Annotated in this window: 48 protein-coding genes and 2 pseudogenes (2 of these 50 cut by a window edge); 20 read left to right on the top strand and 30 right to left on the bottom strand. The window is 48.9% G+C overall.

Annotated features, from left to right (window positions below; all coding sequences use genetic code 11):
- The 7 genes and pseudogenes from ACFQ2T_RS12730 to ACFQ2T_RS12705 form a co-directional block, all read right to left on the bottom strand.
- On the bottom strand, nt 1–602 hold the 5' end (the start) of the coding sequence (locus ACFQ2T_RS12730; protein ID WP_379034990.1) for a catalase. It extends 1,810 nt beyond the left edge of the window; 602 of the gene's 2,412 nt are visible here — the first part of the coding sequence; the start codon lies at nt 600–602; the stop codon falls past the left edge of the window.
- A 181-nt stretch (nt 603–783) separates the two neighbouring features.
- Entirely contained in the window at nt 784–1,071 is a 288-nt protein-coding gene (locus ACFQ2T_RS12725) for a hypothetical protein (RefSeq protein WP_379034988.1), read from the bottom strand.
- Nucleotides 1,072–1,275: 204 nt separating this feature from the next.
- Nucleotides 1,276–1,344 (bottom strand): annotated as a pseudogene (locus ACFQ2T_RS12720) (hypothetical protein); the annotation flags it as partial.
- Between the two features lie 20 nt (nt 1,345–1,364).
- Nucleotides 1,365–1,430: pseudogene (locus ACFQ2T_RS14635) on the bottom strand (DUF4113 domain-containing protein); the annotation flags it as partial.
- Nucleotides 1,431–1,856: 426 nt separating this feature from the next.
- Nucleotides 1,857–4,319, bottom strand: a complete 2,463-nt coding sequence (locus tag ACFQ2T_RS12715; RefSeq protein ID WP_379034986.1) for a PAS domain S-box protein — start codon at nt 4,317–4,319, stop codon at nt 1,857–1,859.
- A complete protein-coding gene (locus tag ACFQ2T_RS12710) occupies nt 4,306–5,874 on the bottom strand; it encodes an ATPase domain-containing protein (RefSeq protein WP_379034984.1) in 1,569 nt (522 codons plus the stop codon). Before ACFQ2T_RS12710 ends, ACFQ2T_RS12715 begins: the two co-directional genes overlap by 14 nt.
- A gap of 134 nt (nt 5,875–6,008) precedes the next feature.
- Nucleotides 6,009–6,473: a PA2169 family four-helix-bundle protein gene (locus tag ACFQ2T_RS12705; RefSeq protein WP_379034982.1), complete on the bottom strand. Its 465-nt coding sequence runs from the start codon at nt 6,471–6,473 to the stop codon at nt 6,009–6,011.
- A gap of 1,064 nt (nt 6,474–7,537) precedes the next feature.
- On the opposite strand from ACFQ2T_RS12705, the gene ACFQ2T_RS12700 reads away from it, so the two are divergent.
- The 5 genes from ACFQ2T_RS12700 (at nt 7,538) to ACFQ2T_RS12680 (ending at nt 13,067) form a co-directional block, all read left to right on the top strand.
- Nucleotides 7,538–9,406 (top strand): TonB-dependent receptor plug domain-containing protein, encoded by a 1,869-nt coding sequence (locus tag ACFQ2T_RS12700; protein ID WP_379034980.1) that lies wholly within the window; start codon nt 7,538–7,540, stop codon nt 9,404–9,406.
- Nucleotides 9,403–9,915, top strand: coding sequence for a YfiR family protein (locus ACFQ2T_RS12695; RefSeq protein ID WP_379034978.1), 513 nt, complete (start codon nt 9,403–9,405; stop codon nt 9,913–9,915). The genes ACFQ2T_RS12700 and ACFQ2T_RS12695 overlap by 4 nt, the downstream gene beginning before the upstream one ends.
- Nucleotides 9,915–12,002: an EAL domain-containing protein gene (locus tag ACFQ2T_RS12690; RefSeq protein WP_379034976.1), complete on the top strand. Its 2,088-nt coding sequence runs from the start codon at nt 9,915–9,917 to the stop codon at nt 12,000–12,002. Before ACFQ2T_RS12695 ends, ACFQ2T_RS12690 begins: the two co-directional genes overlap by 1 nt.
- A gap of 75 nt (nt 12,003–12,077) precedes the next feature.
- Nucleotides 12,078–12,473 (top strand): YccF domain-containing protein, encoded by a 396-nt coding sequence (locus ACFQ2T_RS12685; RefSeq protein WP_379034974.1) that lies wholly within the window; start codon nt 12,078–12,080, stop codon nt 12,471–12,473.
- 27 nt (nt 12,474–12,500) lie between these two features.
- Complete coding sequence (locus ACFQ2T_RS12680; RefSeq protein ID WP_379034972.1) at nt 12,501–13,067, top strand: MOSC domain-containing protein; 567 nt, start codon at nt 12,501–12,503, stop codon at nt 13,065–13,067.
- A gap of 120 nt (nt 13,068–13,187) precedes the next feature.
- Here ACFQ2T_RS12680 and ACFQ2T_RS12675 read toward each other — a convergent pair whose 3' ends face one another.
- The gene (locus tag ACFQ2T_RS12675) at nt 13,188–14,084 is read right to left on the bottom strand and encodes a LysR family transcriptional regulator (protein ID WP_379034970.1); all 897 of its coding nucleotides are present in this window, start codon (nt 14,082–14,084) and stop codon (nt 13,188–13,190) included.
- 99 nt (nt 14,085–14,183) lie between these two features.
- Here ACFQ2T_RS12675 and ACFQ2T_RS12670 point away from each other — a divergent pair, with 99 nt between their 5' ends.
- Genes ACFQ2T_RS12670 through ACFQ2T_RS12660 form a run of 3 tightly spaced genes read left to right on the top strand, consistent with a single transcriptional unit; the run spans nt 14,184 to nt 16,831 of the window.
- A complete protein-coding gene (locus tag ACFQ2T_RS12670) occupies nt 14,184–14,987 on the top strand; it encodes an oxidoreductase (RefSeq protein WP_379034968.1) in 804 nt (267 codons plus the stop codon).
- Between the two features lie 57 nt (nt 14,988–15,044).
- Nucleotides 15,045–15,683, top strand: a complete 639-nt coding sequence (locus ACFQ2T_RS12665) for an NAD(P)H-dependent oxidoreductase (RefSeq protein ID WP_379034966.1) — start codon at nt 15,045–15,047, stop codon at nt 15,681–15,683.
- Nucleotides 15,683–16,831, top strand: coding sequence for an aldo/keto reductase (locus ACFQ2T_RS12660; protein ID WP_379034964.1), 1,149 nt, complete (start codon nt 15,683–15,685; stop codon nt 16,829–16,831). Before ACFQ2T_RS12665 ends, ACFQ2T_RS12660 begins: the two co-directional genes overlap by 1 nt.
- 189 nt (nt 16,832–17,020) lie before the next feature.
- On the opposite strand, the gene ACFQ2T_RS12655 is transcribed toward ACFQ2T_RS12660, so the two are convergent.
- Genes ACFQ2T_RS12655 through ACFQ2T_RS12640 form a run of 4 tightly spaced genes read right to left on the bottom strand, consistent with a single transcriptional unit; the run spans nt 17,021 to nt 22,039 of the window.
- On the bottom strand, nt 17,021–19,393 hold the full coding sequence (locus ACFQ2T_RS12655; RefSeq protein ID WP_379034962.1) for a hypothetical protein: 2,373 nt from the start codon (nt 19,391–19,393) through the stop codon (nt 17,021–17,023).
- 12 nt (nt 19,394–19,405) lie between these two features.
- Nucleotides 19,406–20,158: an ABC transporter permease gene (locus tag ACFQ2T_RS12650; protein WP_379034960.1), complete on the bottom strand. Its 753-nt coding sequence runs from the start codon at nt 20,156–20,158 to the stop codon at nt 19,406–19,408.
- 2 nt (nt 20,159–20,160) lie between these two features.
- Nucleotides 20,161–21,174, bottom strand: a complete 1,014-nt coding sequence (locus ACFQ2T_RS12645; protein WP_379034958.1) for an ABC transporter substrate-binding protein — start codon at nt 21,172–21,174, stop codon at nt 20,161–20,163.
- Nucleotides 21,167–22,039 (bottom strand): ABC transporter ATP-binding protein, encoded by an 873-nt coding sequence (locus ACFQ2T_RS12640; protein ID WP_379034956.1) that lies wholly within the window; start codon nt 22,037–22,039, stop codon nt 21,167–21,169. The genes ACFQ2T_RS12645 and ACFQ2T_RS12640 overlap by 8 nt, the downstream gene beginning before the upstream one ends.
- Nucleotides 22,040–22,173: 134 nt before the next feature.
- On the opposite strand from ACFQ2T_RS12640, the gene ACFQ2T_RS12635 reads away from it, so the two are divergent.
- Both ACFQ2T_RS12635 and ACFQ2T_RS12630 read left to right on the top strand, forming a co-directional pair.
- The gene (locus ACFQ2T_RS12635) at nt 22,174–22,920 is read left to right on the top strand and encodes a GntR family transcriptional regulator (protein WP_379034954.1); all 747 of its coding nucleotides are present in this window, start codon (nt 22,174–22,176) and stop codon (nt 22,918–22,920) included.
- Between the two features lie 40 nt (nt 22,921–22,960).
- The gene (locus tag ACFQ2T_RS12630) at nt 22,961–23,710 is read left to right on the top strand and encodes an AAA family ATPase (RefSeq protein ID WP_379034952.1); all 750 of its coding nucleotides are present in this window, start codon (nt 22,961–22,963) and stop codon (nt 23,708–23,710) included.
- A gap of 60 nt (nt 23,711–23,770) precedes the next feature.
- Here ACFQ2T_RS12630 and ACFQ2T_RS12625 read toward each other — a convergent pair whose 3' ends face one another.
- The 6 genes from ACFQ2T_RS12625 to ACFQ2T_RS12600 form a co-directional block, all read right to left on the bottom strand.
- Nucleotides 23,771–24,391: an alternative oxidase gene (locus ACFQ2T_RS12625; RefSeq protein ID WP_379034950.1), complete on the bottom strand. Its 621-nt coding sequence runs from the start codon at nt 24,389–24,391 to the stop codon at nt 23,771–23,773.
- A 27-nt stretch (nt 24,392–24,418) separates the two neighbouring features.
- The gene (locus tag ACFQ2T_RS12620) at nt 24,419–26,707 is read right to left on the bottom strand and encodes an FdhF/YdeP family oxidoreductase (RefSeq protein ID WP_379034948.1); all 2,289 of its coding nucleotides are present in this window, start codon (nt 26,705–26,707) and stop codon (nt 24,419–24,421) included.
- Nucleotides 26,704–27,801, bottom strand: coding sequence for a catalase family protein (locus ACFQ2T_RS12615; protein WP_379034946.1), 1,098 nt, complete (start codon nt 27,799–27,801; stop codon nt 26,704–26,706). Before ACFQ2T_RS12615 ends, ACFQ2T_RS12620 begins: the two co-directional genes overlap by 4 nt.
- A gap of 261 nt (nt 27,802–28,062) precedes the next feature.
- On the bottom strand, nt 28,063–28,719 hold the full coding sequence (locus tag ACFQ2T_RS12610; protein WP_379034944.1) for a phosphatase PAP2 family protein: 657 nt from the start codon (nt 28,717–28,719) through the stop codon (nt 28,063–28,065).
- Nucleotides 28,720–28,833: 114 nt separating this feature from the next.
- Nucleotides 28,834–29,631, bottom strand: coding sequence for a metallophosphoesterase family protein (locus ACFQ2T_RS12605; protein WP_379035181.1), 798 nt, complete (start codon nt 29,629–29,631; stop codon nt 28,834–28,836).
- Nucleotides 29,632–29,633: 2 nt separating this feature from the next.
- A complete protein-coding gene (locus ACFQ2T_RS12600) occupies nt 29,634–30,647 on the bottom strand; it encodes a diacylglycerol/lipid kinase family protein (protein ID WP_379034943.1) in 1,014 nt (337 codons plus the stop codon).
- Nucleotides 30,648–30,835: 188 nt separating this feature from the next.
- Between ACFQ2T_RS12600 and ACFQ2T_RS12595 the strand changes: the two genes are divergently transcribed.
- The 5 genes from ACFQ2T_RS12595 (at nt 30,836) to pdeM (ending at nt 38,046) form a co-directional block, all read left to right on the top strand.
- Nucleotides 30,836–31,270: a GlcG/HbpS family heme-binding protein gene (locus ACFQ2T_RS12595; protein ID WP_379034941.1), complete on the top strand. Its 435-nt coding sequence runs from the start codon at nt 30,836–30,838 to the stop codon at nt 31,268–31,270.
- 238 nt (nt 31,271–31,508) lie between these two features.
- Nucleotides 31,509–32,615, top strand: a complete 1,107-nt coding sequence (locus tag ACFQ2T_RS12590) for a ligase-associated DNA damage response exonuclease (protein ID WP_379034939.1) — start codon at nt 31,509–31,511, stop codon at nt 32,613–32,615.
- Nucleotides 32,612–34,375 (top strand): ATP-dependent DNA ligase, encoded by a 1,764-nt coding sequence (locus ACFQ2T_RS12585; protein WP_379034938.1) that lies wholly within the window; start codon nt 32,612–32,614, stop codon nt 34,373–34,375. Before ACFQ2T_RS12590 ends, ACFQ2T_RS12585 begins: the two co-directional genes overlap by 4 nt.
- Nucleotides 34,372–37,131 (top strand): ligase-associated DNA damage response DEXH box helicase, encoded by a 2,760-nt coding sequence (locus ACFQ2T_RS12580; RefSeq protein WP_379034936.1) that lies wholly within the window; start codon nt 34,372–34,374, stop codon nt 37,129–37,131. Before ACFQ2T_RS12585 ends, ACFQ2T_RS12580 begins: the two co-directional genes overlap by 4 nt.
- A 243-nt stretch (nt 37,132–37,374) precedes the next feature.
- Entirely contained in the window at nt 37,375–38,046 is a 672-nt protein-coding gene (pdeM, locus tag ACFQ2T_RS12575) for a ligase-associated DNA damage response endonuclease PdeM (RefSeq protein ID WP_379034934.1), read from the top strand.
- A gap of 97 nt (nt 38,047–38,143) precedes the next feature.
- Here pdeM and ACFQ2T_RS12570 read toward each other — a convergent pair whose 3' ends face one another.
- Nucleotides 38,144–38,692: a GAF domain-containing protein gene (locus ACFQ2T_RS12570; protein WP_379034932.1), complete on the bottom strand. Its 549-nt coding sequence runs from the start codon at nt 38,690–38,692 to the stop codon at nt 38,144–38,146.
- A gap of 284 nt (nt 38,693–38,976) precedes the next feature.
- Here ACFQ2T_RS12570 and ACFQ2T_RS12565 point away from each other — a divergent pair, with 284 nt between their 5' ends.
- Nucleotides 38,977–39,618 carry a pyridoxamine 5'-phosphate oxidase family protein gene (locus tag ACFQ2T_RS12565; RefSeq protein ID WP_379034930.1) on the top strand — a complete coding sequence of 214 codons (642 nt, stop codon included), beginning with the start codon at nt 38,977–38,979 and terminating at the stop codon, nt 39,616–39,618.
- A gap of 117 nt (nt 39,619–39,735) precedes the next feature.
- On the opposite strand, the gene ACFQ2T_RS12560 is transcribed toward ACFQ2T_RS12565, so the two are convergent.
- From ACFQ2T_RS12560 to ACFQ2T_RS12540, 5 genes are all read right to left on the bottom strand, one after another.
- The gene (locus tag ACFQ2T_RS12560) at nt 39,736–42,300 is read right to left on the bottom strand and encodes a bifunctional diguanylate cyclase/phosphodiesterase (RefSeq protein ID WP_379034928.1); all 2,565 of its coding nucleotides are present in this window, start codon (nt 42,298–42,300) and stop codon (nt 39,736–39,738) included.
- 291 nt (nt 42,301–42,591) lie between these two features.
- Complete coding sequence (locus ACFQ2T_RS12555; protein WP_379034926.1) at nt 42,592–44,613, bottom strand: PAS domain-containing hybrid sensor histidine kinase/response regulator; 2,022 nt, start codon at nt 44,611–44,613, stop codon at nt 42,592–42,594.
- Nucleotides 44,614–44,852: 239 nt separating this feature from the next.
- Nucleotides 44,853–45,281, bottom strand: coding sequence for an RDD family protein (locus tag ACFQ2T_RS12550; RefSeq protein WP_379034924.1), 429 nt, complete (start codon nt 45,279–45,281; stop codon nt 44,853–44,855).
- Between the two features lie 270 nt (nt 45,282–45,551).
- Complete coding sequence (locus ACFQ2T_RS12545) at nt 45,552–45,920, bottom strand: DUF6232 family protein (protein WP_379034922.1); 369 nt, start codon at nt 45,918–45,920, stop codon at nt 45,552–45,554.
- Between the two features lie 164 nt (nt 45,921–46,084).
- Nucleotides 46,085–46,456 carry a DUF6232 family protein gene (locus ACFQ2T_RS12540; RefSeq protein ID WP_379034920.1) on the bottom strand — a complete coding sequence of 124 codons (372 nt, stop codon included), beginning with the start codon at nt 46,454–46,456 and terminating at the stop codon, nt 46,085–46,087.
- 257 nt (nt 46,457–46,713) lie between these two features.
- Here ACFQ2T_RS12540 and ACFQ2T_RS12535 point away from each other — a divergent pair, with 257 nt between their 5' ends.
- The 3 genes from ACFQ2T_RS12535 (at nt 46,714) to ACFQ2T_RS12525 (ending at nt 48,360) form a co-directional block, all read left to right on the top strand.
- A complete protein-coding gene (locus ACFQ2T_RS12535) occupies nt 46,714–47,103 on the top strand; it encodes a hypothetical protein (protein WP_379034918.1) in 390 nt (129 codons plus the stop codon).
- Between the two features lie 607 nt (nt 47,104–47,710).
- Nucleotides 47,711–47,884: a DUF1328 domain-containing protein gene (locus ACFQ2T_RS12530; protein WP_379034916.1), complete on the top strand. Its 174-nt coding sequence runs from the start codon at nt 47,711–47,713 to the stop codon at nt 47,882–47,884.
- A gap of 104 nt (nt 47,885–47,988) precedes the next feature.
- A complete protein-coding gene (locus ACFQ2T_RS12525; protein ID WP_379034914.1) occupies nt 47,989–48,360 on the top strand; it encodes a YidH family protein in 372 nt (123 codons plus the stop codon).
- Nucleotides 48,361–48,426: 66 nt separating this feature from the next.
- Here ACFQ2T_RS12525 and ACFQ2T_RS12520 read toward each other — a convergent pair whose 3' ends face one another.
- The 6 genes from ACFQ2T_RS12520 to ACFQ2T_RS12495 form a co-directional block, all read right to left on the bottom strand.
- The gene (locus ACFQ2T_RS12520) at nt 48,427–49,623 is read right to left on the bottom strand and encodes an efflux RND transporter periplasmic adaptor subunit (RefSeq protein WP_379034912.1); all 1,197 of its coding nucleotides are present in this window, start codon (nt 49,621–49,623) and stop codon (nt 48,427–48,429) included.
- On the bottom strand, nt 49,613–52,789 hold the full coding sequence (locus ACFQ2T_RS12515; RefSeq protein WP_379034910.1) for an efflux RND transporter permease subunit: 3,177 nt from the start codon (nt 52,787–52,789) through the stop codon (nt 49,613–49,615). Before ACFQ2T_RS12515 ends, ACFQ2T_RS12520 begins: the two co-directional genes overlap by 11 nt.
- A complete protein-coding gene (locus ACFQ2T_RS12510) occupies nt 52,782–53,765 on the bottom strand; it encodes a VTT domain-containing protein (protein WP_379034908.1) in 984 nt (327 codons plus the stop codon). Before ACFQ2T_RS12510 ends, ACFQ2T_RS12515 begins: the two co-directional genes overlap by 8 nt.
- Before the next feature lie 110 nt (nt 53,766–53,875).
- On the bottom strand, nt 53,876–54,970 hold the full coding sequence (locus tag ACFQ2T_RS12505; RefSeq protein ID WP_379034906.1) for a calcium:proton antiporter: 1,095 nt from the start codon (nt 54,968–54,970) through the stop codon (nt 53,876–53,878).
- A 216-nt stretch (nt 54,971–55,186) separates the two neighbouring features.
- Nucleotides 55,187–56,254, bottom strand: coding sequence for an NAD(P)-dependent alcohol dehydrogenase (locus tag ACFQ2T_RS12500; RefSeq protein WP_379034904.1), 1,068 nt, complete (start codon nt 56,252–56,254; stop codon nt 55,187–55,189).
- Between the two features lie 202 nt (nt 56,255–56,456).
- Nucleotides 56,457–57,410, bottom strand: a complete 954-nt coding sequence (locus ACFQ2T_RS12495) for an AraC family transcriptional regulator (protein ID WP_379034902.1) — start codon at nt 57,408–57,410, stop codon at nt 56,457–56,459.
- Nucleotides 57,411–57,593: 183 nt separating this feature from the next.
- Between ACFQ2T_RS12495 and ACFQ2T_RS12490 the strand changes: the two genes are divergently transcribed.
- On the top strand, nt 57,594–57,671 hold the 5' portion of the coding sequence (locus tag ACFQ2T_RS12490; RefSeq protein ID WP_379034900.1) for a PQQ-dependent sugar dehydrogenase. The gene runs 1,872 nt beyond the window's last position; 78 of the gene's 1,950 nt are visible here — the first part of the coding sequence; the start codon lies at nt 57,594–57,596; its stop codon lies off the right edge, out of view.

Here is a 57,671-nt window from a genome sequence, read left to right as displayed (position 1 = left end):
GCTTCATTAAATGGCGTCGCTTTGGTGTATTCGGATAAAGGCGCGTAATTTTCAAAATAGCCATGTGCCGCAGAACCACGGGCATGCACTACACGCTCAGGAATTCTCTCATGGTCGAAATGCGTAAGTTTTTCACGCAGAATAAAATCTTCCATGGCAGTCGGGCCACGCAAACCAATTTTAAGTGAACTCTGGTTATCGCCTACCGCGACGCCCTGATTTGTTGTGAGCACTTGTCCGTCTGAATCCGCCCGCACACGATCCAAATCACCTTTTTGCAGATTTTCGCCATCAGGTGGCGGTCCTTCCCCAGTCTTTTCACTGGTATTGGATTCACTTACTGTACTGGCACGGACAATTGGGTCTGATGCGTCAGCAGTAGCACCTGCGAAAGGACATCGAGCTGCTTGGCCGTACTCCGATGCTTTTGTTTCGTTATAGGGAAAAGCGCTGGATATTTCGTCTGATCCAACAAACTTCTCTAATAATTCCGTATGGATTGCGTCATCTGAAGCAATATCCGGCTGTTCATGGGTGGATGGTCCTGAAACAGTGGATAGGACAGAACCTAATCCAACTTGAGTTTTCGATACTGTGGCCATGATATTTTCCAAAATGAAATGAGAAGGTGCGTGGAGTATGTATATCTAAACTCAAGGCAGTTATAAGTGCTTCCTTATTCGAGTGTAGGAGAATCGATCAAAGTTAAACGAATCGAATATTTACGAAAATACAGACCACCGAATATGAAATGTGAATTATTCCTGTCATGGAATATGTTGGTCACAAACATCCCAACGACATAGCATTTTTTAATTTTCGGTTTAATTCGGCTGGATGTTCATCAAAGACTGATGTTAAGTTTCGTTTCTTTGATTGGAACAAACAATTAACCTTCATTGAGGCTATTTCCGGGGTATGAATTATCATCACCTTGGCACCGCTTTTACACGCTGCTTCTGCAATTTCATGTAATTCTTCAGCTGAGATGGTTACGGAATCTAGGGTGAAGCCCAAGCCTGCCTTTACGATCCGTATTAACTCATCGGTCGATTTATCCTCGAAGCTCATCAGGTTCTCCTTCCGTTACTATATTCTCAGACCGTTTGCGCCGAAACTTGGGGTGCAAGTCTTTTAGAGCATTAGGTGTATTAGTCTTGGATAGAGGGAATGCATCTAATGAAGTCTCAACCATAATCTGTTTATTCATTGTGATCTGTCGCATAACGAACATATGGATTAAATTAAGTCGTAATCTATTATGGGCGAAAGGAATTATCTCGCTTCTAAAAGCTCAGCCCAGTCTCCTGTGTAATAAGGACTCTTGAAGTTACCCTGCATCGACCATCTTTAGTTTCGTCTGTGCCTTCTGAAGCAAGCCAAATAGTCCCTATGGAATATTTGTTATTGATTTTATCCATAACACTCACCAGTGATTCAGACTTCTCATCACGCCGTATATAACCAATTTTATAGAAATGAATGAGAATATTATGAGTTGGAAAGTAAAGCCTGATTTCTCTGGATGAATGACCAGATTTTTCAGCCCGGCATTGAGAAAAGAAAAACGGCTCACATTTCTGCAAGCCGTCTTTTATATTTTGGTAGGGTTGCGGGGATCGAATCCACGACAAACGGATTAAAGGTCCGCTATCCTTCCAATATCCAATTTAAAATTATTTTAAATTAAGAAACTGATTGAGTTTTTTCACAAGCTTCAAACCAATGAAATTTTTATTGACCAGTGCCCACTTTCATCTTCTCGGGCGCACCAGTCAGAAAAGCAAAGCCAAGATAGTGATTACTAACTTGGCTTTTTTTACCTGCCTTGGATCTGGCTCTCTTCGCTATGAAGTTCAAATGAGCTCATTCACTTTCATGATTAACGAATCCATCTCAAATGGTTTAGTAATCATTGCCATACCCTCTCGTAAAAACCCGGATGAAGCGACGGCGGTTTCAGCATAGCCAGTCATAAACAAGACTTTTAAGTCAGTTCTTTCAACCAGGGCAGCATCTGCAATTTGTCTACCATTCAATCCTGGCAGTCCAATATCTGTGAGCAGTAGATTAATGGGCGTTTTGCTTTTTAAAATATCCAGGCCGGAAGGACCATCATTTGCCTGAAGGGTTTTAAACCCGATATCTTGCAGTGCATCCACAACAAGCCCCCTGATAATTTCATCATCCTCAACCACCAGTATGACTTGACCATCCGCTTTTACAGAGTCAGAGGTAGTTTTATTTTCAACGACTGGCAATGAGCTATATCTGGGTTCATACCTTGGTAAATAAATGTGCAAAGTTGTGCCATCGCCTACCGCACTTTCAATTTTACTGAATCCTTCCGACTGCCTGGTGAAACCATAAATCATTGATAAGCCTAGCCCTGTACCCTGCCCCTGCGGCTTGGTGGTAAAAAACGGATCAAACGCTCGCTCGATCACATCAGGTGGCATGCCTGTCCCAGTATCACTGACAGAAATCCTGATGAACTCGGCTTCATCTGAACTAGCGAATTTTTTCTCTATCACGTTCTCGGTTTTAATTTTCAGCTGACCACCATCCGGCATTGCGTCACGCGCATTAATGGCCAGATTCAGTATCGCATTCTCTAATTGGTTGATGTCGCAAAGTGTTTCCCAAAGGTTCTTGTCCAAGTCCAGCTCGAACAAAATATTTTCACCTAAGGTTCTTAATAACAAATCCTCCATCGTCTTTATAAGAGGATTTACCTGAACAGGCTTAGGATCCAAGGGTTGCCTACGTGAAAAAGCTAACAAGCGATGCGTCAAGGCAGCCGCTCGAAAGGATGCATTCAAGGCATTATCGATATAACGTTCAACCTCTATGGCTTTACCAAGCTCGATACTTTTTTTAATGACATTCAATGACCCGGTTATGCCTTGTAGTAAATTATTAAAATCATGGGCAATGCCGCCTGTTAGCTGGCCTACGGATTCCATCTTTTGAGATTGCCTGAATGCTTCCTCAATCTTGAAACGCTCATCCATTGCTGTTTGCAGTGCCAATGTCCGTTCTGCAATACGCTCTTCCAGAATAATTTGCGAGCGATGTGCGATTTCTTCACCCAATTTTTGATCGGTGATATCCATTACAAACAGATGGAAACCATCAACAGAGGCGTTTTTTGAGAAGCGTGGTAAAAAGCGCACTTCCGCATCTCTTCTTTTACCATCTGCATGCGGCCAAGCAAGCTCGGATCGGATGTCAGTTCCACCTAATGCGTTGACTATATGCTTCAAGGAGGTTTTAGCAGTTCTTTCGACCAGAAAACTGTCTATCTGGTGGCCGATGAGTTCATTAGCACGCCTGTAAAACCAGGATTCGCAAGCATTGTTCACGAATCTGATCCGGTGCTCCAGATCGATAAATGCAATCAACACCGGCAGGGAATCCGTGACTAATCGAAGTTCACTTTCACTTTGCTTTAAGGATTCTTCAGCTTTTTTACGCTCATCTATGTCAATTAAAACCCCTGGAAAACGTATGGCAAGTCCCTGTGAATCTAACTCACAATTGCCATTTGCTTCAATCCAGCGCCAACTACCATCTTCATTTTTTACACGGTACTCAGCTCGATATGCTCCTCCGGTTTTAACTGTTTCAGCAATTACCTGATTCAGGTAATCTTTATCTTCAGGGTGGATTAACTGAACAAACGTATCAACAGCGACCCCATTTTTTAATGCATGTGCATTCGTTCCAAAGGTTTTGGCCAGGCGCTCATCACCCGTCAGTATGTCATTTTGAACATCCCAAACCCAAGTTCCCAATACTGTGCCAGAACTTAATGCCAGATCAATACGCTCGTTAGAAACGCGTAACTGCTCTGCAGATTGATTGAGTGCCTCAAGTTGATCACGAATCACATATTGTCTGACTCTTGCAGATAACGCCCACTTCACCGCACTGATCAGAGACTCCCTGCTTAAAGGCCTTTCAAGCACCATTACGTTCGAGATTCTTTCAGGTAGAAGACTGCGTACAGCGATACTGTTTGTGTGAGAGGAAACCAGTTTGGCTGGTGCCAGATATATGAAAGGAATATCAGACCAGGATGGCTGCGCATTTAAAGCGTCAATTAATAGTGTCAGATCTATTCGCGCTATAGACTCACTGGTCAACAGAACGGCACCTGTTTCATCGCTAAAGGAAAGTGCTAACTCATGAGCAGAATGAACGACTTGGGCGTCGATTTCAGAGTTTGATAATAATGTTTGACAATATTCCGCATCTCTACCGAGTGAAGCCAAAATCAGTACGGTGCACTTCCCCACTGAACTATTGGATTTCATCTGATCGTGGTTCTAATAATTGGTCAGAGCTGCCTTTGAAATCTGGCACACCTGTTAACACACCCTTGAATTTATTTAACACTTCACCAACACGCAATCCTTTTGAGTCAATCCTCAATTCACGGATAGTATCTTCATGTGAACCGCCACGATTTTTAATAATTGATATTGCTTTTCTGATTCTGCCTTCAAATTCAAAAAAGCGTAGCAAAATCACCGCATCGGCCACATAGCTGACATTCAGCCCGGTTACTGACATGGTTCCAACAAGGCTTTGTTGCGGGTTTATTATTAATGTAACCACCCCTTGCTGATTTAAATAGGACAGTATTTCATGGATTTGCAGAAGTAATTGTTTTTCTTGTGGCATTGAAGATATGTAACCAGCCAGGCTATCCACCACAATCATTTTGACATCGCATTCTTCAACTTCTTTTTTGACTATACAAGTAAATTCACCTGGCGTGATTTCGGCAGGGTCCATCTGTCTTATGTGAAGTTGATCAGCGTCTATATATTGTTGGAGATCGAATCCCAGAAGCTTTGCTCTCGTCAGAAGCGTACCGATTCGTTCATCAAATTCATAGATCACAGCACGCTCACCACGCTTACAAGCCTCTGCAACATACTGAAGGGCAATATTTGTTTTGCCGCTGCCAGCAGGCCCGGTAATCAATGTAGTCGTTCCTTTTAACATGCCTCCATCTAACAATTTGTCTAACTCATCGATTCCGGACTTAACTGGTTCACCTACAAAAGGAGTATGAAAATTGGATGCAGTCAATCTTGCATAAACAATGACTCCGCCTTTTTTGATTGAAAAATCGTGAAAGCCGGCAATGAAATCTACACCCCGAAGTTTTTGAACCTGCAATCTTCGAGTTGCGCCACCGAACTCCAGTGTTTTCCGTTCAAGGGTAATCACGCCATGACAAAGACTATGCAGGTGCACATCACGTTCGCCAGCGTTACCTGTCATATCATCAACAAGTAGTACGGTAATTTTCTTCGAGGCAAAATGTTGTTTCAGCATTAATAGCTGACGTCTGTAGCGCAGCGAGTCCTGGGCTAACAATCGCATTTCTGACAGGCTATCAAACACCACCCTTGTCGGTTTTATTTCTTCAACTTTGTCAGTGATAAGTTTAATGGTTTCCGAAAGCTCCACTTCCCAGGGATGCAAGATACTCTGTTCACGATCAAAACTGAGCGCAACATCCGCCTGTGCAAGCTCAAATAATGGCATCGCTTCCAAATCCCAGCCGTGGGATTCACCTACTGAATATAATTCTTCAGCAGTTTCTGACAAAGTGACATATAGAACTTTCTCACCATTTGATAGGCCCTCTTTCAAAAACTGTATCGCAACAGTCGTTTTTCCAGAGCCAGGTGCACCTTCCAGCAAGTAAAAACGGCCTGCCGGCAACCCGCCCTTGAGCACAGCATCCAAACCCTCTATGCCTGTGCTAGCTATTTTGGTTTGTTCTGGATTTGAGTTCATTAATTCAATCGAATATAAAATAAATAGTACACAACTTACGCGTGTTGCAATCATCCGTCAACTAACAGCAGGACTTGAAACTGCTATCAAAAGTTTGAATATACTGATGAGTTAAGGCGAGTCTTAAACGCTAATAAATGCTGATGATTCTTGGCAAATCAGCTAACTTTATATGTGCTGCCAATGATTTAGTGTGCAGCAGCTTCTTGAGCAAATATCGCTCTCAACTCTACAAGGCGCTGATGATTTTGTTTTAGTATCTCAAACTGCCGTGATAGTAGAATCTCTGCATCCGGGGGTATTTCCAGTGAAAGAGCCTCGTCATAAGCACTTAATGTCAGCTGTTCATCCAGTTCGGTTTGATTGATGACTGCCAAATTGTCATTCAGGGAAAGTGCGGATTTAAGGTCTATCCATTTTCTATGCAAAGTACCACTGAGCGAAGTTGTGGTTGCTGGTATGCCATCAAAAGACTCTACTAAACCCTGTAAATCCCTGACTCTTTCTGCAACCTGCTTTGACCTCAACAAGAAGAAATCCTTGAGCCGTTGATCGGTGACTTTTTCTGCAGAATCGATAAAACCCTCTTCATCGTCTTTGGAGTCTTCGATTAAGTCATTAATAGTATCCAGTAATTTATTGTTATCTATCATCGGTTATCTCCATTAAGAGCTTAAAGTATCTCCTTAATCAGGATGGTGTTTAACCCGCCTGCCGCTTATAAATCCGTAGGAATATTCTGATTGATGTGTTGGCTTTTACGCTTGCACCAGAGGCGAAAATGAATGATGACAACTTCAATTTTATTGCAGTCTATCTTAAGTGAAAGCTAAACCTGAAGTCGTGCATGTATCAAGATACCTCCGGTTTAACTCCCTTTTTAGTCAGACAATTCACTCCTAATCAGTCATTCTGCGTCGATCGACCCAACACTTTAGCCGGTACGTAAGTCTGAATGCCATTTGCCTGCGTCCGGGTTTTGGCCAGCCTTATGTGATGCAAGGTCAGGTCGGGACCATTGCCAACCTGGGATGACAAGAAAAGCGGGCGAGTTTGCATCAGTGCTCGATGGCGAATGGCAGCAGACGACAACTGCCATTGCTGCAAGCAGAGCGTTTACCAGTGAAAGCAGCGTTCAGTGGTGATTTAAAGGTTGACCTGGCTTTGCTCAGCGTAACCTGATTGTTTCTGGAATTAATCTGCCGGTAAAAAAATCGCTGTTAAAACATCAGCCGCTGCACGTTCTGATAGACAATGTGATGCTGGAAGTCACAGGTTCTTGTGAACCTTGCTCAAAATGGAGCCAGTGCCTGGGGCAGACGGATACTACGTCATGCGTGACCATGTCAGGATAACGGCGCTCATCATGGTGTGTTACGTATGGGAGATACTCTAGAGCTTGTTGTAGACACTGCTTTTTATAAAACTCGGCAGTCACTTTTACCTCTTTTTTATCCCTTTCTTGTATTCATTTACTACCAAATCAACGGTTTTTCCCGTTTTAGTAAAACGAGGTTTCGTATTCTAGAAAATAGTGTTTGCTGTTTGTAGGCAACAGTATTTTTTGCTTTTTGGAATACCGTTTTATGGTTAAAGATATATTCAAAGTAGCCGTTAAGTGAGCATGCAGTTTTACTCCCGAAAATGTTGTTTTCAAGCTTTCGTAACGTTAATCACTTTACTGGGCTGCACGTCTGTTCTTGGGGCATCCAAAGATGTGACAGACATCCCTTTTGAAAACTTGGTCCAGACAGAAATCATCACTGCTTCCAAAATCGGTCAACAAATCAGCAATGCGCCTTCTGCAGTCAGTACCGTTACTGCGGAAGATATTCGCAAGTTCGGCTACCGCTCGCTTGCCGACATTATCAATAGCATGCGTGGGCTTTATACGACCAATGACCGTACCTATACCTACCTGGGTGGGCGGGGATTCGGCCGCACCGGTGATTATGCCGGGCGGGTGATGCTACTTATTGATGGATACCAGGCAAACGACAATCTTTATAACGCGGGCTATCTTGGTAACGATGGTTTGCTGGATGCAGAACTGATCGAAAGAGTTGAATATGTGTCGGGTCCAGGGGGGATCACATACGGGAACGGTGCATTTTATGGAATCATTAATGTCATTACCAAAAAAGGCAATGACATCAATGGCCTGCAGACAGGGCTGGATGCTGGAAGCTTTGGCAGCCAGAAAGAGCGTATTACCTACGGCAAGACATTCGATAATGGCTTGAACGTATTACTTTCAGCCTCGCGTTTTAATAGCGACGGGCAAACCCATTACTATCCCGAATTCGATTCCCCCGCCACTAATAACGGTCGTTCCGAAAACCTGGATGATGAGCGCAACCGGCGCTTTTTCGGCAAGCTGATTTTTGGTCAATGGACATTAAGTGGCGCGTTCGTGAGCCGCCGCAAAAGTGATCCGACAGCCCAGTTCGGGGCTGACTTCAATACAAATCCAAACTGGCTACAGGACAGCAATGGCTACGTAGACCTTAAATACGACGAGGACGTCAGTGAAGCACTTAAAGCCTCTTACAGGACATATTACGGCCAGTACCAATACCAGAGCCGGGCTGTTTTCAGCGGCGACCTATATTCAGATAAAAACCTGGGACGCTGGTGGGGCTCAGAGGCAAAATTCACTAATACAAATTACATCAACCACAAACTGCTCTACGGTGTGGAATACCGTAATGATTACCAGCAGGATTTTTACCTGCCTGATGCCTCCATCGAGAACAGTCAGTATCTCCTGAGTGGATATGCGCAGGATGAATATCAGTGGCGCAATAACCTCAAGCTGAACTTGGGTGCGCGGTATGATTATGGCGGTAAAAATGCAACGTTCGTCAGCCCCCGTCTGGCAGCTATTTATTCGGCAAATGAAGTCACTGATTTGAAACTCTCCTATGCATCAGCTTTCAGGAGACCGAATGCTTATGAGAAATATTATTCAGACCCTAGCTTTTTGGTGCCCAACAAAAATCTTCGGAAAGAAACCGTTAATGCCACTGAACTGGTCATAGAAAACCATCCGGATAACCAGACCAAGATTCAGAATTCGTTTTTTTATTACACTACGCATAACCTGATTGCCACTAACGATATTGGCGGGACAGGGATTTTGCAGTATGGGAACTTGAGCGACTCCAGCACACGCGGCGCAGACATCGAACTGGATCATTTCTGGAAGTCTGGTATTCACTTGAAAACCAGTTACTCATGGCAACTTGCTGAAGACAGTAATGGACAGTGGCTCGTGAATTCACCCAAGCATTTATTCAAATCCAACCTTTCTATGCCATTGTTAAGCAACAAGGTATACCTTGGCGTTGAATTGCAATCATTCGGGCGCCGGTTAACCGAGCAGCGCAACGACATCGCCGGTTATAGCCTGATGAATGTCACCCTATCTTCAACCAATCTCATTCCTCATGTGAATCTGAGTGCGACGGTACGCAATCTGTTTAACCGTGATTACGCAATTGCAGCATCGAGCTTCAACACTCAGGAAACTATTCTTCAAGATGGCAGGAACGTCTGGGTTCAGATGGTATATCAATGGCCATGAAGAAACTTTGCGCATTGTTTACTGCTGTCGCTTGTTGCTGTTATTGCAATCAGTTGGCTGCCGCCATTCCCGAGCTGGATATGCGTTCGGCTTACCTGTATAACTTCGCACAATTCGCCGACTGGCCGGCCAATGACCAACCCAGTTTCAATATTTGCACGCTAGAAAAGGTTGCCGAAAGCCTCAGCCCTGATGTACTGGCTAATAAAACGGTGCATGGTAAAAAAATAAAACTATCCCAGTTTTCTGAGTCTGCTGATATTACAGAATGCCAAATGGTGTATTTAAATACCCCTGATTCAAGCTATTCCGCAAAAATCGCAAAGAAGCTAAGCACTGAACATGTGCTTACGGTTGGAGAAGACGGCAGCGGCAACGGTCCGGGTATTATCAACCTGTCTGTTAAAAATAACCGTTTGGTGTTTGATATTGATCTGGCAAAAGCGCGCAAAGCAAATATATCCCTTAGTTCAAAACTGATCCCGCTGGCACAGAAGGTGCGTGAGTGATGATTTCCATTAGATTAAAAAACCTGTCTATACGGATTAAATTATTGCTGGCGCAAGGACTGGTGACTGTTTCTGCACTCATGGTGCTGTTAGCCATTGTTCTCGGTTACGGATATACCAGTTTCAGAAATGACTTATACAAAGACTTGGACACGCAAGCGACCATCATTGAGCGTAGCAGCAGTGCTGCAATTTTATTCGGCGATAAAAACACGACCAATGAAATCCTGTCCACGCTCAAATTAATGAGCAGCATTAACCGCGCTTACATATTCCACGAGGGTGCTTTATTAGCCAATTATGAAAAAGAGGGCATTGCAAAACCTCATCGCCAGTTGGATGGCAAAGTAATTCTTCAAGCACTGAAACATCAACGTTCCAGCTTCAACACGCATATGCTCATCAAAGATATTGTGTTCGATGGCCGCGTGATTGGTACACTTTTTATAGAAGCCAACCTGGATAAATTAAACACCCGATTGAGTCTGTTGATCCTGGCGGTAGCCATTGCTGCAATGATGGGGTTGATATTATCGCTGTTGGTTTCGATAAAAATTAACAAGTTTCTGACCCAGCCTATTTTGAGCTTGACCAGCCTTGTGGGCAAGGTATCAAATACCCATGATTATTCGGTGCGCAGTCATTTGCTGACTCAAGATGAGATTGGCAGTCTGGCCAAGGGTATCAACTCGATGCTGATCAGCATCGAACAAAGAGATGAACAGCTTGAAACTGAACTTGCCAAACAAAAAGAAACAGAAAAAGCACTGGATCGTCTGGCCTACTTTGACACAATCACACAGTTGCCGAACCGGCATTTCTTTAATCAACAATTACCTAAAAAAATTGCCGAAGCTGCCAGGTTTAACAAAATTTGCTGCCTGATGTTTATCGACCTGGATGATTTTAAAGTGGTCAACGACACATATGGTCATAGAATCGGAGATCAGTTACTAGCTGAAGTGGGGCAGCGACTCAAAAACAAGCTCAAATCGGGAGATGAAGTGTTCCGTATAGGCGGAGATGAGTTCGCCATACTCATATCTGACAACAATCAATTCTCACATGCGCGTGAATTAGCGACAAAAGTGATCCACGACTGTGCAGAGAAATTCATCATTAATAACAATGATTTATACATTGGAATCAGTATCGGCATCAGTGGTTCTACACAACCGACGATACAAGCGGCCGATTTATTGCGCTCTGCAGATAACGCAATGTACCGGGCAAAAAATGAAGGAAAGAATAATTTCAAATTCTTTTCTAAAGAAATTGATGACGAATCCCATTTCAGGCACTACCTGGAAAATGCACTCAGAGGCGCCTTAAGCCGCAATGAGTTTGAAGTGTTCTATCAGCCGATTGTCAATTTAAGAACCGAGCAGATCGTTGGCTTTGAAGCCTTGCTGAGATGGCACGAACCCATTTATGGCGATATTAGTCCTGCTGTATTCATTCCTTGTGCAGAGCGCATCGGCGTCATCTTGCCAATTGGCGAATGGGTATTACGTGAGGCCTGCCTGCAACAAAAACAGTTGCGCGATGAATTTGGCTTTGATTTCATCATGAATGTGAATCTTTCCGGCCGGCAGCTACGGGAGTTCGATGTTGTGCATAAAATCCTCGACATTGTGTCAGAGACAGGCATCAATCCGTCGTCGCTCAACATTGAGTTGACCGAGAGCGTGCTCATGGATAACTCCCAGTCTACGATAAATAAATTCCATGCCTTGCGGGCAGCAGGCGTGAGCATTTCAATCGATGATTTCGGGACAGGCTACTCATCCCTGAGCTACCTGAAGCGATTCCCGATTAACACGATCAAAATCGACCGCAGTTTTATTATGGACATAGCGCACGATTCCGAAGACCAGGCCATTACGCTTGCTATCATTGCGTTGGCGAACACACTGAAACTCACGGTGGTTGCCGAGGGGGTTGAGACCCAGGAGCAAAAAAGAATATTAAGATTGAATAATTGTGAAAAGGCACAAGGCTATCTGTTCAGTAAACCTTTACCGTCTACCGCTTTAAGAGATACCATCGAATCTTTCTTGCAGCCCCTGTATGATCAAACAGCATAGTTAAGCCTGATTCATATCCAGTCTTTTTTACGTTATGTTGGTCAATGATCTTGTCTGAATACAAAAGGAGTAAAGATGCGCAGTATCGGTAATTTTCTTTGGTTCATCTTTGGCGGCTTTTTTATGGGCCTGGCCTGGTGGTTTTTCGGTATTCTGGCCTTCATAACCATCATCGGCATCCCTTGGGGTAAGGCCTGTTTTGTCATTGGCCAATTCACCTTTTTACCATTCGGTCGGGAAGCAGTGAGTCGCAATGTGTTAACCCAGAAGGATGACATTGGCACCGGCACACTCGGCTTCATTGGAAACGTCATCTGGTTTATCTTTGCCGGCGTATGGCTGGCAGTCGGTCATATTGGCTCTGCACTGGCATGTTTTATCACCATTATCGGCATTCCTTTTGGCATTCAGCATCTGAAACTTGCTGTAATTTCACTCGCCCCAATTGGTAAAACAATCGTAACTAAATAGCTTTACCGGCAACCCACACCAGCATTCATGCAATCCGTCACCCTGCGTCAATTGACCCAGCATTTTAGCCATCCCGGACGGCTGGATGCCATTTACCTGCGTCCTGGTCGTGGTCAGCCCTGTTTGCAACAAGATCAGGCACAAGCCATTGCCAACCTTGGCTTACAGGGAGATCGCACAAGCTTACGCCAGTCATCGGCTCCGGATGGAAGTAAACGGCAAGTGACATTGCTGCAAGCGGAGCATTTACCAGTGATCGCAGCGCTCACGGGTCATTCACAGCTTGATCCGGCTTTGCTCAGGCGTAATCTGGTTGTGTCTGGCATCAATCTGCTTGCGGCAAAATCGTTATTTAAAGATCAGCCGTTACATCTATTGATAGGTGATGTGCTGCTGGAGGTCACTGGCCCTTGTGAGCCCTGCTCAAAAATGGAACAGGTGCTAGGGAAAGGTGGCTACAACGCCATGCGCGGCCATGGCGGTATAACGGCGCGTATTCTGCGCGGTGGTCTGTTAAGTATTGGCGATAATGTACAGGTCGTTGCAGGGACTGACACTCAGCAATCTTCCCTGCCCCTTTTCGGCAACGACTAGCAACTAGTTTCAACTGTCATTCAAGCGAACGCACTTTTAATAGACCAGTGCCTACTTTTAACTTTTCGGGCGCACAGTCTCAAGAGCAATTAAATCAATTGGCGAAAGTTATTTTGAGGTTCACTCTTGCCTTTTTCTTAATGCTTTTACAAATAGCTTAAATGCCGGTGATAATTGTCTGCGGCTCGGATAGTAGAGATGGTATCCAGGCAACTTAGGAATCCAATCCTCTAATATGGATATTAGCTGACCATTATCCAGATACGTTTGCACTTGGTCTTTTGGAAGAAACGCAAGTCCAAACCCGTCAAGTGCAGCCTCTAAAATCATCGTCAGCGTATTAAAAGATACTGTACCGTCTCCTCTAACTCTAATCTGGTTGTTTCCTTTTTTGAATGTCCAGATGTAGTTACCGCGTGAAGTGGATAATTTCAAATTGATGCATTGATGATTTGTAAGTTCCTGCGGGACTTTTGGCTTTTTATAATTTGAAAAATAAGCCGGCGAACCTACGATGACGATATCTATATCAGGTGAAATGCGAGTTGCTATCATATCCTTGTCAACATCTTCACCAAGACGAACGCCCGCATCATATCGTTCCGCAACAATGTCGGTTAGCCCATAGTCACATGTAATATCCACTTTGATCTCCGGGTATAGGGGTAGAAGCTCACGAAGCACTGGCCAAAGTATTGTTTGTGCGGCATGTTCTACCGAGGTGATACGGATGAGTCCTGCAGGTTTGTTACTAAGCTCGCTTAGCGCAGCTATGTTCGCATCTAATTCTTCAAGTGCTGGAGATAATGTTTGAAGTAAAAGCTCGCCTGCATCAGTTGGGGCAACGCTACGTGTAGTTCTCGTCAACAGACGCATGCCCAATCGCTCTTCGAGTCGCCTTATTATCTGGCTTAAAGCGGATTGGGATATACCCAGCTTAGCAGCCGCTTTCGTAAAACTACGCTCTTCCGCTACCGCCAAAAAAGCAGTCAAATCAGCCATCTCTTCACGCTTCATTCATTAGCCTTCCTAATAAGCTCATACACATTATGAGGGCTAATTTAATCAGTTGCAAAGTGCTATATTTCTGCAGGTTAAATTAACTAAGGAAGTGATATGAGTGAAAAAGTCGTGATTATCACCGGAGCTTCTTCGGGTATCGGACTTGCGACAGCTAAGTTATTTACTGAAAAAGGCTATAAGGTATATGGATTCTCAAGGACCAAAGTAGCGGATGTGCCATTTACCCAAATTATTACCGATGTAAATGACCAAAGTTCTGTTGATTCAGCAATTGAGGTTGTAGTTGAAGTCTCAGGACGCATTGATATCTTATTCAATAATGCAGGCATCTCGCTTTTAGGGGCCGCGGAAGAAAGCTCAATGGAGCAGATCAAGTCGGTCTTTGAAACAAATTTTTTTGGCGCAGTGCGTTTAACCAATGCCGTATTGCCCATCATGAGAAGCCAAGGTGCTGGCCGTATCATCCATACAAGCTCGGTGGCGGGTGTAGTGACCGGTCCATTCATGGCCTACTACGCAGCGTCTAAGTATGCTTTGGAAGCATATTCTGAATCTCTGGATCACGAAGTGCGCAAATTAGGCATCAGAAGTGTATTGATTGAGCCGGGGTTTATGAAAACCTCTTTAGGAAAACATAGTACGAAAGCCGACCGCCTACAGCCTGTATACACTCCAGCAAGAAAGCGTGTGGAACGCATTGTAGAAACAAGTCTATCAAGGGCACCAGAACCAGTTGTCGTCGCTAATCGGGTATTTAGTGTTTCTAATACGCGCTGCCCCAAGGTCAGGTATACGGTCGGCGCAGACGCAAAAATATTGACCAATTTAAAGAGATTATTGCCTGACACCTTTTTCGATTCGTTTCTGCGTTCAGCCTATCAAATGAACAGCAAATGATTCGAATCAAAAGTCGATGATTATGCAAACCATCTTAAATCAATCTACGAGAAACCTATGAAAAAAGTGCTTTTGATCAATGCGCACCAACCTTACGAGGGAATTTCCCCTGGCAATTTAAATGCGGCATTAGCCAAAGTCATCCAGGCAGAATTCGAGTCACAAGGTCATGAAGTAAAGCTTACGGAGATTGCCAAAGGTTATGACATCAATGAAGAGGTAAGTAAACATCTATGGGCGGACATCATCATTCTCCAGTCCCCTGTGTTTTGGTTCGGGAATCCGTGGATATATAAAAAATATGCTGACGAAGTCTTTATGGCGGGTCTGGTACAGCAGTCTTTACTTGAGGGTGATGGTCGTAGCCGTGACGACTCAAGCAAGCAATATGGCACTGGCGGCAAGCTGCAAGGGAAAAAATACATGCTTTCCCTGACGTGGAACGCACCCAAAGAATCTTTTGGTGATGAAAATCAATTCTTGTTTGCTGGAAAAACCGTCGACGATGTATTTGTGGCTAACACAGCCAACTACAAGTTTTGCGGTGTCGATATCGTGCCTTCATTTTCTTGCCATGATGTTGTCAAGCAACCGGATGTTGAAAATGATATCAAGCGATTAAAAAAGCATCTCAGAGATTTTTTTCTAGCTCCTGAACCGAGCTATAAAAATGGCCAGACACGTTTGGAGGCCTAATGGGTAATAAAAGTAATCCCGCTGAACCAGGTTCAGATTTAAGCCGCAGAGAGTTTGTGATCAGCGCAGTTGGTATAACGGCTGGGATCATGATGGCGCCCTCTATATTGGTCGCCACTCCTGGAACGAAAGAGATACATAAATTTGGAGAAAAGATGTCGATGAAAACACGCAAGCTAGGCAATATGGAAGTGTCTGAGCTTGGGGCTGGATGCATGAATTTGAGTGCCAATTACAATGTGGCGGTTCCTAAAGAGCAAGGCATCAATACCATCCGCAAAGCCTTTGAGAATGGTGTGACTTTCTTCGACACTGCTGAGGTTTATGGGCCCTACATTAATGAGGAGCTCGTCGGCGAAGCGTTACAACCATTCCGCGACAAAGTTAAAATCGCCACAAAATTTGGGTTTGCTATCGACGGGACCATTGCATTGAATAGCCGACCTGAGCATATTCGTAAAGTGGTAGAAGAGTCCCTCAAACGACTGCGTACCGACCGTATTGATCTATATTACCAACATCGCATCGACCCGAATGTGCCTATTGAAGAAGTTGCCGGAGCGATTAAAGATTTAATTGAACAAGGCAAGATCCTGCACCTTGGTCTTTCGGAGGCCAGTGCAACCTCGATTCGCCGTGCGCACGTCGTGCAGCCAGTAACGGCCGTCCAGTCCGAATACTCGCTATGGACAAGGAATGTTGAGCTAAATGGCGTACTTGCTACTTGCAAAGAGCTGGGCATCGGGTTCGTGCCTTGGTCCCCAGTCGGCCAAGGCTTCCTCACCGGCAAAATAGACACGAACACTCAGTTCGATGCGAAGGCAGACTTCCGTTCAGGATTCCCACGCTTTTCAAAAGAATATCTGCCTCTCAATATGCCTATCATCGAATGGATCAAAGGCTTTGCTGCAAAGAAAGGTGCGACGCCATCGCAAATTTCCTTGGCATGGTTATTGGCAAAGGGACCTAATATCGTTCCGATTCCAGGAACACGCAGTGAGCAACATTTACTCGAAAACCTGGGTGCACACCGTCTTGAATTAACAGCTGCCGACGTTCAAGAGATAGAAACTACAATCACCAAATTCCCGATCTTCGGTGACCGCATGGGTAAGGAGTTTATGAGCCAGATTGATTACACCATTTGATTCACACATTTGCCAGTCGGTTTGACGAAGCAGCGACTCACATCATGATGCGTTACCTCGTCTCCCTGACTCCCGCGTGCGCATCAGTTATAAGTGATAACAAAACCACCTCGGACATACTCGTCTGCCATCCAACCCGCTCGCGCGTCAATTGACCCAACGTTTTAGCCAGCACGGGCCGCTGTAAATTTAGCAGGTGATAAATAGAGCCGATGTCCAGACTCTTGATTGGTCACGTTGCCTTGCAGTAATAAACAGAGGGTGCTCACGATTTGGTTCAAGCTTCAGGGAATCTAAATCTATGAGCCCGGAGATATCACGAGGCAATTCTTTGTCAGTAATCCGCTCGATTGACACTTTTAATTCAGCACCAGGCAACTCTTTGGATACGAACTGCTGCCTGATCAAATCATCCCCTTTCAATTCCAGTTCAACTTCCGGGGCATGCACATAGGGCTGGGGCTCCAGGGGATCGCCTACTTTGATATAGCTATCGATACGAGAATACAATTTAATAGTGCAGCCAGCTAATTGCGAGACTTGCAACTCTATACTATCACTGTCTCCATTGGTGTCTGTACGGAACCCGAGCGTGGCAGCATCTTCACGACAGCAAAGCTGCTCCGGATGATCTAGTCCAAATACATTCAAATCGGTGATAGTAGCGCCTGTGATTCGAATTTCCCCAGTCCAGTAAGCGCCGCGATAGCGGTCTTTGATTCTGGCTCCCCCAATCCGGATACGGATGCGATCAGTAGACAAACCCAGCTCTTCATGTACATTGCGCGTCCAGATAAGTTGATCGCCATCATATAAACTGACTTCTTCCCAACCTTGGTCGCCCAATAGTTGATATTGCAATGGTCCACTATCATCTAACGAATACACATCACCCATCAGGTGTTTGCCATGACGTAAACTGGCGAAGCTTCTCTCGCCCGTCGTCGCAAATGTGTGGCGGGCACGCAGTGCTTTAGCTACGCCTTCTCTATCAAACTTTTCAGCCAATACCCCGGTCAAGCCGCCTTTAGAACCAAATACCGCTGTTGCCGGAACACCGCCGCCACAACGTCCCTGATGTTCATCGCTATTTGCTGCAGCCCCTACCCGGTAGCCGCGTTGTAGCGCTTCAGCATATACCCAGTGAAACTGACCCCAGGCAGAGCTCACTTCAATGAGTCTCTCCAGCTCCGGGTGATGCCAGTCCAGGTTGCAGCGACGGCCACCCACATGCGGCATCATCAGGTGACCCTCAGGATCATGTGCATAGGCTGCATACAGGTCATCCACCGGCCAGGCGCCAGGTTTCAGGGTGCCGTGCGTAAACTCGTTCCACTCAAATGAACGTACCAGACGACCATGCGCATCAAAGGGGAACAGGGGCTTGGTATCGCGTAAAAAGACGATATTGCGGTCACCACCGGCGCAGGAGTTTCCGCACCACTCTGTACCCGGGTAGCAGACGAAATGACCGGGTTCATTCAGGGCATGAATCAGCTCGACTGCTTTATCCCAGCGTGTTTCGGTGATATTGAAATCATTGGCGGTGTAGCCCAACACATCCAGGCCAGCGACATCACGACCATAACTCAGGTTATACAAGGTGTCATTCGTGCCCACCGTATCATCCGAATGCACATGCAAGTCTGCATAGAGCGGACGCAACGCCCCGACCTCTGCAGAAACGTTTACAAATGCCGTGGCTGGCGTCACAGCCGCCCCTTCCACCACGGCTAGTATCTTCCACTCCCCCTGGTGCGCGAGCCTGATATTCTCCAGACGTACGATAGCCCAGCCTTCTTCAGCCAATCTGAATGGAATCGTTTGCCCACTGCCGGTAGATGGAGAAATAAGATTTAACTCACCGGTTAACGGTAAGTTGCGGCAGGTATTGCCCCAGCTATCGTCTGCGCGAACGATAATATTAAATGGCTCTTCGCGATTGACCAGACGGGGAGTGATGACTTGCAAGCCAGAGGGGACGCCGGGAATGATATTGAGCAGGACGTCACCAGGGACTTCGGCAAATTTGGAACTGCCTAGCGGATCAATAAACAAGCGGAACTGAAAGTCTTTTTCGACGAAACTCTGCACCCTTGTGCCCGGGCCACCGTGGCGACGATCGCCTAACCGGATCACGATGCGATCTCCGGGGTTTAAATAGCCATCGACAACATCGACGATCACCGTTTTCTGGAAAGGCCTCTCGTGCCCTTTCTGATCAAACCTGACCTTGAGGCTTTGCACAGTCGCCGGGCTTTGGCCTGGCACCAGCTCACCGGCCAGATATTCAGCGGAGATGTAATTTGCTCCTGACGGCTGACTGGTTTGAAACAGTGCCCAGTCAGAATAAAATTTGAACGCCAGTTTAAGCCAGGCGCCATCGGCCAACCCAGATCCGCCCACTTCATAGGTCAGTACTAACTCGGCCCACTCGCCGGCGATGACTTCACGTCGATTGGCAGTCAGGCTACCCAGGAATGGTTTGCGCTTGTTGAGTTCGTATAAACCCTGAGGCGCGATGTAATGACCAGCTTCGGTTTTGGGATCAAATGTCTTCATACCATATCTCTATTAATTAACCCGCCAGGTTTGGTAGTGCTTCTCTATGCGCCTGAACACCAGCCTTTCCATCAGCCATGCAATGAGCCCGATGATGACAATGCCTAGCAGCACCTGACTGCTGTTACCGATCTGCCCACCCATTGAAACCATCCAGCCTATGCCTTTGGAGGCCCCTATCATTTCAGCAGCCACCAGCGCCCGCCACGCCTGACTAAAACCGATACGCAGCGCTGCGGTGACGAAAGGCAAAGAAGCAGGGATATAGACATGCCTGATGATTTGCACGGGGCTTGCGCCCAAGGTGCGTGCAGCACGCACCTCTCCGCCGCGTATGCTTTGTATGCCTTCTTGAATGGTGATCGCCATGGGGAAAACAGCTGCAATAAAGATCACCATGACGATAGACCAGTACCCCAGCCCGAAAATAATCATGGTCAGTGGCGCCCAGGCTACCGGCGGAATCGCCATAAACAGGCTGTTCAACGGCGAGATGAAATCACGGAACCTGTTTGATAACCCTGCCGCAGCGCCCAGCAGTATTGAAACAATGATGGCCAGAGAAAACCCGCCCAGCTCTTCATAAAGGCTGGCTTTCAGGTGCCCCCACAGACTGCCGTCATTGATCCAGCGCAGGGCTTCTCTGGCGACGTCCCATGGCTGCGGCAATATGTATGCAGGATAAAAACTGGCGACTATGCTCCAGCATAGGATCAGGAATGGCAGTGATAGCCAGCCCCAATTGAAATTCGAATGTCGTGCCATCGTCATTTATTCAAAGACTGCTCAGCTTTTTGCAGGAATGTGGTGTCGACAACTTGCTCGACTTTAAGCGGTTTATTAATGAAACCCAGGGAGAGTGAGTAATCCATCAGTCGTTGAATAAACTGCAAATCTTTTGTATCCAGGCGTGCTGACCAGCCCATACGCTTCCTGGCCTCTTGCAAGATATCCTCAGGTTTCACTGTCTTTCCGTTTACACCCTGAGTAGTCTCAAGCTTGAATTCCTGGGCAATGATCTGATTGGCTTCTTCCGGGTGGGACTGCAAAAATGCAATCGCTTTCAGATGCGCCTTAAGCAGTTTAGTCACGTCATCAGGCCGATTCTTCAGGGTGCTAGGCAAAGAGATAATCACGTACCATGGATACTGTGGCAGCTCTTTATTCACATCCAGTACCAGTTTGCTTGAGCCTCGCAACAGTGACTGGCTCACAAAGGGCTCCCATGAGAATGCAGCATCCACTTCATTATGCTCAAGCGCGGCATTCATATTGGCGGCAGGCATGTTGATGATAGACACATCCTGATCCGGTTCCAGTTTGGCTTTTTCTTTTAAGACATATCCGCGCAGCAAGACGTCCATGCCACTGCCTTTAGCCACACCAGCCAGTTTCTTGCCACGCAGGTCGCTCACCACATTAATCGGGCTTTTTGCATTTGCAATCACTGCCGCCTGCCCATAATTCACCTGAGCCAGGATTTTGCTTTCCAGGCCACGCGAGAACCAGTGGTAAACAGGTGGCGACCCTACATAAGCGATATCCAGATCCCCTGCTGCGACTGCCTGTTGCAACAGTGGACCATCATTGAAGGATTTGATATCCACATTCAGGCCTTCCGCGGCATAGAATCCTTTTTTATCCGCAATCACTGCCGGTGCGTTAGCCATCGCATACACCCAACCGATGCGCAACGGCTTTTCATCAGCCGCCATGGCAAATGCCGAAAAACTTAACAAAGCCACAGAAAAAACATAGGTGCTAATCGATTTTTTAAACATGTTGAATATTCCCTGAGTAAGTGTTTTCAGCACCTGCATCTACGTTTCCATCTGCGTGGATAACTTCAGATATAGTGCCCATTAAAGTGGTGCGGTGATCCAGAAATGCCGGAAGTTTGCGGGTTTCGATATTGGCGCGCGGACGCGGAATATCGATCGCCAGTTCGCTATGGATGCCCTGGGGTGCAATGCCCAGTACCACCACGCGATCCGACATAAAAATGGCCTCATCAATATCGTGGGTGATGAACAGCACGGTTTGCCCCAGCGCAGACCATAGCCGCAGGGTTTCTTCATTGAGATTATTGCGGGTGATTGCGTCCAGCGCGGCGAATGGTTCATCCATCAGCAGCAAGGCAGGCTCCAGTGCCAGGGCACGTGCCAGCGAAACCCGCTGCTGCATGCCACCAGATAACTGGTAAGGCAGTTTATCTGCCGCTTTATCCAGGCCGACCAGTGCCAGGTAATGCCTGGCTTTTTCTATTTGTTGCCTGGCATCCAGCTGCTTCTGCATCCTGAGGCCGAAGCGCACATTTTCCAGCGCACTCAGCCAGGGAAATAGCTGCGGGGACTGGAACACATAACCTAACTCCGGCATCTCCGGCCGTACCGCCTCGTCATTGATGCTGATCACGCCGGATGTGGGTTGCTGGAAACCTGACAGCAGGTTCAACAGCGTGGTCTTGCCGCAACCGGAAGGGCCTAGCAGCGAAACAAACTCGCCGGGTTTCACCTGTAGTGAAAATGCCTTGAATACCTCATGCCCATTCGCGTAGGAAAAACTGATATGATCGATTGACAAGGCAGCCGCGCGCCTGTGCCGGGCACCAGGAGAAGGGCTTGCTGAAGAATGATGAGTTGCCATATGCGATCAACAGTGTAAAATTTGTGCAAATAATACAAGTTAATACAAGTTGGCACAAAGAATAAAAAAATATATTCTTATAACTGATTTATCTATCGCTTTAACTATTCAACCCTGACAAAGATAGCGCTACGTTGAAACACATATTGCCAACCCTGATCCGGGATAATCCGACTTCTTTATATCTGCAGATCGCATCGCTTTTGCGTGAAGAAATCAGCAGCGGCCTGTATGAGCCTTCAGGAAAACTGCCTTCGGAATCTGAATTGCGTACCCGCTTTGGTGTCAGCCGCATTACCGTCAGGCTGGCGCTGGATCAGCTGGTGGAAGAAAAAATCGTAGAACGCAAGCAGGGCAAGGGCACTTATGTGTTCAACAAGCAGTTAAGCCATGGGCTGGATACCTTGCGCAGCTTTCATGAGTCATTGCTTATCCAGGGCCTGCAACCAGAGATGCGTCTGATTGGCCACCAGCTTGTGGATATCCCGGAAGCGTTAAAAGCCGTGTTCACTAACGATAGCAAACAAACCCTGCTGGTCGAGCGTTTGCACCTGGTAGATGGCCAACCGATTGCTGTGGGTAAAAGCTACCTGCTGGCAGAGGTGGCGTCTGTCAGCCGGGACAAGATAGAACACCAGCCCAGCTACCTGGCCATAGAATCGGTGACAGGGCAAAAGGTAGTCAGAGCCGATCTGTCAATTACTGCACAATTGGCGGATGAAAAATATGCCAGTCTTTTACAAATCAAGCCTGGCATGCCGTTATTGATCATGAAAAGATCGTCCTATCTGGCAGACAATATTTGCTGTGACCATTCACTGTTCCATATCCGTCCGGAACATTATGAGTTTGTGGTGAGCAGTTATTTCAAGCTGAATTAGCCACTTTATATACAGTCGCCACTAAAGATTTATTCAGACCATGATCTCATCTCAATATGTCAGAAGCGTCAGCCTGAAACGCGAGGAGATTGCGTCTTTTGAGCATTACCCGTTCTGCTTATCTGCCGTCAGCGCGCTTCACACGCTGGAGCTGCATCCCAAAATCACCTTCCTGGTAGGTGAAAATGGCTCCGGAAAATCAACATTGCTGGAAGCCATGGCGGTTTCGTTAGGGTTTAATCCTGAAGGCGGCACCAAAAATTTCCGCTTTGGTACCAGAGCGTCGCATTCCAAACTGAATGAATATATCCGCGTTGCCAAAGGCATCCGCCAGGCTAAGGATGGATTTTTCCTGCGCGCCGAAAGCTTTTTCAATGTAGCCACCGAAATTGAAAACCTTGATGCAGCGCCTTCTTTCGGCCCACCTGTCATTAATTCTTACGGTGGCCACTCCTTACATGAACAGTCACACGGCGAATCTTTTCTGGCGTTGATGATGCACCGTTTTGGCGGCAAAGGGCTGTATATCCTGGACGAACCGGAGGCAGCACTTTCCCCGCAGCAGCAACTGGCAGTGCTCTCCCGCATCCATGACCTGGTCAATGACGACTCGCAATTTATCATCGCTACCCATTCGCCCATCCTGATGGCTTACCCGGATGCCTGGATATATTCCTGCTCTTCAGCCGGGCTGGTACGCACGGAATATAAAGACACCGAGCATTACCAGATTACACATGATTTCATCAATCACCCGGAACGGATGCTAAAGGTACTTCTGGATATTTAAATACCGAACACTGGCAGCGATTGCTGCGGGGATGTGGTTAGCTATCCAAGTCAAACCTGATCAGGTATTTTCCAGCCGGTTGGCGAAACCGTGATTCACATCACGATGTTTGGCTTCATCCGCCCTGACCACCATCACCACATCGCGCAATCGTGCTTCTTTAGGCAGATTCCAGTATTCAATCGCAATCTGGGGCGCAGGGACGTTTTCGTATTTTCCGGCATCTATATCTGCTAGGTACTCGCCATAACTGTAAATCGCTTCTTCTTCAAGATAACCTACAATCCGGTGCGCCACTTTTGAAGAAAATATGTAGAGCACAAAAAATAAATTATAGAAAATGCCTTGCGCAATGATAACCAGCACCCGTTCCAGCAAACTGGGTTTGGCGATCTGCACAAAGGTGAGCAGATGCATGCGCTCGTTTTCAGCTTCATCCAGCAAGGTATTGATCCAGCCATCATCGTTTTCCATCCGCCGCAGGGAGCGTAGATGTTGTAAAGCACCACCGACCATCCCAGGCACAGCAGCCACCGTTTCAAGTACTACCGCCCTATGCCCGTACCGGCCTGAAAAGAAGGCGTCGGCAAAAAACCGCATGAACTTTACCACCGCCAGGGCAATGTGGTCAGCAGCAGTTTGTGGGTCATGATGTGGCAAGGCAGTTTCGTTATCATTCATGATGGATGGCCATTCTATTAGGTCGATTTATGCCTGCAAACTAAGTGTGACAGGGATGGATTTTGCGGCAGGGACCATGCTTTTTTTGGCATGATGCCATAGAGGCATCAGAGGATTGCACTCAGGAAAATATCCGGCAACACTGCCTATCGGCAAGTCGTAAGTGGTCAATCGCAGGTTCTCGACTTTACGCACCACCCCATCGTTGCAGGCAGTAGTCACGGTGACCAGGTCACCGTCTTTAAAGCCATGTCCGCTGATATCTTCCTCGCTGATGAACAACACCTTGCGGGTGCCATAAACGCCCCTGAATCTATCGTCAAGGTGATAAACAGTGGTGTTGAACTGACCGTCACTACGGATAGTGAATAACCTCAACGGACCTTCAGTTTCAAAAATCCTGGTATCGGGATCCGCAGTTAAATCATCCGGGCAGATAAAATTCGCTTTTTTATTGCTGGTGTTCCACTCCCGGTTTACCACAGGCATAGGTCGTCGGAAACCGCCCGGCTGCCATTGCCGGGATTCAAAGTCCGGGAAGATGCTCGGATAGGTCTTTTCAATCGCTTGCCGGATCAGGGAATAATCAGCCGCCCAGGCATGCCAATCCACATTTTTCTGGTCCGGGAATATGGCAGCTGCCAGCCTGGCGACGATCTGGGTTTCAGATAACAGAGCTTCACTGGCGGGTTCGGCCTGGCCACGCGAACCATGCATGCAACCGGTACTGTCTTCCACTGAAACGGTTTGTTCTCCGGTTGCCTGCCTGTCAACTTCAATGCGCCCTAAACAGGGCAACAGATAGGCCACTTCGCCGTGGATGACATGACTTCTGTTGAGTTTGGTCGCAATATTGACTGTCAGCCGCAGATTGCGCCATCCGGCTTCCATTTGATTTGTTTCAGGCACCGCCCTGAGGAAGTTTCCGCCTAGACTGATAAATGCCTTTACAGACCCGTCAATAATGCCTGCACAGCTTTCAACAGTGTTGAGGCCTTTTTCACGCGGCGGCTCAAAATGGTAAAGCTCAGCCAGTTTATCCAGTGGCGCCAGTTCGGGTTTTTCAGTTATGCCTACGGTGCGTTGCCCCTGCACATTCGAATGCCCCCTCACCGGACATATGCCTGCACCCGGCCTGCCCAGATTGCCGCGCAACATTAATAAATTCACCAGCATTTGTACGTTGTGCACACCGTTGCGGTGCTGGGTCAGCCCCATGCCAAATATGCCGATCACGGCTTTGGCCTGACTATATATCCGGGCAGATTCCTCAAGCTCAGACCTGGTTAACCCTGACTCTTGTTCGATATTCTGCCAGTCAGTCTGGCGTACATATGCTGCAAACGCTTCGATTTCTGACGTGTGGGTCTGGATAAAATCGATATCGAGGATCCTGTCTGAATTTGAGGCTATCGCTAGATCATCCAGTTCAAACAGCGCTTTGCAAAGCCCGGTAATCGCGGCAATGTCGCCGCCTGGTTTCACTTGATGATAGTGGGTGCTGATCACCGTTTCCTGCCCGGTAAGCATTTGCACAGGCGATTGCGGATTAGTGAAACTGACCAGGCCGCGTTCGCGCAAAGGATTGAAGGTGATAATCGGTATGCCGCGTTTGCGGGCATCCTGCAGGTCATGCAGCATGCGTGGGCTGTTGGTGCCCACATTCTGCCCGAAAAAAAGAATACAGTCTGTCTGCTCAAAATCCTTTAGCACCACGGTGCCAACACCGACACCAATACTTTCCTGCAAGCCGACCGAGGTGCTTTCATGGCACATATTGGAGCTATCCGGCAAATTGTTAGAGCCGTACATGCGCACCATCAATGCATACAAATAAGAGGTCTCAAGAGAGGCTCTTCCGGAGGTATACCAGACGGCAGATTTAGGATCCAGCGGTTGCAGTTCCTGGGCAATCTCTTTTAACGCTTGCTCCCAGCTGACTTCGAGATAGCGATCCGTGGCAGCATCCCAACGCATGGGCACGGTCAGCCTGCCGCGCGCTTCCAGTTCGTGGTCACTCCAGGATTCCAGCTCTGACAAGGTATGCTGCTTGAAAAAATCGGCATCCGCCCGTTTGGCAGTGATCTCCCAGGCGGTCGCCATGGCGCCGTTCTCACAAAATTCAAATGGATGCGGCTTTGCCGACTTTGCCCATGCGCAACTGACACAGGCAAAACCATTCACCTTGTTTTGTGCTGCCAGCGCCTTCGCGCCTTTGAACGGAATATGTTCTTTTAATAATACGGTTGAGACCGCTTTGACCGAACCCCAGCCTCCTGCCGGGCCACCGGGTTCTACAAAATGCGGTTTGCTCATACCTCTTCCAGCGAATTGATCTCCCCCATCGGGCAGCCATTGAACTGCTTGCGGAAAGTGCTGGAGCCTTCATAAGCATGGCGGCGTGCACGCATCACTGAGCCCAGGGGCCGATGGTCCTGAATCCCGTTCCACGGGCTGAATGACAACCTGTCTTCAATCTGCGGAAAGGTAGCGTCATCCCAGGAAACTTGTGGCGCAGCTTCTAGAGTGGCTACTGTAATGTACGGACTTTGTTCCTCAGGCCACACTACGGATGCGTCTTCAATCGGCATTGCTTCGATATCAGTACATAGTTGTACACGCAGTTCCCATCTGGCGGTATTCGTTTTGAAAAATGCGGAAACAGCTTCCCTGATGCCATTTTCCTTACCATCCTCCAGCGGTGCATCTTTCAGTGCGGTCAATTCAGGAGCAACAGGTACCAACGATAATTTCGCCATATATTTCCCATACAGCACTGGCACTTGCGTGAAGAAAGTTTCACCCAGGATATTGGTTTCCGGATGGCCGCCCATGCTTTTAATGGTTGGACTTTCACCGCCCACACTTTCAATGATCTTCTCGGTACCGCGCAAGGCTGCAGACAATACTTTCTTTAGGCCTTCAGCCTTATCCGTGGTTTTCGCCAGCAACTTCAGGCTAGTCAAAAAACTTTTGGCATCCGGTTTCAGAAAGGCCGGACCGTTCACCATCAGGAAATCCTGTGTCCTGCTGGTAAGCTCACCCGTCAAACGCTCGCCTTCAACCCCCATCACCTTGATGGCAATGCCTCTGGGCGTAGAAACGCTATCGTCCAGAATATCGCCTGGGCTGGTAGAGAATCGCAAGACGGCCGCATAAGTACCCGCTGCAGCAAAAATACCCTGTTTCAAATAGTCCGGAAGGTCATCCTTGATCACTAATTTACCGCGAATCAAACCATGTGGTTTTGCATGCACACTGCGCACTGCCCTGCCATAATCTTTTGAAGTGATATCTGAAATTTCCTGCAGGGTTTCGACCAGTTCTGTGATCGTTTGCCCTTCATCTTCCTGGAGCTTTTCATAATCAGGTTGATAAACGAGTGGGTTTAAGCTGGTAGGGGTATTCATAGGATCCTTGAGTTTGCTATTTTATGTTTTAGAAGTAATCAATGAAGCGCTGGTAACCTATGCATTAGAATTTTTATCCATGCGCACGACTATCCGTCACACTCTCATTTGAATGTAGGACGTGGCTGACGAGAAATGACTATGCGGATAAACAATACCGCTAATTGAGATATGAGGCTCTAGGACGATATGGCCTTCGCAAGGCCGAGGATTTCAAGAAAGACAGGCTCTTCAAAGCCGGGAGGAAATATTAACCAGAAGTTAACGTAAAAGACGGTAGTTTTGAATAACAGTGAAACACAGGGCGAGCCAGGCTATCCCTTCCAGAAATGCTGCCAGCACATCACTCAGATAATGCGCGCCCAGATACATCCTGCTAAACGCCACCAGCACAACCAGACAGAAAGCAATCAAGAGTATGCAGAAAGTCCGGCGCCATGAATGCGCTTGTGAAATCAACAGTGCTGCCAATACACCATAGAAAACGGTACTGGCAACCACATGGCCGCTGGGAAAACTGTATGTCGTGAGAGTGACGAGCGGGTGATCGAAAGATGGGCGCGCCCGGTGAAATACTTGTTTTGCCAGCAGATTCAGTAACATGCCGCCTTCTACACCGAGCACGACCGCCCACATGGCATACCAGCGTTGTTTCCACATGAAATAAATCGCTATCAACGCGGCAAAAGAGCTGAGCACCAAAGGATCATGCAGGTGAGTCACAACCAGCAAGAAATGTGTGAGAAGTGGCGTGCTACGTTCGTGCAGCCATTGAGCAAGATTCACATCGGTGATTGTCAGCGCGCCAGCACTGACGACATTTTCCGCAATAAGCGCAAACAGCGTTCCCGCGCTGAGCAGCACTATGATGCTGATTATTAAATACAGGCGTAGTGATTGCTGATGCGGTTGCAGCATGGCAAGGCTCCACTATTCTGCATGACGGGCTGATGGTGAGCGAGGACTCGACATAACCTGGCAAATCCTACAACTTGCCTGGACAGTTGGGTCAAGGGCCATGCCGGACATGAACTACGACAGCTCAAGTAACTTGGTTTCTGCAACCATGAATCGCGACGATGTTACATCAAAATCCCAGCGTTCGACCTGGCAGCGACGTGGCTGTGTTGCGTCATAACGGATCAGATTCACCGAGTTCGGCTTGCCTTCACGTACGCGTTTGGATACGGCAGTCCCTGCAGAGAGTGTCCACAGCGAACGCGTCACATCCGGCAATGCTAAGCCCAGATTACGCACGTAGGCCAGATGGATATGCCCGCTTAAAATCAGGTCTGCGCCTGCTGCTGCCCAGGCTTTGATGGCTTGCTGGTGGCCATGTAGCAAATTCTCTTTATCACTTTCCCGTTCGACGAATACCGGCTGGTGCACTGCCACGATACGCAATTGATCCGGAGAGGCGCGCTGTAATTGTTGGGAAACATGTTCTATCTGTTTAGCAGAGACTTCGCCATCGGCGTGACGCCACGGCCGGGTGGCATTAACGCCTATCACCAGTACATCGTGATTCGAAAATTGCGGCTCAAGCGTATGCCCGAACACGCGGCGGTAATTACCATACGGCTTAAACACTCGCGCAAAAATATTGAACAGGGGAATATCATGATTGCCGGGGATCACCAGCTTTACAGGCGCAGCCAGTGCGTCGATAAAACGACGGGCGGCGGCAAACTGGTCGCGCCGTGCGCGCTGGGTGACATCGCCGGACAGGATGGCGATATCAGGGCGCACTTCCTGCGCAAGCTGCAATAGCGCACTCGTTACCTCTGGTTTCTCGGTCCCGAAATGCGTGTCGGAAAGATGGAGGACCACACTCAAGCTTCAACTCCTGCCGAAACAGGCACGACGAGCCGCAAACACTTTGGCCCGACGCGGAATGTCAACGGCGGCTGCATTTGAGAGATTTCTCCATCCATAGCCACTTTCACTGAACGTTTTTTGTGGCGCGACAGCGGTTCAACGACCAGCTCGCGGCAGGCAAAGTGGGTGACTTCCGGCGCTTTGCTCAGTATGCCCAGCATGCCATGGAATGCCACGCCTATGCGTTCGCCGGCGTTCATTGGTGGCAGTGCAATGATGGCAAGCTGTCCATTTTTAACGCTTTCAGCTTCTTCGGCCAACCCGATATCAGCCAGTTGCAGCGAATTGTTACCCACTAATATGGTGGAGGCAGGAATCACATTCTCGCCACTCTGCTCTTCCCCGCCGCGATACTCAATGCGTAGCAGCATCTTGATATCGCGTTTTAGCAAAGTAAGAAATGCCGCGAACTTGGCAACGATACGGCTACGGCCATGCTGCTGTTTCAGTTTTTCACGGTCGGCGAGCAATTGTGGATACAGGCCCAGGCTGGCATTCACCAGGAACACCTGGTCATTCAGTTGCCCTACCTGTACCTGCCGTTGATTCCCCTCGCGTATTCCGGTGATCAATGCCTGGGCGGCCAGATCCACTTCTTGAGGCACCTCATTGTCACGCGCAAAATAATTGAATGTGCCTAGTGGCACAATGCCAAACGGCAAATCTGCTGCCAGCACTTCCTGTGCGACAAAACGGATGGTGCCATCTCCACCCGCTGCCGCTACCACACCATGACTTTGGCTGGCCTTCTGGATCGCCTGTTTGGTCATTTCAGACAGGTCGCCCGGGCGGCGGCAAAGAAACAATTCATAGGGTTGGTTGGCTTCTGCGAACAATGTTGCCAGCTTGTTTGAAACTGTCTCTGCATTTTTAGCACCCGAACCTGCGTTGAGGATGACAAATAATGGAGGAAGTGGATAGTCTGGATGCTCTGCAGAATGAGCTTGTGGCGCGAGTGAGTTGGTCATGATATTGAATATACAGAAATTCCTGCATGAAGTTTCATTTCTCCCAAAACTATTCTCACGGTTGTTATTCTCACGGAAAGTTTTTGTAAAAAATGAATTCAGCGCGACTGGCAATTATTGATGCAATCAATGATGAATTTTAATCTGATGCCAATGTCGTATGTGTTCCATTCAATTTAGGAAACGATATGCACGTAAGCTTTGAAGTCGCACAAGAAATCATTGAAAAAGCAGTTGAGAAGTCCAAGCAGATAGGCGTCAAGATGTGTATCGCCGTGCTGGACTCGGGCGGCAATTTAAAAAGCTTCACTAGAATGGATGATGCCTGGGTGGGCAGTATCGATATTGCCATCAAAAAAGCCAAGACCGCCTGTTACTTCGCCATGCCTTCTGGCGAGATCGGTAAGCTTTCTGTGCCCGGCTCCCCTTTATACGGTATTGAGCACTCGAATGACGGATTGATTACTTTCCCCGGTGGCCTGCCTATCGTGGATGAAGAAGGAATCCTGATTGGCGCCATCGGTGTTAGCGGTGATACCGTAGAAAATGATCACTTGGTGGCACAAGCCGGTGTGAATGTCGCTGGCGTCTGTGACGTGCCTAAACACCCTTGGCGTACGTGATTTACACACCATGAACAGCGCCTGGTAAGTGTGGGTTTAGCGTCACTTACCAGGTAGCCCCCTAGCAACGCTTCCTGAAACCTCTCATCAAATCCATACTTTCGTCAGTCATTGTCTTACCTGCCTGTAGGCAGGTATTTACCATTTCATTTTTTATTTAAGTATGCGGAATCGAATTGCAGTTCCGCTGTCACATCTGCATGTTTAAACCTCAAAAATCAGACAGGCATTGAGTCCCATGGAACTAGTGATCGCGCGCCCTGAGGGTTTGTATTGCCCGCCCGGCGATTTTTATATCGACCCCTGGCGCCAGGTGGAGCGTGCAGTGATTACGCACGGTCACGGCGATCATGCGCGCACCGGCCATCAGCATTACCTGGCAGCGGCAGCTGGTGAAGGTATATTGCGCAAGCGCCTGGGTGCAGATATCAATCTGCTGACACTGGAATACGGCGAAAGCGTCAATCATCACGGCGTGAATCTGAGCCTGCATCCCGCCGGACATGTGCTGGGTTCTGCCCAGGTGAGGCTGGAATACAAAGGCGAAGTATGGGTAGCTTCAGGCGATTACAAAGTGGAGCCTGACGGCACCTGTGCGCCGTTTGAAAGTGTGCGCTGCCATACCTTTATCACCGAATCCACCTTTGGCCTGCCGATTTACAAATGGCAGCCGCAGGCCGAGATTTTTGCCGATATCAACCAGTGGTGGCAAAGCAATGCCGATAACAATCGTACCAGCGTGCTGTTTTGCTATTCGTTCGGTAAAGCGCAGCGGCTGCTGTCAGGTCTAAACCCGCATATCGGCCCTATCCTGGTCCATGGCGCGGTCGAGCCGTTAAACAGGGTCTATCGCGAGGCTGGCGTGCACCTGCCTGCCACGCAATACGTGGGCGAGATGCAGGATAAGTCACAGATAGGCAAAAGCATCGTGCTGGCTCCACCCTCGGCACAAGGCACGCCATGGATCAAACGCTTTGGTGATTATTCGGATGCATTCGCAAGCGGCTGGATGCAGTTACGTGGCACACGCCGGCGCCGTGGTGTAGACCGTGGCTTTATCATGTCAGACCATGCCGACTGGCCTGGTTTGCAAACTGCTATCCAAGCCACTGGTGCTGAGCGCGTGTTCGTCACCCATGGGCAGGTGCACCCCATGGTGCGCTGGTTATGCGAGCAAGGCCTGGATGCGCAAGGGTTTGTGACCGAATACGGGGAAGAAGCGGCAGAGGCGGAAACCGATTTATCCCCTGAAACAGGTACATCTTCCGAAACTTCACCTGAAGCCAAGTTGCCGCCCGAGACAGAAGGCAGCGAGCATATGAATATAGCAAAGGCGACTGTTTGAAAGCGTTTGCCGATTTATACAGCAAGCTGGATGCGACCACCAGTAGCAATGCCAAACTGGCTGCGTTGCGCGATTATTTCCTGCTGGCCTCTCCTGCCGACGCTGCCTGGGCCGTCTATTTCCTGTCTGGCGGACGCCCGCGCCAACTGGTTCCCACCAAGCTTTTACGTGAACTGACTCTCACCGTATCCGGCCTGCCGGAATGGCTATTTGAGGAAAGCTACCATGCTGTGGGCGACCTGGCGGAAACCATGGCCTTGCTGTTGCCTGAATCCGTGCACAATTCAGAGGAAGGGCTGGCGACCTGGGTAGAAAGCAAACTATTGCCACTACGCGGCCTGCCACCTGAAACATTGACCACACAGTTATTGCCCCTGTTACAGCAACTGGATAAGCGCAGCCAACTGGTGTGTATCAAGCTCATCACCGGCAGTTTCCGTGTTGGTGTCTCCAAGTTACTGGTCACGCGCGCACTGGCTGCGGTGGCAGATATAGATGCAAAGCGCATTGCGCAACGCCTGGTCGGCTATACAGACCTTTCCGCACGTCCGACTGCCGAGGATTATTTGAGACTGATCGCGCCGCTGAGTGAAGAAGGTGACGAGCGTAGCGAAGGCCAGCCTTACCCTTTTTTCCTCGCGCATCCTTTACAGCTACCGACTGACGAGTTTGAAACTGCTATCGGCAGCCCGCAAGACTGGTTAGTGGAATGGAAATGGGATGGCATCCGTGCGCAGCTGGTCAAACGCGACGGCCAGCTATGGGTATGGTCGCGCGGTGAAGAACTGGTGACTGACCGTTTCCCTGAATTGAATGTACTGGCGGCAGCCCTGCCGGATGGCACGGTGATCGATGGCGAGCTGGTGGTGTGGAAACATGCGCCTGCGCCTGATGTTGAAGTTGACCCGGAGCAGATAAAAGATCAAATCGCCGACCAGCCTACGCCCCAAAGGACCCAAGGACAGGTTCAACCGTTTGCCTTACTACAACAACGCATAGGCCGTAAAACGTTAACCGCTAAAATCCTTGAAAACCTGCCGGTGGTGATCCTGGCTTATGACCTGCTCGAATGGCAGGGTGACGATTGGCGCGAGCAACCGCAGTCCGCCCGCCGTGACCAACTGGAAAAGGTTGTTCTGACCTGCGACCAGCCGCAACTGCAACTATCGCCTTTAGTGAGCGGTGACAGCTGGCAAGACCTTGATCGCCAGCGCGAAGCATCACGCAGCCTGGGTGTGGAAGGCTTTATGCTCAAGCGCAAAGATGCGCAATATGGCATTGGCCGGACCAAGGATGTCGGGGTGTGGTGGAAGTGGAAGATTGAGCCGTATACGGCGGATGCAGTGCTGATCTACGCGCAGACCGGCCATGGCCGCCGCGCCAGCCTGTATACCGATTACACATTCGCGGTGTGGGACAGTGGCCAAGAAAATCCGGAGCGGAAACTGGTGCCATTTGCCAAAGCCTATTCCGGCCTGACCGATGCTGAAATGCGGGAAGTGGATGCGGTTATCCGCAAGACCACGGTTGAAAAATTCGGGCCGGTGCGCAGTGTCAAACCGACCCTGGTATTTGAGTTAGGCTTTGAAGGCATTTCTTTAAGCGGACGTCATAAAAGCGGCATCGCCGTGCGCTTCCCGCGCATGCTGCGCTGGCGGCAGGATAAGCCTGTGGCAGAAGCCGATACCTTACAGACTTTGCAGGCCTTGTTACCGCAGGTTTCACGCCCTGAAACTAAACAAGAAGCGGCTTTGCCATGACCCTGGAAGCCACGACAGAATCGACGCTGCATGATGAGCCCACTGAAAAGCCAAAACGTAGTGCTTTCCAGTTAAGCCGGCAATGGTTTGCCACGCATCAATGGCAGCCATTCCCGTTTCAGAAGGATGTTTGGCAGGCAGTGGCAAATGGTCAATCCGGTATGCTGCACGCAACCACCGGCGCCGGTAAAACCTATGCGGTATGGATGGGAGCGATTGAGCGTTTCGCTCTCACAAAACCGAAGGCACCTGCTAAACATTCAGAGACTGCTGCTGAAAAACCAGCCAAACGAAAAATAGTGATGCAGCCGCTGACTGTATTATGGATCACGCCCATGCGTGCCCTGGCCGCAGATACCGAGCGCGCATTGATTGCCCCGATCAATGAATTAAACCTTGATTGGAGCATCGGTTTACGCACTGGCGACACCAACAGTGCCGAGCGTTCACGGCAATCAAAACGCCTGCCGACCGCGCTGATCACCACACCGGAAAGCCTGACGCTTTTGCTGACGCGGCCAGACGCGGCTGAGACGTTTAACAGCCTGAAAATGGTGGTAGTGGATGAATGGCACGAGCTGATCGGCAACAAGCGCGGCGTGCAGTTACAGCTGGCGCTGGCGCGGCTACGTCGCTGGCAGCCCCAGCTAATCACCTGGGGCTTGTCGGCGACGCTGGGTAATTTGCAGCATGCCATGGAAGTACTGATTCCTAAATCTAGTCCAGAGTCATCCCAACCTGTACTGGTGCAAGGCAAGCTGGCGAAAGATTTATTGATCGATACCTTGCTACCACCCGGCATTGAACGCTTTCCGTGGGCTGGACATTTGGGTTTACGCATGCTGCCGCAAGTAGTGGAGCAGATTGAATCCAGCCCGAATAGCCTGATCTTCACCAACACCCGCTCGCAATGCGAGATCTGGTACCAGGCCTTACTTGAAGCCCGCCCGGACTGGGCGGGTTTGATTGCATTGCACCACGGCTCACTGGACAGGAATGTACGTGAATGGGTGGAAAAAGGACTTAAAGAAGGCACACTCAAGGCCGTGGTCTGCACCTCCAGCCTGGACTTGGGCGTAGACTTTCTACCGGTAGAACGCGTATTGCAGATAGGCTCGCCCAAGGGCGTGGCACGCCTGATGCAGCGTGCCGGACGCTCGGGCCATGCGCCAGGCCGCGCTTCGCGCCTGACTGTTGTGCCTACGCATAGCCTGGAGCTGATCGAATCGGTAGCGGCGCAGGATGCGATTGCCGCACGCAATGTCGAGCCACGCGAATCACCGCAAAAGCCTTTAGATGTACTGGTGCAGCATCTGGTGACGATTGCACTGGGTGGTGGCTTTATCTCAGAAGATTTGCTGGCAGAAGTGCGTAGCTGTTACGCCTACCGGCACTTAACCGATGAAGAATGGCGCTGGGCGCTGGCGTTCGTGCAGCACGGTGGCGAATCACTGACCGCTTACCCGGATTACCGCCGCGCAATACCAGACGAGAACGGTGTCTGGCATGTACCGGATGCGCACCTGGCTCGGCGGCACCGTATGAGCATAGGCACCATCGTCAGTGATTCCAGTATGGTGGTTAAATTCTGGAGCAAAAGTGCCTCCGGTAAGAGCCTTGGTTCGGTAGAAGAAAGTTTTATCGCCCGCCTTAAACCCGGTGACTACTTCCTTTTTGGCGGGCGCCTGCTGGAACTGGTACGTGTGCATGAAATGACCGCTTATGTCAGCAAGGCCACCGGCAAAAAAGCCGCCGTGCCGCGCTGGAATGGCGGGCGTTTGCCGCTGTCTACCGAGCTTGCCAATGCCATGGTCGCGCGTATGGATGCCGCGGCGCACGGCCATTTCGATGGCCCGGAAATGCAGCTGATCAAACCTTTGCTACAAGTGCAGAGCAACTGGTCCGCGTTGCCGACCACCCTGAACTTGCTTGCCGAATCTATGCACTCGCGTGAAGGCTGGCATTTGTTTCTGTATCCTTACGCCGGGCGCAGCGTCCACCTTGGGCTAGCCAGTTTACTGGCCTGGCGCGCAGGCAAGCACCAACCAAATACCTTTTCCATCGCCGTGAATGACTATGGGCTCGAACTGCTTTCCGCGACAGCGGTGGATTGGGACGCGTTATTAACAAAAGACATTTTCACAACCGACCACTTGCTTCAGGATGTCATCGGCAGCCTGAATGCGGGCGAACTGGCACAAAGGCGTTTCCGCGAAATCGCGCGTATTTCCGGACTGGTGTTTGCCGGTTTTCCAGGCGCGCATAAAAGCGCCAGGCAGGTGCAGGCTTCATCCAGCCTGTTCTTTGATGTGTTCCGCAAATACGATCCCAACAATCTATTGCTGACGCAAGCGCAGGAAGAAGTGCTGCAACAGGAGCTGGAAATGGCGCGTTTGTCAGCCACCTTGCAACATCTGCAAAGCAAGCAAATACAATTAATGCATATCAAACGGCCGACGCCGTTTGCGTTTCCTTTGCTGGTCGAACGTTTCCGCGAAAGCAGCAGTTCTGAAAAACTGGCTGACCGGATAGCACGTATGGTGGCCGACCTGGAAAAAGCCGCTGGTGCTGGCGCTTACATCCCGGAAGAAACCGTGAATGCGCAGGCAAAATTCAACGTGCAGGAGAAAGTGTATAAGAAACGCGAACGCGTGCGCAAAACCGGTTTGCCCATGGAACCAGATACTGAAAGTGCAACGAATCCCAAACGACGCCGCAGCAGAATCATTCCGCCAAAGGCACGGCATGGATTTTGAATAACTTTATCCTTTGTTCGTCATACTGGTGAAGACCAGTATCAGGCGAGGTAGCATATAGAGTGTTTACTTATGACCTCAAAACTAACCTGGGGGTTGTCTGAATAAAGCATATTGCACGAAATGCCTGCAACATCCTGCGACGGAATGACGATGTGAGTTTTAAGTTTAGGGAGATGGATTTCGCGATAATTGTGCTATCCCTACGCCAGAATGACCATGAATTAATCACTTATTAATTAAATGAAAAATGCATTCCCTTTAAGCATAGGCACTGATACGCTGTTGTTACTCGCCGACAAAGCCATCTACTGGCCGCAACAAAAAGCACTGTTGATTGCAGATGCGCACTTTGGCAAGGCAGCCGCCTATCGCGCACTGGGCCAGCCTGTCCCGCAGGGCACCACCAGCCAGAACCTGCTGCGGCTGAACTTGATGCTTTGCACGTATCCGACTGAGCAACTGATCTTCCTCGGTGATTTCCTGCATGCGCCCAAGTCACACGCACCGGCCACCCTGAGAGCTTTACGCCAATGGCGTGAACAACATGCATCCCTTCGCTGTATCCTGGTGCGCGGCAATCACGATAAACATGCCGGCGACCCGCCAGCGGATTTGAATATTGAAACAGTGGATGAGCCTTACCTGATGGGCGATTTTGTATTGCAACATATACCCGCACCGCACCCTACGCATCATGTGATTGCCGGACATATCCATCCTACTTTCCGTTTGCTGGGCAAAGGTCGGCAGCGCCTGATTTTGCCGTGTTTTCACCACCAGGAAGGCATGACCTTGCTGCCCTCTTTTGGTGACTTTACCGGCGGGTTTGTGATGGAGAATAAAGCAGGTGACTTTATTTGCGTGACAGATGGTGAAAGTGTCTGGTCAGTTCCGCATAACAGCAGCGAATAAACAATGAAGTCACGCTAGATATCTAACGGCGAAATAGCTAACGGCAAAGCAAGCCAGATAGGAAGAGAAGATGATTGCCCGATCTTTAGTGAGTACTCTAAACAGGCTGATCAGTATGCTGAGGCGCTATTTTATTCAACTCCTGCAGGGAAATTCTTCTCGCAAGCAAGGCCTTTGTCGTGATGTTTGCAAGGCCGGTCAACACCTGTTTCTGCATGTCAGTCAGTGCATTTGGTTTAGTATCAATGACACACACCGAACCAATTTTTTCACCTAAAGGCAAGGTAATCGGCGCACCCGCATAGAAAACTATATTCGGATCGCCTGTCACCAGCGGATTACTCTGGAAACGACTATCTTTGGTGGCATCCTTGATCTCCATTACGCTATTTTCGCGGATGGTATGCGAACAAAAAGCCAGCTCACGACTGGTCTCCCTGACGCCTTCTAAACCAACCTGTGCCTTGAACCATTGTCGCTCGCTATCCACCAGGCTTATCAGCGCGATCGGCATGCCGCAAACCTCGGAGGCTAGCTGTGCTACGGCGTCAAAAACAGCTTCGTAGGGAGAGTCTAAAACAAGCAGTTTACGTAAAGCCGAAATACGATCAGGTTCGCTAATGTGCTCTTCATGGTGACTGACCATAACAACCTTTATGACTGAAGGGATAAACGTCAGAGTGTACTATTGTTTATCGCCATCTCAAAATATGGATATGTAAGGGTCTCGCCTTGAGAGAATAGCTCTATTTGGAAGCGAATAACCATCATTAAAAAGCATAAGCATATGAATGCTAAAAATGCCGCATATATGTCACAGTGATCGCAGCATTTCTTCTGGTGAAATAATCAATTGCGGCCAGCCACGTTTTTCTCACTCGTATATTTGCCTAAACTTCAGTGGTGGTTTAACACAACGTGGAGAAGAACATGAATGCACACCCAACCTGGATTTCACCTTTAGTTTCACCCAGCGATATCGCATTTACCCCTGCGGTCAAATCCCGGCAGGAAGAAATGGGGTCACGCGCCGGCTATGCAAAATTTGAAAGCACACGAGGCTGGGAATCACGTGTGACGCCGGTGCTAGCTGATTTTATCGCCGCACAGACCAGCATGTACATTGCCACAGCCAATGCGCAGGGACAACCCTATATGCAGCATCGTGGCGGGCCGCGGGGTTTCTTGCATGTGCTCGACGAGCAAACGCTGGCCTTTGCCGATTTTACGGGCAACAAGCAATACATTACCGCTGGCAACCTGGATGAGAATCCGAAAGCGCAGCTGTTTTTGATGGATTACGCCAATGCACAGCGCGTCAAAATATGGGGCGAAGCCAAGGTAGTGACCGGGGATCATGAGCTCATTGCCCGCGTTTCCTCACCGGATTATGCTGCCAGGGTGGAGCGCGTTATTGTGTTTACCATCAAAGCCTGGGATGCGAATTGCCCAAAACATATTCCGAAGATGCTAAAACTGGAAGATGTGATGCCAGCGATCCAGGAGCGTGATGAAAAAATTGCCGCGTTGGAAGCACGGATCAAAGCATTGGAAAAAAGTCTTCAAGGGTAGTAATCACAACACAGCCGGGCAATCGGCTGTGTTGTTTTAGCTTGTTCGGCCATGCGAGCAAACGATCATCCGCTTTATGGTGTCACTCTGGAATCGTTGCTGACACATCGCTCCTGATCATGGCTTCTCTTTCATTCTGGCGAACAGCCACGCTTCAAATTCTGGCCGTGGCAAAGGTTTTGAATAGTGATATCCCTGGATATAATCGCAGCCTATGCTATCCAGCAATGCCAGTTGCGCCTCGGTTTCCACGCCTTCGGCGATCACTTTCAATCCCAGCTTGTGCGCCATCATGATGATGGCTTCTACCAGTGGATAATCGGTAGATTCGGCAGCGATATTGGTGATGAACGTGCGGTCTATTTTCAGATAATCCACCTCGATCCGCTTGATATACGCCAGCGAAGAATACCCGGTACCGAAATCGTCAATGGCGACTTCTATGCCGGCTTCGCGGAAGCGTAGCAGTTGTTGCGCGGTTTTTTCCGAGGCATCCAGCAACACGCCTTCGGTGATTTCCACACACAGGCAATTGTTGGTATTGGCGGCGGAGGCAATCAGGTTGAACCAGCGGTCAAAGTAAGCGGTATGCTTGAATTGCACCGGTGACAGATTGACGCTGATCTGGAAGTCAGGGTGAAACTGGGCGCGCCATTTAAGCGCCTGTTCCAGGCATTCTATAAACACCCAGCTGCCGATTTCATGGATCAACCCGGCATCTTCGGCCAGTGGAATGAATTCCGCCGGGCTGACCATGCCCATGGTACTGTGCCGCCAGCGGATCAAAGCTTCCGCTTTGGTGACTGCCCCGGTTTTGAAATCGACCACCGGCTGGTAATAGATTTCAAACTCATGGTTGAGTAAGGCATTGCGTAATTCGCGTTTCTGTTCAGAACGCCGGTTCGCCACGTATTGCATTTCCTGCGTGTAAAAAGAATACTGGTTGCGGCCCAGTTTTTTGGCTTCGTACATGGCCTGGTCTGCATTTTTAATCAGGCTGGAAGCATCGTCCGCGTCGTCCGGATATACTGTGACGCCTATGCTGGCCGATATATATGTGGCATGGGTGTCTATCATGATCGGCGCCTGCAACAACTCCAGGATGGCTGTCGCCACCTTGATGGCAGCTTGAGTATCCTGTACATCCAGTAACGTCACGGTAAATTCATCGCCACCCAGACGCGATGTGAAATCGGTCATCCGTACCGCCGCATTCAGCCTTCGCGCCACCTCGATCAACAGCTGGTCACCTCCCTGGTGCCCCATGGCATCGTTCACTTCCTTGAAGCCATCCAGGTCCAGGTATAGCAATATGACCTTGGTGCTCAGGCGGTTGGCACGCAAAACCTCCTGCTGCAACCTTTCCTGGAACAGGCGGCGGTTAGGTAAATGCGTCAGTGCGTCATAATTGGCTTCATACCAGATGCGTTCCTCGTGCTCCTTTTTTTCGGTGATATCTGAAAACAGGACCACACGCCTGAATGGCTTGCCTTTATCATCATTGGTGGTGTTGACCTTGACCCAGTTGATGTATTCTTCGCCACTTTTTTTGACGCCGCAGATTTCCCCACGCCAGGAACCCGTTTCCTGCAGATCTTTGCGAATGGCCTCATAAAAATCCCGGTCATGCCGCGGCGATCCGAAAGTGACAGGATGGTGCCCGATGACCTCCGCAGAGCTATAGCCGGATATTTTTGAAAACGCTGGGTTGGTCGCAATGATGATGCCATTGATATCCAGCACCAGCATGGCTTCGCTGGTATTCTTGAATATGGAATCCGACAGGCGCAGCTCTTCGGCCGTACGGTGGCGCTCGATGGCGATCCTGGCCAGGTTGGAAAGATATTCCAGCTGCTCGATGTCTGCCTGCGAGGGTGTTTTAGGCGATTGATGATAAATGGCAAACGTGCCTGTCACATCATTGTGGTCGACAATGATAGGTACCGACCAGCAGGATGCCAGGTTGTAACTGGCAGCAAGTTCTTTGTAGCCATCCCAGCGCGAGTCAGCCTGGATATTTTCCACAATGACCGGTTTGCCTTCAAAAGCGGCCGTGCCACATGAACCTACGCTGGGTCCGATTTTTAAATTCTCTATCGCTTCAGAAAAGCCGGCAGGCAGGCTAGGTGCGACATAGTGTCTGAGAAACTGCTTGGTGCTATCGAGCAGCAGAATGGAGCATATACGTTCAGGATTCTCTTCCTCTACGCCCCGCACCAGATAAGCAAGTATGCTTTTCAGCGGCGCATTATGTGCCACCAGATCCAGCACCTGGTTCTTGATCTGCTCACGCTTCTCGGCCCGTTTCCGGTCTACGATAGGCCTTACAATCGCGCAGTTGTATTCCTGGCCGTTGTATTCAACGTAATTGGCGTTGATTTCAACAGGTAAAAAACTGCCGTCTTTTCGACGGTGCTGGGTTTCAAATGTCCTTGAACCTAGCGCTTTTAACCTTTCAAAATGTGCAGCCCACATGTCAGGCGAATATTTCAAATCGATATCGAAGATATTCAGACTTTTCATCTCTTCTTCAGAGTAACCCAGGGCTGCGTAGGCAGCTTCATTTGCATAAACTATGTTGCCCGCAGCGTTAAGCCAGGTAATCCAGTCCTGAATCTTGTTCAAAGAAAACCGTGAAAATAACGCAAAGTCCGGCAAATCCTGTTGATGCTTAACCGGCATGGCAAGTCCTCCCAAATGCAATGTCTGCTGGCCGCTCACACGCGCTTAGTATGCATATTGCAAGCAGCCATATCTTTACTAGACCATACTTGATACAAGATAGTTGTGAAAAGTTAAAACGGAGGCAAGGCGTATTGGGTGATGCTCAGGACGAAATGGCATTTTTCCAGCGGTGATTAAAGCAGTTCAAACAGTATTAATCGCAACAAACAGTGCTACCCCAACCGGAAACTATGGCGGGATAAAAACTTATTGAGACAAAATAATGCCAGCCATTCAAACCATCATGCTTTACGCTGATGGCGGTTGCAATGTTGTCTTTTGCGCCACGTTATCAATCAACTTGATCAGTAATTCAAAATCCACCGGTTTGACCAGGTGATGATCAAATCCTGCTTCAAATGCAGCCTTTTTGTCCTCTGCCCGTCCGTAGCCGGTGACTGCAATCAGGGTCGCTTCCGACATAGACTTGTTGGCTTTGATACGTTTAGCCAGCTCATAACCATCCATTTTGGGTAAGCCGATATCCAGTACACAGACCTTGGGCAGCACTGACTCGATCAGCTTGAGCGCCTTCAGGGAGTCATGCTCGAACAGCACTTCATGTCCGTAGAGCTCAATAAAAGTCGCTAGCGTCGTTGCCGCATCCACATTGTCGTCCACCACCACGACCGATAGTGTTTGCTGTTGCGGCATTACCGCATCAGGATTGTTTTCAATGTATGTATTTTCAGTCCACAAGGGCAAGGTGATAGTAAATTCGCTGCCTTTATCCAAGCCTTCACTGAAGCAACTGATAGTGCCATCATGCAATTTCAGCATGCTTTTCACCAATGCCAGGCCTATGCCCAGCCCGCCCTGGGAGCGGTCAGAACTGCGTTTTGCCTGCGCAAACAATTCGAAAATGGACTCCTGCTCTTCGCGCAATATGCCTATGCCATTATCAGAAACGGTGATGATGACAAAGCCATTTTCAATCTTCATCGTGAGTTTGATCTGGCCGCTGTTCTCTATGTATTTGGCTGAATTGTTAAGTATGTTGGAAACAATTTGCACCAGCCGCTTGTGGTCGCCCAGCACTCTTGCAGGTTGCGGTGTGAGCTCGACAATCAAAGCATGCTGACGCGACTCGATTAAAGGGCGCACCTGCTCCAGAGAACTGGCAATCACTGCCGCCATGTCCTGTGGTAATTTCTCAATATTGACCAAGCCGCGAGTGACCCTGGAAACATCCAGCAGGTCATCCACCAACCCGACCATGTGCTTGACTTGCCGTTCTATGATCTGGCTGGACTTGCGGACACGGGATTCATCATACTGGCTAAGCACCATGATTTGAGCCGCTGCACTAATCGGTGCCAGAGGATTTCTCAACTCATGCGCAAGCATCGCCAGAAACTCATCCTTTTTCAAATCGGCCTCTTGCAAGGCCTCTTTGTTCTGCTTAAGTATTTTTTGCGTATTATGGCTTTCGGTCACATCACGTGTGATGCCAGCAACCGCTTCTACCTCGCCATTGCTGTCAAAAACAGGGGAGAATATGTAGTCATATATCCTGTGACCAAAAGTACCTGTGAAAGCGACCTCCCCCCGGATAGAGCTTTTGGTTGATCGAACAGTATCAATTTCCTTTTGATGCATCTCTGCATGCCATTCTTCATAGCCTAATTCGCGGAAGGTTTTTCCCACGATCTGCTCATAAGGCTTGCCAAACATCTGAATCAGGCCTTTATTCGCATACGTAAACCGGTGTTCCGGTTCAGAAAAATCGAAGGTGTAAATGAAGTCAGGCGTGGCTGAAAGAATCGTTTCGTATAAACGGGAGCGGGTTTCTGATTCGCTGTAGATGGCATCCTTTTGCAACTGCAACTGATGCAGCGCCTCGGATCTGTTTGCAAGCCTGGCTTCAAGCTCTTTGCGCTCCTGAATCACGACACAATTGCCAACAAACCCTGTGAAAGTACCTTGCTCAGAATAGATGGGCACTCCATTATCAGTGACCCAGTGAAATGTGCCGTCATGGCGTTTTAACCGATACTCAAGGGTGAAAGCTTGTTGAGAGTCAAACGCTTGCGCATAAGTAGCCCGGCAACCATCAATATCTTCGGCATGCACGCTCTCAAGCCAGGCCGCCTCCCACCCTTGCAACCGCTCGTTGCCGGTAAAGTCACGCCACTGCTTATTAAACCAGGCAAAAAGTGTGTCAGTGCCTGAAAGCCACATCATCACCGGCGCATAATCTGCGATGGCCCGAAACCGGCCGTCAGGATCCACTGCTGGAAAAGAAATTTCTTCAGAAGGTGTAATTGGCATGGCAGCTCTTATTAACAATGATGGCTGAGTTAATCGGATAACTTTATAGCTGCTTAATTTATGCAGGTAACTACTATAGCACTTAGATACAAGATAATTGATCAGACATTGTTAAAGATATATTGGTTTAAAAACCCGTCTGTGATAAGAATTCTGCTGAAGTCGCTTATTGTAAAGGATGTGTATTCTGCATCTTGTTTTAAAAGTGGACCCAGCTGCCCCGCTTTCAGGACCGTCACTTATTTTTTATCACGGATCACCACGGTCCCTGCCAGTTTGTCATGCCAGCCCTGTTTGCGCTTATCGAAAGCAACCCATAAAAAACCTAGCCCAAACGGGATTAGTGCTAGGTAATACGCCAGGTACCTGCCTATGGCCTGACCCTTGCTAAGCGTATTGCCGGTGTCGGCATCAACCACTTTTGCAGAGAACATCATTTTCCCGGGTGTGGCTTCCTTGGTTAACCAGAACACGATGACTGCCACCGGAAAAAGCAGCCAGGAAATTAAATTGCCGATGGGCCCAAGCACGATTTCACCTGTCCAAAACGCTTTGCCGTAGATCACCATAAAAAAAGGCAACACGATCACGGTCACTAGAATAGTGTCTACGATGGAAGCAATGGCACGCGCCCAAAACCCTACATACTCAATTTCATCTGCCTGCATTTTCCGCCCCTTATTTATTGTTGTTTAAATGAATGTGACTCGATTGATACGTTTGACTAGCCCCTGAATAAGGCAACTGCCAAACGAGATAAAGTTTACCTGATTTGTAGCGTAATCATGCCATCCAACCATGCTGACATTTTTCTTTTTCTGAGCCATGACTAATGGCGGCCGATGGGAGTGATAGCGTTTAGCTATATCCGACACTATTAATAGAAAGCCCCTTGATCAAGGGGCATATGTCATCCTGACGCATGTTTTTATCCGCACTTAATCCCTGTGAATAATCGCGGTATTCAACGCACGGATCACTCTATCAATATCATGGCTATTTTCGCTGGTCAAAGCCTGGTGTTGTCCGGTGGACGTATGGATGACAACGGAATAGCGTGTCTTGGCAGACAACCAGGCCACCATGCCAAGGGCAATGGCAAAGCCACCGGCAAACATGAAAATATCTTCGAAGATGAACAGGAATGCACCTGCAAGTACGCAAAATGTAGCGAATACACGACTGGGTTCTGTCATACCGTGCTCAACGGCAATCACATCCTGCAAGGCATAAGTGAACCCATCGGCAATGAACTGGATATTGCTGACTTTAATGCCCTCAAGACTGAAGAATATAAACTCTTCCATCACTTGTCCTTTTCACTGATAACGCAAATCTGGAACAGTTGGCGCAGCAGCTTGTACGACCAAGTCACTGATTGAAAGGCACTATACGCTATTTCAATACCTGGGCTTTATTTGTATAGATTGATATAGGGAAAATTTTAAGGTTTACACACGCAAAGCTGGCATCAACCTCTGCTGATCAGAGCTGTATTTAAAGCACGGATCACTCTATCGACATCATGGCTGTTTGCACTGGTCAGCGCCTGCTTTTCGCCTTCTGGGGTATGGATGACAACCGAATAGAGCGTTTGTGCCGTAAACCACGCCACCATGCCAAGTGCGATTGAAAAGCCACCGACAAACATGAATACATCCTCGAATATCATGAGGAAAGAGCCGGATAACATGCAGAATGTAGAAAAGCTGCGTTTAGGCTCAATCAAGCCATGCTTGACCGATGTGACCTCATCAAGATGGTATGTTTGCCCGTCAGCAATAAAGTGGGTGTCACTGACCTTGATGCCCTCAAGGCTGAAGAATACTTTTTCTTGCATCATTTTTGTCCTTAACAAACCATGCGTGTATTGCAATAAAAAACATGCAAAGAATTAGCATAAACATATTTTACTGCTAATTAACATAGTTTGACATAAAGAAAACCATGAGTTTCTAGCTTAATTCAGGGAATCATCAGGAAGAGCGTTCATTAAAACATGCAAAAACCTGACATTTGATTTCTAATGTGTATGATTGAAAAACTGTGACTGCACTTTACTTGCACACATTAAGAATGGTTTAAAAGGGACTTCAGAATATGCATCAAAAAGAATTTGTCGCGAAAGATGGTTTGGCTTATACCATCACTATCAATGTGTCAGGGGAGGAAATTACGGTATCACAAGGCACTGAGTCATTGGGCGTAATAGACCTGAAACGCGTGATCAATCCACGAGGGTCCAATTATTACCTTGTCACGGTGCTGGACTTGGAAAAATGTAAAAGAATTGGATTAGGTGAAGCCTCCCTCAGATACCATCGGGAAGTATTTCGGCTGCCGCTGACAGCCAATGGCGATGTGCGAGAAGGCAGGCGTTCAAACGAAAGCCAGCTCACTAGGGATGGTATTATTTTTATCCAGAAAATGCGTGCCAAACAAGTGGTGGAAGCGGAAGATTTCCATGATGCCTTTAGTGAAGATGAATAGTCGCGGCTGGTTGCAGCCCATGACTCACCAATACCTTTTATACACCACACCTTTAATATAAGTGCAGGACTTTGTTCCGAGATTTACTGCTCCAGGTAAATCACGGACTCTCAACTTATTCCGTAAAAATCATGATCCCGAGAAAGCCTGCTAACAACACGCATATCAAAGGAAATGCTTTCATCAGGACAGATGCCAGCCACAGCAATCTTAAAATCAATAAGATGCCCGAAAAGTACAAAATTCTAACTACCAGATTTTTATCACCAGGCATTGATAGACCCTGCTTATACGAAACGAAAAAGTTTAAGTTGCATCCTACCGAACAACGGCTTGAGCAATTTATCAACGTGGAATCCAAGCACCTGTGTCAGATAATCAATACGCATGTTCCTACTTGCGTTTGCCGCGCTAATTAGCCAGGAATCAACTGCCTGAAGAGCATTTCAGCCATTTTTATCAAGTGGCTTGACGGATTAACACGCTAGCAAAATCATCTTAACTGTAGGTTGATTCCTACCTGCAATCCAGTCAATACCCTATACGCAAATCGGTACCTGCCTTTTATGATTTCAACACATTCATTTCCAACTAAGGGGTCCGAAAAATGCTTTACTATGCACTGATATTTTTAATCATTTCCATCATTGCAGGTGCGTTGGGCTTCCGCAGTGTTGAATCCGGCGCTGCAAAGATCTCAAAAGTCTTTTTCTTCATCTTCTTGATTCTGGCCATTGGTGTTGCAATTCTGGCAGTGCTTGGTATCAGCCTGTTTGCCTGACCATAAAACGCATCCAGAACGATTTGCGCAGCTGCGACTTACTTAGGCAAAATGTCCGGGTAAGTCGTAGAATGATCACCTTTATTCCCTAAAGAGTGACTGACATGTCTTATCTGGATGATCCACGCGTTTATTTTGCCGCAGAACGTACTTTACTTGCCTGGCAGCGCACTTCTATTGCCTTGATGGGGCTGGGGTTCGTCATTGAGCGTTTTGGCTTGTTTATCAAACTCATGAACCTGGATGCGCAGATTACAGACTCACAAAGCACCGTTTCACTTTACATAGGCGTTGGATTTATCCTGATAGGCGCCATTACCGCCCTGCTATCTGCAATTCAGTTTGTCGTATTCTGCAAGTCTTTAAGTGAGCAGGAAACACCGCGCGGCCACTTGTTCTGGTTACCGCCAGCGGTCAATGTGTTTTTAAGCGTGTCTGCGACATCACTCAGCATCTGGCTGATCCTGGCGCGTTAAGCCAGACACATGAGTGCATAAATGTGCATCGTGTGGCCTGGCTATTCGCACACATTCAGCTGCAGGTTACTTACCTTTATTTTTCTGTTCCGGCTGAAAGACTGCCTTAGCAACTTTCACTAGTGTACCGTCCGTGACGCCATCCGGCGGGTTCTCAATCACTTGATCATTGGCGCTCAGCCCGGACTGGATTTCCAGTGTTTTCCCCAGATCGCGTGCAATCGTGATGGTTTTCAGGCTGACTTTATTCTCGGCATTTACAGTTGCAACCTTCAAACCGTTCTGGTCAAAAATCAACGCGCTGGCCGGGATACTCAAAATACCCACAGCCTCTTTCAGTTGCAGGTTGACGTTGGCAAACCCACCCGGCAGGAATTTCCCGGCAGCATTGTCTACCAGCAATTGAACAAGGGTAGTCCCGGAAGATGCATTGATAGCACCAGAGGTAGATTGTATGGTGGCATCAAAGCGGCTGTCCGGATATTCGGGCACGTTAAAAGTTGCCTTGCTGCCAGGCCGGATATGGCTGACATAGTTCTGCGGAACATTGATATATAGGCGTAATTTACGCGTGTTAGAAACTTCAAACAAAGGTTGCGCGCCAGTACCGCTACTATTAGCACCACTACTTCCGGCATTGATCAGCGCACCGGTATCAGTATTCCGTGCAGTCACGGAGCCATCAAAAGGTGCAACGATACTGGCAAAGCCTTTCAGTGCCTGCAAGCGCTGTACATTGGCTTCAGAGGCTTTGACCAGTGCCTGCTTGCTTTTATAATCGCCCAGCTTTTCATCCACTTCCTGCCGCGCGATCGATTGTGTTTTTAACATATCCTGCCAGCGTTTGGCCGTAGTTTCGGCCAGGCTGACATTGGCTTGCGTACTGGCTAGATCCGCTTTGGCCTGCAACAGTTCCTGGTCAAGGTCCGGCGTTTCAAGCTCAGCCAGCAACTGACCGGTTTTGACTGCGCCGCCGATATCCACTTTCCAGCTTTTGAGATAGCCACTCACACGGGCATATATAGGCGCGCGTGCAAATGCCTCAAACCGCCCTGGCAGTATCAGCTGATTGCCCTCGACTGCACCGCCAGGCTGGATGACACTAACGGTTGGAACAGCCTGTTCTTTGGTCCAGTCTTTCAATTTTGCATGATGGCTGGCACGTGACGTAATACCAGCAATAACGATGCCGATGGCAATCAGCGCCAGAATCAGGCCACTGAGTTTTAATCCACGGGACGCACCCGGTGTGTTACTGGTCATTTGAATCTCCTGTAGAAACGCTGACAGGCGGAGTATGTGTGTTTCTATGAATCACGCTGAATATCACCGGCACAAATAAAAGTGTAGCCACTGTCGCAAAAATCAACCCGCCGATGACGGCACGGCCCAATGGGGCATTCTGTTCGCCGCCCTCGCCCAGTCCCAGGGCCATGGGTGTCATACCAATCACCATCGCCAGTGCGGTCATCAACACCGGGCGGAAACGGACAAAACCGGCATCAATCGCTGCAGCTGTAGCGTCTTTGAGTTCTGCCAGCCGTTCGCGTGCAAAGCTGATCACAAGCACACTGTTGGCAGTCGCAACCCCCATACACATGATGGCGCCAGTGAGGGCAGGCACAGATAGCGGTGTGTACGTTAAAAACAGCATCCAGACGATACCCGCCAGTGCCGCAGGCAAGGCGGAAATAATCACGAAAGGATCACTCCAGGATTGCAGGTTGACCACAATCAGCAAATACACCAGCACAATGGCACCAAGCAGGCCAAAGAATAACCCGGTGAAAGCACGGTCCATGGTATATGCCTGGCCCAGCATCACAACACTGGCGGCCTTGGGCACCTGGTCTTTGGTGGCATCGAGAATCTTGCGGATATCGGTGGCCACCGCGCCAAGATCCCTGTCCTGTGTGCTGGCATGAATTTGCACCATGGGCTGGATATCATACTGGCTGACGACAGCATTGCCGACACCTCGTTTAAACGTGGCTAAACCACCCAGGGTTTGCAATGGTCCATTACTGCCGCTAATCGGCAAATTCGCCAGCGCATTCAAACTATCAACCTGGTATTGCGGCGTTTGCAGCACGATAGAATAGGTCACGCCGTTGGCCGGATTCAGCCAGTAGGTGGGAGATACCTGCGAGCTGCCAGCCATATTAATCACCATGCTGTTAGTGACATCGCGTGTGCTGATCCCCATCTCCTGCGCACGCGTTTTATCCAGGGTGATATCAAATGTAGGTCGGCTACGTGACTGCTGGATACGCGCATCTACCACCCCCGGCACAGCACGTACTTTCGCCAGTAACTGATTGGCATAGTCAAAATCTTCTGCCAGTTTGCCACCGCGGATCTGGATGTCGATAGGTGCTGGCGAGCCGAAATTCAGGATCTGGCTGACAATATCTGCTGGCGGGAAAGAGAAGGTCGTATCCGGGAATTTCTTAGGCAATATTTCGCGCAAAGTGCGGATATATTCCGCGGTCGGCGCGTGATGTTCTTTAAGCGCAATCTGGATATCGCCGTCATGTGCGCCGGTCAGGCCGGTATTGTTATAAGTCATGTTGATGCTACTGATAGGCATGCCGATATTATCAACAATGGTCAGGATTTCATCTGGGGGAATCACATGCTTGATCGCCGCCTGGATATTGGCAAAGCGGTTGGCGGTTTCTTCAAGACGCGTCCCCACGGGTACACGCGCATGCATGAGAATCTGGCCGCTATCGACACTGGGGAAGAAATTACTGCCTAACATGGGCACCAGTAAAAATGACAGCAAGACCACCGCCATGAAGCCGGTCATAAACAAGCGGCTATGCGCCACTGCGAGTACCAGCAGTGATTGATAGGAGCGCCGGAATTTTTCAAAGCCACGTTCAAATCCCTGTTGAAAGCGTACCAATGGATTACGGCTGACCTGCCCATGTTCAGCTTCTGTGTGCGGCTGCAGGAAATAATTCGCCATGGTCGGCACCAGCGTACGCGACAAAATAAACGAGCTGACCATGGCAAACATCACCGATTCAGCCATAGGCACGAACAGGAAGCGCGAGACGCCTTCCAGGAAGAACATGGGCACGAACACGATACAGATACACAACAGGGACACGAATGCGGGTGTCACGATTTGTGCCGCGCCATCCAGGATGGCCTGTTCTACCTGTTTACCCTGCTCCAGGTGCCAGTTGATATTCTCGATGGTCACGGTGGCCTCATCCACCAGCAAACCCACCGCCAGTGCCAGCCCGCCCAGGGTCATAATATTGAGCGTTTCGCCTATCGCTGACAGGCCAATCACTGCACCCAATATAGAGAGCGGAATCGAAGTCGCAATAATCAGTGATGAGCGCCAGCTACCGAGAAACAGCAAAATCATCAGGCTGGTCAGTATTGCCGCCAATACGCCTTCAAACACCACGCCATGAATCGCCGCGCGCACGAACAGTGACTGGTCATTGATCGGAGTCGCCACCAATGTATCTGGCAAACCGGGTTTGATTTCTTCCAGTTTGTTTTTAATGCCATCGACAATAGCTAAGGTCGAAATCGCGCCGTTTTTCAGGATAGTCATCAACACCGAGCGGTTGCCATCCACATGCACAATATTGGTTTGCGGCGGACTGCCATCGCGCACCTGGCCGATATCGCGCATATAGATGGTCGCGCCATTGACGACTTTGACCGGAATATTGGCAAGCTCTTCGATATCAGAGGCCGCATTATTGAGGTTCAGGGTATATTCGATGCTGCCAATTTTCTGGGTACCGACAGGCACGACCAGGTTGTGAGCGGCCAGCGCACTGGATATATCCTGTGCAGACAATCCGCGCGCCTGTAGCGCGGGAGGATTCAGGTCAATCTGGATTTGCCGGCTCTTGCCGCCATAGGGAAAGGGTACGCCTGCTCCGGGCACGGTGACCAGCCGGATACGCACCGCATTCAAACCCAGGTCAGCCAGGTTTTGCTCGGTTAAGCCCTTGCCTGAAAGCGCGACCTGCAGAATAGGCACTGTGGATGCGTTGTAATTCAAAATCAGTGGCGGCGTAGTGCCAGTTGGCATTTGGCGCGTCACTGTTTGCGAAATCGCTGACACCTGCGCATTGGCGGTGGCAATGTTCACACCTGGATGGAAAAAGATTTTGACGATAGCAAAACCACTGTAAGAGTTTGCTTCAATATGCTCAATATCATTGACCGTGGTAGTCAATGTACGTTGATACAAGGTACTGATCCGGCCCGCCATGTCGTCCGGTGGCAGGCCAGCATATTGCCAGGCAACCGCTACTACCGGAATGCGTATTTCGGGAAAAATATCCACCGGGCTGCGCATGGCGGACAAAGTACCAAAAATCAAAATCAGCAACGCCATGACCACAAAGGTATAGGGGCGTTTGAGTGCAATACCCACTACGTTAAACATGTGTTTCCTTTGCTTGTGTTGCTTTTGCCGCAGTTTCCAGGTCTTCCACTTTCACTGTAACTACCTCAAACCCGGCATCGCGCCAGGCGTCTATGCCGCCCGTGAGGGGCCGGATATTGCGATAGCCGCGGTTAATCAGTTTCTTGGCGACTTTGGCGGCAGTGACTTCATTCGGGCAAGAGCAGTACAGTACCACTGGCGCATCCTGGTCGATATCCAGCACCAGGGAATCGGCGCTTTCCAGCGTGATAAATTGCGCACCCGGAATCCAGCCGTCATCAACCAGGTGCGGGGCACGCGTATCCAGAATCACCGGTGCGGCACCGTTATTCAGCATTTCATTCAGCTCTTCAATACTGATACGCGCCATACGCAGGCTCTTGATAAACCGCTGCCTGTCCCACCATTTGTAAGCAATAAATGCGGCCAGCAGGGCCAGCACCAGTAGCGTACCCCATTTGCCCATTTCCACCAGTGTCAGCATTAATTCATCGATGGCAGAGCTGAACAGGTTACCCAGCCACAAAGCAGTACCGGCCCAAAGTGCGGCACCCAAACCATCCATCAAAACGAATACCAGAAAGCGCGTGCCGGAAGAACCCGCCAGGGCGCTGGAGATGGATGCAAAGCCGGGAATGAATTTACAGATTAATAATGCGGGAGGCCCGAATTTCAGGTACAGAGATTCGGTTTGCCTGACGCAGGTATCCGGCGACAGGGAGATTTTGCACAACTTGCCCATCACCTTTTTACCGTATCTACGCCCGGCCATGTACCAGATGGAATCGGCAATCAAGGCGGCAATCACGGCCACCGCCAGCAGGGTGCCTAAACCGTATTGACCATTGCCTGCCAGCACTCCCGCCAGCAATAAAGTGGGGTAAGCCGGCAATGGCAAACCCAGCTGTTCGAGTAGCACATTGGCGAACACAATCACCAGGCCGTATTGTTGCAGCAATTCCAGAAGAGTACTCATGATTCACTTATACAAAAGCCAGTTGCCTGACTGTCGATCTTAAAATACTGCGCATTGTCCCTCGATCACATAGCCGAATCCGGCATGACCGATGAAGGGATACCCGATAGTTACATGCCTAATGTCGCCAGCATGGCGAACGCCATAAACAATACAAAGTGCGTCATGCCTTCAATGGCATTGGTTTCACCATCATGCAGGTTGATGGTCGCAACTGCCAGGGTTAAAAACGTCATCACCATCTGCGTCGGCGACAGGCCGACAATCAGCGGTTTGTTCTGGATCAGGGCAATCGCCTCTATCACCGGCACTGTCAAAATGACGGTTGAGAGCGTAGCACCCAGCGAAATATTCACGACCGTTTGCATGCGGTCATTCACCGCAGCCTTCAAGGCAGTCAGCACTTCAGGGCTGGCGGCAATAATCGCCACCACAATCGCCGCGACAATCGGTGGCACGCCGCTACCGGTCAACCCCGCATCCATATGCATGCTCATTTCTTCCGACAGCAGGCCTATGGTGATGATGCCGACCAGGATATATACAACCGCCACCCTGACATCGACAATGGTCTTACGGGTGGCCAATTCGCCTAGCTGTTCCTTGCTATGCTGCTCTCTGTAGCTGAAATAGTTACGATGACGGCCAGTTTGCATTTTGAGGAACAACGCATAAAACACACTCATGGTGATGATGGTAAACATCGAGTACAGGCGCCAGTGTTCCGGCGGCAAAAACGCAGGCAATACCATCGAAATCCCCAGCGCCGTCATAATCATCACAATGTAAGTATTGCCGGAGTTGACGTTGTATTCCACCTCACCATATTTGATACCGCCAACAATGGCACACAAGCCGAGAATGCCATTAATGTCCAGCATCACTGCCGAGTAAATCGCATCCCGCGCCAGTGTAGTTGAGGCCGTATGACTTAACATCATCACAATGATCACCACTTCAATGATGACCGCACTGATGGTCAGTATCATGGTGCCATAAGGCTCTTTCAACCGTTCTGCCACATATTCCACCTGGAACGACAGCTGGAAAGCCAGGTTGATGATCAGCAGGACAAAGATAATTGAAACTATCAGCGACTCCTGCTGGCCGATGTGCATCACCTTGTCAATTTGGGTGAGGGAGAGATACGCAAGAATCGATATCACCAGTGATATCAGACCCTGGGGAGGTTTTTCTGCAAGCATGCGCTAAGCTGGAAATGAACAGATAACCATCTTAACACTGACCTTTGCCTTATGCGCTCAAACCGGCCAATTTGTATTGCATTTCATACAAACCTTTTGCCTCTCACTACCGGATATTGCTTGTCACTCGAATAGCCTGTTATCAACCTTTATACTTTGTCCGGCATTGGCGGACATATTTAGGTCTTTTCGACCCGTGTCCGCCAACCTGAAGCATTATGCTGCTGAAGCAGATTTCAATGAGGCAATATCAATCACAAAACGGTATTTCACGTCGCTTTTGAGCATGCGCTCGTAGGCGTCATTGATATAGCTTGCATCTATCATCTCCACATCGCTGACGATATTGTGCTTGCCACAGAAATCAAGCATTTCCTGCGTTTCTGCAATCCCACCAATCAGGGAGCCTGCTACCTGACGGCGCTTAAGAATCAGGTTGCCACCATGCACATCCACCGGATCCAGCGGACCGACCAGCACGATGGTTTTATCACGTTTGAGCAAGCCGATATAAGGGTTCAAATCGTGCGCAACCGGCACGGTATCAATGATCAGGTCAAAACTGGCAGCATGCTTCGCCATGTCATCGGCATCTTTGGAAATCAGCACTTCATGCGCGCCCAACTTGGTAGCGTCTGCGGCTTTACTGGCTGAAGTGGTAATCATCACCACATGTGCACCCATCGCCGCTGCAAGTTTCACACCCATATGGCCCAAGCCACCGAGGCCGATGATGCCGACTTTCTGTCCAGGTTGCACATTCCAGTGCCTGAGTGGTGAATACAAGGTAATCCCGGCACACAGCAATGGCGCAACCGCTTTGGTATCCAGGTTTTCAGGCACGCTGACGACAAAGTTCTCATCGACCGTAATGCGTTCGGCATAACCGCCAAAGGTCAGGCCACCATGCTTGGGGTCTTTGGCATTGTAAGTAAACACTGAACCATCACAGTATTGCTCTTCCCCGGCGTCACAGTCTGCGCAGTGGCGGCAGGAGTCGACCATACAGCCGACTCCAACCAGTTGCCCCAGCTTGAACTTGCTCACATGCTCGCCCACCTTGCTGACACGGCCGACAATTTCATGTCCCGGCACCATGGGATATAAAGAACCACCGCCCCACTCGTTTCTGGCCTGGTGGATATCGGAATGACAGATACCGCAATACTCAATATCAATCAGCACATCGTGCGGACCTGGCTCGCGTCGGTCTATGCTCATAGGCGCAACCGGGGTAGTCGCGTTTTGTACACCATAAGCGGCTGCTTTAAAAGTTAATGCCATATCGCATTCTCCATATCATTTTTTATTGAAGCTTAAGAATCAAATGCCGGATGGGTAAGACTGCAAACCTTCCAGGATTAACCATTGAAGTCTAAAAGAATAACCTTCAAGTTAATTGCCAGCTTTTCTCGAATGATTGCCTAAAGCTATGAGTTTGCCTGTCAGCCTATGCTGATTGGCGGTGCGGGCTTTTGCAGGCAGCTTACTGCTGCACTGTGACATACTTCGCCGCTACCTCACTCGGTGTGGTGATCAGGGCACTGCGTACCGCGCTGACTTCTTCCATCGGGCTTTTACCAAACATGCGTTTGAACTCGCGACTGAATTGCGAAGCACTCTCGTAACCTACCTTATTCGCTGCCAGCGTGGCACTCAAACCATCCTGCACCATCAGTAAACGCGCCTTGTGCAGACGGGTCATTTTCAGGTACTGGATAGGTGAAGTCGCAGTCACATCGCGAAAGGCGGCATGAAACGAAGGCACACTCATGGTCGATTCCGATGCCAGTTTGTCCACGTTGAGTTCCTTGTCATACTCGGCGTGGATCAGGCGCAATGCCTTGCTGATCTTGCCCATATTATTGTGCGTACTGTGTGCAGCAAGAATGGCGGATGCCTGCGAGGTCTGCAGGATACGGTAATGGATTTCACGAATAATCGACTGGCCCAATACGGTGGCCTCTGTTTTAGACTGCAGGCATTCCAGCAGCCTGACCACGGCATTGGATAAACGCGCATCCAGCGGCGTCGAGGTAATGCCGCTCTTGCCGTTGATCTTCATCGGCGTGTCATGCTCTACACTCAATAATAATTCCGAGATCATGGAAAGATTGATGCGGATCGAAATCGCCAATAATGGTTCTTCCAGCGAAGCAATGGTTTCACTCTCAAACGGCAAGGGCACCGATAAAATCAGGAACTGCTGCGGATTGTACTGATAGACCTCGCCACCCAGATAGCCGATCTTCCTGCCCTGGCAGACAAACACAATGCTGGGTTCATAAAACACCGGGCTGCGTGGAATAGCCCGATTCCAGCGCATCAGCTTGACGCCATCAAGCGCCGTGAGAGTAAACCCTTCGTTCGGCGTCTGGCTGGATAGCAGTGCGATGGTTCTATCCCTATCGTGGGCAGACCAGCAATCAAGGTTGCTCATATCATTTGAATACCAAAGTGATTAGGCATAAATAATACACCTTATTAGCTATATTGGCGTGGTATCAAATAGAAATAGGCAATCATTTAATATTTTTTAAACTTACGACAGAACCGCACTCTGCGTAGACTACTCATACCACACTTGTATTGGTAACAATATTTTTGGAAATGAGGATACGTGATGAAAAAGCAACTAATAAAAGGCCTGATTGGTTCCATATTCGCAACCCTGTCAATGAGCGCTCTGGCAGATATTCAG

It is taken from the genome of Methylophilus flavus (assembly GCF_042678905.1).
GTDB classification, from domain to species: Bacteria; Pseudomonadota; Gammaproteobacteria; order Burkholderiales; family Methylophilaceae; genus Methylophilus; species Methylophilus flavus.
The sequence above is the reverse complement of the archived record's forward strand: the minus strand, read 5'-3'. Positions and strand labels throughout refer to the sequence as shown.

Excerpts from the sequence above, each read along its gene's own strand:
- ACFQ2T_RS12725 (WP_379034988.1), bottom strand. The coding sequence starts at position 1,071 with ATGAGCTTCGAGGATAAATCGACCGATGAGTTAATACGGATCGTAAAG.
- ACFQ2T_RS12715 (WP_379034986.1), bottom strand. The coding sequence starts at position 4,319 with ATGAAATCCAATAGTTCAGTGGGGAAGTGCACCGTACTGATTTTGGCT.
- ACFQ2T_RS12710 (WP_379034984.1), bottom strand. The coding sequence starts at position 5,874 with ATGATTGCAACACGCGTAAGTTGTGTACTATTTATTTTATATTCGATT.
- ACFQ2T_RS12705 (WP_379034982.1), bottom strand. The coding sequence starts at position 6,473 with ATGATAGATAACAATAAATTACTGGATACTATTAATGACTTAATCGAA.
- ACFQ2T_RS12695 (WP_379034978.1), top strand. The coding sequence starts at position 9,403 with ATGAAGAAACTTTGCGCATTGTTTACTGCTGTCGCTTGTTGCTGTTAT.
- ACFQ2T_RS12690 (WP_379034976.1), top strand. The coding sequence starts at position 9,915 with ATGATTTCCATTAGATTAAAAAACCTGTCTATACGGATTAAATTATTG.
- ACFQ2T_RS12685 (WP_379034974.1), top strand. The coding sequence starts at position 12,078 with ATGCGCAGTATCGGTAATTTTCTTTGGTTCATCTTTGGCGGCTTTTTT.
- ACFQ2T_RS12680 (WP_379034972.1), top strand. The coding sequence starts at position 12,501 with ATGCAATCCGTCACCCTGCGTCAATTGACCCAGCATTTTAGCCATCCC.
- ACFQ2T_RS12675 (WP_379034970.1), bottom strand. The coding sequence starts at position 14,084 with ATGAAGCGTGAAGAGATGGCTGATTTGACTGCTTTTTTGGCGGTAGCG.
- ACFQ2T_RS12670 (WP_379034968.1), top strand. The coding sequence starts at position 14,184 with ATGAGTGAAAAAGTCGTGATTATCACCGGAGCTTCTTCGGGTATCGGA.
- ACFQ2T_RS12665 (WP_379034966.1), top strand. The coding sequence starts at position 15,045 with ATGAAAAAAGTGCTTTTGATCAATGCGCACCAACCTTACGAGGGAATT.
- ACFQ2T_RS12660 (WP_379034964.1), top strand. The coding sequence starts at position 15,683 with ATGGGTAATAAAAGTAATCCCGCTGAACCAGGTTCAGATTTAAGCCGC.
- ACFQ2T_RS12655 (WP_379034962.1), bottom strand. The coding sequence starts at position 19,393 with ATGAAGACATTTGATCCCAAAACCGAAGCTGGTCATTACATCGCGCCT.
- ACFQ2T_RS12650 (WP_379034960.1), bottom strand. The coding sequence starts at position 20,158 with ATGGCACGACATTCGAATTTCAATTGGGGCTGGCTATCACTGCCATTC.
- ACFQ2T_RS12645 (WP_379034958.1), bottom strand. The coding sequence starts at position 21,174 with ATGTTTAAAAAATCGATTAGCACCTATGTTTTTTCTGTGGCTTTGTTA.
- ACFQ2T_RS12640 (WP_379034956.1), bottom strand. The coding sequence starts at position 22,039 with ATGGCAACTCATCATTCTTCAGCAAGCCCTTCTCCTGGTGCCCGGCAC.
- ACFQ2T_RS12630 (WP_379034952.1), top strand. The coding sequence starts at position 22,961 with ATGATCTCATCTCAATATGTCAGAAGCGTCAGCCTGAAACGCGAGGAG.
- ACFQ2T_RS12625 (WP_379034950.1), bottom strand. The coding sequence starts at position 24,391 with ATGAATGATAACGAAACTGCCTTGCCACATCATGACCCACAAACTGCT.
- ACFQ2T_RS12620 (WP_379034948.1), bottom strand. The coding sequence starts at position 26,707 with ATGAGCAAACCGCATTTTGTAGAACCCGGTGGCCCGGCAGGAGGCTGG.
- ACFQ2T_RS12615 (WP_379034946.1), bottom strand. The coding sequence starts at position 27,801 with ATGAATACCCCTACCAGCTTAAACCCACTCGTTTATCAACCTGATTAT.
- ACFQ2T_RS12610 (WP_379034944.1), bottom strand. The coding sequence starts at position 28,719 with ATGCTGCAACCGCATCAGCAATCACTACGCCTGTATTTAATAATCAGC.
- ACFQ2T_RS12600 (WP_379034943.1), bottom strand. The coding sequence starts at position 30,647 with ATGACCAACTCACTCGCGCCACAAGCTCATTCTGCAGAGCATCCAGAC.
- ACFQ2T_RS12595 (WP_379034941.1), top strand. The coding sequence starts at position 30,836 with ATGCACGTAAGCTTTGAAGTCGCACAAGAAATCATTGAAAAAGCAGTT.
- ACFQ2T_RS12590 (WP_379034939.1), top strand. The coding sequence starts at position 31,509 with ATGGAACTAGTGATCGCGCGCCCTGAGGGTTTGTATTGCCCGCCCGGC.
- ACFQ2T_RS12580 (WP_379034936.1), top strand. The coding sequence starts at position 34,372 with ATGACCCTGGAAGCCACGACAGAATCGACGCTGCATGATGAGCCCACT.
- pdeM (WP_379034934.1), top strand. The coding sequence starts at position 37,375 with ATGAAAAATGCATTCCCTTTAAGCATAGGCACTGATACGCTGTTGTTA.
- ACFQ2T_RS12570 (WP_379034932.1), bottom strand. The coding sequence starts at position 38,692 with ATGGTCAGTCACCATGAAGAGCACATTAGCGAACCTGATCGTATTTCG.
- ACFQ2T_RS12565 (WP_379034930.1), top strand. The coding sequence starts at position 38,977 with ATGAATGCACACCCAACCTGGATTTCACCTTTAGTTTCACCCAGCGAT.
- ACFQ2T_RS12560 (WP_379034928.1), bottom strand. The coding sequence starts at position 42,300 with ATGCCGGTTAAGCATCAACAGGATTTGCCGGACTTTGCGTTATTTTCA.
- ACFQ2T_RS12555 (WP_379034926.1), bottom strand. The coding sequence starts at position 44,613 with ATGCCAATTACACCTTCTGAAGAAATTTCTTTTCCAGCAGTGGATCCT.
- ACFQ2T_RS12550 (WP_379034924.1), bottom strand. The coding sequence starts at position 45,281 with ATGCAGGCAGATGAAATTGAGTATGTAGGGTTTTGGGCGCGTGCCATT.
- ACFQ2T_RS12545 (WP_379034922.1), bottom strand. The coding sequence starts at position 45,920 with ATGGAAGAGTTTATATTCTTCAGTCTTGAGGGCATTAAAGTCAGCAAT.
- ACFQ2T_RS12540 (WP_379034920.1), bottom strand. The coding sequence starts at position 46,456 with ATGATGCAAGAAAAAGTATTCTTCAGCCTTGAGGGCATCAAGGTCAGT.
- ACFQ2T_RS12535 (WP_379034918.1), top strand. The coding sequence starts at position 46,714 with ATGCATCAAAAAGAATTTGTCGCGAAAGATGGTTTGGCTTATACCATC.
- ACFQ2T_RS12530 (WP_379034916.1), top strand. The coding sequence starts at position 47,711 with ATGCTTTACTATGCACTGATATTTTTAATCATTTCCATCATTGCAGGT.
- ACFQ2T_RS12525 (WP_379034914.1), top strand. The coding sequence starts at position 47,989 with ATGTCTTATCTGGATGATCCACGCGTTTATTTTGCCGCAGAACGTACT.
- ACFQ2T_RS12520 (WP_379034912.1), bottom strand. The coding sequence starts at position 49,623 with ATGACCAGTAACACACCGGGTGCGTCCCGTGGATTAAAACTCAGTGGC.
- ACFQ2T_RS12515 (WP_379034910.1), bottom strand. The coding sequence starts at position 52,789 with ATGTTTAACGTAGTGGGTATTGCACTCAAACGCCCCTATACCTTTGTG.
- ACFQ2T_RS12510 (WP_379034908.1), bottom strand. The coding sequence starts at position 53,765 with ATGAGTACTCTTCTGGAATTGCTGCAACAATACGGCCTGGTGATTGTG.
- ACFQ2T_RS12505 (WP_379034906.1), bottom strand. The coding sequence starts at position 54,970 with ATGCTTGCAGAAAAACCTCCCCAGGGTCTGATATCACTGGTGATATCG.
- ACFQ2T_RS12500 (WP_379034904.1), bottom strand. The coding sequence starts at position 56,254 with ATGGCATTAACTTTTAAAGCAGCCGCTTATGGTGTACAAAACGCGACT.
- ACFQ2T_RS12495 (WP_379034902.1), bottom strand. The coding sequence starts at position 57,410 with ATGAGCAACCTTGATTGCTGGTCTGCCCACGATAGGGATAGAACCATC.